59 protein-coding genes and 1 tRNA gene (1 of these 60 cut by a window edge) are annotated in these 53,980 nt (G+C 62.4%); 16 read left to right on the top strand and 44 right to left on the bottom strand.

Going from position 1 to position 53,980, the window contains the following annotated elements:
• Positions 1-52 carry the 3' portion of a type II toxin-antitoxin system HicB family antitoxin gene (locus tag XalbCFBP2523_RS04910; protein WP_045765159.1) on the top strand. It extends 161 nt beyond the left edge of the window, so the window shows 52 of its 213 coding nt (coding positions 162-213); its start codon lies off the left edge, out of view; it ends in the stop codon at positions 50-52.
• A 597-nt stretch (positions 53-649) separates the two neighbouring features.
• Here the strand turns inward: XalbCFBP2523_RS04910 and XalbCFBP2523_RS04900 are convergent.
• Entirely contained in the window at positions 650-1,189 is a 540-nt protein-coding gene (locus XalbCFBP2523_RS04900) for a gamma carbonic anhydrase family protein (RefSeq protein ID WP_012914899.1), read from the bottom strand.
• Between the two features lie 265 nt (positions 1,190-1,454).
• Here XalbCFBP2523_RS04900 and XalbCFBP2523_RS04895 point away from each other — a divergent pair, with 265 nt between their 5' ends.
• The 6 genes from XalbCFBP2523_RS04895 (at position 1,455) to XalbCFBP2523_RS04870 (ending at position 11,101) form a co-directional block, all read left to right on the top strand.
• On the top strand, positions 1,455-2,765 hold the full coding sequence (locus XalbCFBP2523_RS04895; RefSeq protein WP_012914900.1) for an MFS transporter: 1,311 nt from the start codon (positions 1,455-1,457) through the stop codon (positions 2,763-2,765).
• Between the two features lie 247 nt (positions 2,766-3,012).
• Entirely contained in the window at positions 3,013-4,218 is a 1,206-nt protein-coding gene (locus XalbCFBP2523_RS04890) for an efflux RND transporter periplasmic adaptor subunit (protein WP_045765160.1), read from the top strand.
• Positions 4,219-4,228: 10 nt separating this feature from the next.
• Positions 4,229-7,357 (top strand): efflux RND transporter permease subunit, encoded by a 3,129-nt coding sequence (locus XalbCFBP2523_RS04885; protein ID WP_045765161.1) that lies wholly within the window; start codon positions 4,229-4,231, stop codon positions 7,355-7,357.
• Entirely contained in the window at positions 7,354-8,793 is a 1,440-nt protein-coding gene (locus XalbCFBP2523_RS04880; RefSeq protein WP_045765162.1) for an efflux transporter outer membrane subunit, read from the top strand. Before XalbCFBP2523_RS04885 ends, XalbCFBP2523_RS04880 begins: the two co-directional genes overlap by 4 nt.
• 226 nt (positions 8,794-9,019) lie before the next feature.
• A complete protein-coding gene (locus tag XalbCFBP2523_RS04875) occupies positions 9,020-9,877 on the top strand; it encodes a PA4780 family RIO1-like protein kinase (RefSeq protein ID WP_012914904.1) in 858 nt (285 codons plus the stop codon).
• 264 nt (positions 9,878-10,141) lie between these two features.
• On the top strand, positions 10,142-11,101 hold the full coding sequence (locus XalbCFBP2523_RS04870) for an alpha/beta hydrolase (RefSeq protein WP_012914905.1): 960 nt from the start codon (positions 10,142-10,144) through the stop codon (positions 11,099-11,101).
• Positions 11,102-11,132: 31 nt separating this feature from the next.
• Here XalbCFBP2523_RS04870 and mnmG read toward each other — a convergent pair whose 3' ends face one another.
• Together mnmG and XalbCFBP2523_RS17365 are read right to left on the bottom strand one after the other, a co-directional pair.
• The gene (gene mnmG / locus XalbCFBP2523_RS04865) at positions 11,133-13,025 is read right to left on the bottom strand and encodes a tRNA uridine-5-carboxymethylaminomethyl(34) synthesis enzyme MnmG (protein ID WP_045765163.1); all 1,893 of its coding nucleotides are present in this window, start codon (positions 13,023-13,025) and stop codon (positions 11,133-11,135) included.
• Positions 13,026-13,641: 616 nt separating this feature from the next.
• Positions 13,642-14,055, bottom strand: coding sequence for a hypothetical protein (locus tag XalbCFBP2523_RS17365; RefSeq protein ID WP_329955167.1), 414 nt, complete (start codon positions 14,053-14,055; stop codon positions 13,642-13,644).
• A gap of 293 nt (positions 14,056-14,348) precedes the next feature.
• Here XalbCFBP2523_RS17365 and XalbCFBP2523_RS04855 point away from each other — a divergent pair, with 293 nt between their 5' ends.
• Complete coding sequence (locus tag XalbCFBP2523_RS04855) at positions 14,349-14,609, top strand: hypothetical protein (protein WP_045765164.1); 261 nt, start codon at positions 14,349-14,351, stop codon at positions 14,607-14,609.
• On the top strand, positions 14,606-15,220 hold the full coding sequence (locus XalbCFBP2523_RS04850; protein WP_045765165.1) for a YdcF family protein: 615 nt from the start codon (positions 14,606-14,608) through the stop codon (positions 15,218-15,220). The genes XalbCFBP2523_RS04855 and XalbCFBP2523_RS04850 overlap by 4 nt, the downstream gene beginning before the upstream one ends.
• A gap of 167 nt (positions 15,221-15,387) precedes the next feature.
• Here XalbCFBP2523_RS04850 and bioC read toward each other — a convergent pair whose 3' ends face one another.
• From bioC to bioB, 5 genes are all read right to left on the bottom strand, one after another.
• Positions 15,388-16,284, bottom strand: coding sequence for a malonyl-ACP O-methyltransferase BioC (gene bioC, locus XalbCFBP2523_RS04845; RefSeq protein ID WP_045766599.1), 897 nt, complete (start codon positions 16,282-16,284; stop codon positions 15,388-15,390).
• Between the two features lie 145 nt (positions 16,285-16,429).
• A complete protein-coding gene (locus tag XalbCFBP2523_RS04840; protein WP_045765166.1) occupies positions 16,430-17,212 on the bottom strand; it encodes an SDR family oxidoreductase in 783 nt (260 codons plus the stop codon).
• A gap of 86 nt (positions 17,213-17,298) precedes the next feature.
• On the bottom strand, positions 17,299-18,060 hold the full coding sequence (gene bioH / locus XalbCFBP2523_RS04835) for a pimeloyl-ACP methyl ester esterase BioH (protein ID WP_045765167.1): 762 nt from the start codon (positions 18,058-18,060) through the stop codon (positions 17,299-17,301).
• Positions 18,061-18,308: 248 nt separating this feature from the next.
• A complete protein-coding gene (gene bioF, locus XalbCFBP2523_RS04830; RefSeq protein ID WP_045756686.1) occupies positions 18,309-19,514 on the bottom strand; it encodes an 8-amino-7-oxononanoate synthase in 1,206 nt (401 codons plus the stop codon).
• Positions 19,515-19,616: 102 nt separating this feature from the next.
• A complete protein-coding gene (bioB, locus tag XalbCFBP2523_RS04825) occupies positions 19,617-20,660 on the bottom strand; it encodes a biotin synthase BioB (RefSeq protein WP_045765168.1) in 1,044 nt (347 codons plus the stop codon).
• 49 nt (positions 20,661-20,709) lie between these two features.
• On the opposite strand from bioB, the gene XalbCFBP2523_RS04820 reads away from it, so the two are divergent.
• Entirely contained in the window at positions 20,710-21,441 is a 732-nt protein-coding gene (locus tag XalbCFBP2523_RS04820) for a ComF family protein (RefSeq protein WP_104629917.1), read from the top strand.
• A gap of 149 nt (positions 21,442-21,590) precedes the next feature.
• Here XalbCFBP2523_RS04820 and ubiA read toward each other — a convergent pair whose 3' ends face one another.
• A complete protein-coding gene (gene ubiA, locus XalbCFBP2523_RS04815) occupies positions 21,591-22,493 on the bottom strand; it encodes a 4-hydroxybenzoate octaprenyltransferase (protein WP_045765170.1) in 903 nt (300 codons plus the stop codon).
• A gap of 195 nt (positions 22,494-22,688) precedes the next feature.
• Here ubiA and XalbCFBP2523_RS04810 point away from each other — a divergent pair.
• A tRNA-Arg gene (locus tag XalbCFBP2523_RS04810) sits at positions 22,689-22,765 on the top strand.
• 571 nt (positions 22,766-23,336) lie between these two features.
• Complete coding sequence (locus XalbCFBP2523_RS04805; protein WP_045765171.1) at positions 23,337-23,774, top strand: hypothetical protein; 438 nt, start codon at positions 23,337-23,339, stop codon at positions 23,772-23,774.
• On the opposite strand, the gene XalbCFBP2523_RS04800 is transcribed toward XalbCFBP2523_RS04805, so the two are convergent.
• The 7 genes from XalbCFBP2523_RS04800 to XalbCFBP2523_RS04770 all read right to left on the bottom strand — a co-directional run bounded on the left by XalbCFBP2523_RS04800 (position 23,758) and on the right by XalbCFBP2523_RS04770 (position 28,804).
• Entirely contained in the window at positions 23,758-25,272 is a 1,515-nt protein-coding gene (locus XalbCFBP2523_RS04800) for an MASE1 domain-containing protein (RefSeq protein ID WP_080928030.1), read from the bottom strand. The two genes, XalbCFBP2523_RS04805 and XalbCFBP2523_RS04800, sit on opposite strands and share 17 nt — an antisense overlap.
• A gap of 608 nt (positions 25,273-25,880) precedes the next feature.
• Positions 25,881-26,258, bottom strand: coding sequence for a 3TM-type holin (locus tag XalbCFBP2523_RS04795; protein WP_045765172.1), 378 nt, complete (start codon positions 26,256-26,258; stop codon positions 25,881-25,883).
• 10 nt (positions 26,259-26,268) lie between these two features.
• Complete coding sequence (locus XalbCFBP2523_RS04790) at positions 26,269-26,745, bottom strand: DUF5675 family protein (protein WP_052687906.1); 477 nt, start codon at positions 26,743-26,745, stop codon at positions 26,269-26,271.
• The gene (locus tag XalbCFBP2523_RS04785; protein ID WP_146084037.1) at positions 26,742-27,035 is read right to left on the bottom strand and encodes a hypothetical protein; all 294 of its coding nucleotides are present in this window, start codon (positions 27,033-27,035) and stop codon (positions 26,742-26,744) included. The genes XalbCFBP2523_RS04790 and XalbCFBP2523_RS04785 overlap by 4 nt, the downstream gene beginning before the upstream one ends.
• A gap of 71 nt (positions 27,036-27,106) precedes the next feature.
• On the bottom strand, positions 27,107-27,754 hold the full coding sequence (locus XalbCFBP2523_RS04780) for a 2OG-Fe(II) oxygenase (protein WP_052687907.1): 648 nt from the start codon (positions 27,752-27,754) through the stop codon (positions 27,107-27,109).
• A 16-nt stretch (positions 27,755-27,770) separates the two neighbouring features.
• A complete protein-coding gene (locus tag XalbCFBP2523_RS04775) occupies positions 27,771-28,475 on the bottom strand; it encodes a cupin domain-containing protein (RefSeq protein ID WP_052687908.1) in 705 nt (234 codons plus the stop codon).
• A 2-nt stretch (positions 28,476-28,477) separates the two neighbouring features.
• Complete coding sequence (locus XalbCFBP2523_RS04770; protein WP_045765173.1) at positions 28,478-28,804, bottom strand: hypothetical protein; 327 nt, start codon at positions 28,802-28,804, stop codon at positions 28,478-28,480.
• A gap of 121 nt (positions 28,805-28,925) precedes the next feature.
• Here XalbCFBP2523_RS04770 and XalbCFBP2523_RS04765 point away from each other — a divergent pair, with 121 nt between their 5' ends.
• Complete coding sequence (locus XalbCFBP2523_RS04765) at positions 28,926-29,621, top strand: hypothetical protein (protein WP_045765174.1); 696 nt, start codon at positions 28,926-28,928, stop codon at positions 29,619-29,621.
• Here the strand turns inward: XalbCFBP2523_RS04765 and XalbCFBP2523_RS17320 are convergent.
• From XalbCFBP2523_RS17320 to XalbCFBP2523_RS04755, 3 genes are all read right to left on the bottom strand, one after another.
• Positions 29,591-29,722 carry a hypothetical protein gene (locus XalbCFBP2523_RS17320; RefSeq protein ID WP_268989558.1) on the bottom strand — a complete coding sequence of 44 codons (132 nt, stop codon included), beginning with the start codon at positions 29,720-29,722 and terminating at the stop codon, positions 29,591-29,593. The two genes, XalbCFBP2523_RS04765 and XalbCFBP2523_RS17320, sit on opposite strands and share 31 nt — an antisense overlap.
• Positions 29,723-29,819: 97 nt before the next feature.
• Positions 29,820-30,836: a hypothetical protein gene (locus tag XalbCFBP2523_RS04760; RefSeq protein WP_045765175.1), complete on the bottom strand. Its 1,017-nt coding sequence runs from the start codon at positions 30,834-30,836 to the stop codon at positions 29,820-29,822.
• Positions 30,829-31,422 (bottom strand): hypothetical protein, encoded by a 594-nt coding sequence (locus tag XalbCFBP2523_RS04755; protein ID WP_146084036.1) that lies wholly within the window; start codon positions 31,420-31,422, stop codon positions 30,829-30,831. Before XalbCFBP2523_RS04755 ends, XalbCFBP2523_RS04760 begins: the two co-directional genes overlap by 8 nt.
• Before the next feature lie 26 nt (positions 31,423-31,448).
• Between XalbCFBP2523_RS04755 and XalbCFBP2523_RS04750 the strand changes: the two genes are divergently transcribed.
• Positions 31,449-31,733: a hypothetical protein gene (locus XalbCFBP2523_RS04750; RefSeq protein WP_196297570.1), complete on the top strand. Its 285-nt coding sequence runs from the start codon at positions 31,449-31,451 to the stop codon at positions 31,731-31,733.
• A gap of 255 nt (positions 31,734-31,988) precedes the next feature.
• On the opposite strand, the gene XalbCFBP2523_RS04745 is transcribed toward XalbCFBP2523_RS04750, so the two are convergent.
• From XalbCFBP2523_RS04745 to XalbCFBP2523_RS04635, 23 genes are all read right to left on the bottom strand, one after another.
• Entirely contained in the window at positions 31,989-32,603 is a 615-nt protein-coding gene (locus tag XalbCFBP2523_RS04745; RefSeq protein ID WP_045766603.1) for a YmfQ family protein, read from the bottom strand.
• On the bottom strand, positions 32,603-33,664 hold the full coding sequence (locus tag XalbCFBP2523_RS04740) for a baseplate J/gp47 family protein (RefSeq protein WP_045765177.1): 1,062 nt from the start codon (positions 33,662-33,664) through the stop codon (positions 32,603-32,605). Before XalbCFBP2523_RS04740 ends, XalbCFBP2523_RS04745 begins: the two co-directional genes overlap by 1 nt.
• Positions 33,657-34,124, bottom strand: a complete 468-nt coding sequence (locus XalbCFBP2523_RS04735) for a phage GP46 family protein (protein ID WP_211286557.1) — start codon at positions 34,122-34,124, stop codon at positions 33,657-33,659. Before XalbCFBP2523_RS04735 ends, XalbCFBP2523_RS04740 begins: the two co-directional genes overlap by 8 nt.
• Before the next feature lie 15 nt (positions 34,125-34,139).
• Entirely contained in the window at positions 34,140-34,778 is a 639-nt protein-coding gene (locus XalbCFBP2523_RS04730; protein WP_052687910.1) for a phage baseplate assembly protein V, read from the bottom strand.
• 10 nt (positions 34,779-34,788) lie between these two features.
• The gene (locus tag XalbCFBP2523_RS04725) at positions 34,789-36,078 is read right to left on the bottom strand and encodes a phage baseplate assembly protein (protein ID WP_052687911.1); all 1,290 of its coding nucleotides are present in this window, start codon (positions 36,076-36,078) and stop codon (positions 34,789-34,791) included.
• A complete protein-coding gene (locus tag XalbCFBP2523_RS04720; RefSeq protein ID WP_158250773.1) occupies positions 36,075-37,343 on the bottom strand; it encodes a DNA circularization protein in 1,269 nt (422 codons plus the stop codon). Before XalbCFBP2523_RS04720 ends, XalbCFBP2523_RS04725 begins: the two co-directional genes overlap by 4 nt.
• A 15-nt stretch (positions 37,344-37,358) precedes the next feature.
• On the bottom strand, positions 37,359-39,167 hold the full coding sequence (locus XalbCFBP2523_RS04715; protein WP_045757480.1) for a phage tail tape measure protein: 1,809 nt from the start codon (positions 39,165-39,167) through the stop codon (positions 37,359-37,361).
• A gap of 101 nt (positions 39,168-39,268) precedes the next feature.
• Positions 39,269-39,664 (bottom strand): phage tail assembly protein, encoded by a 396-nt coding sequence (locus XalbCFBP2523_RS04710; RefSeq protein WP_052687912.1) that lies wholly within the window; start codon positions 39,662-39,664, stop codon positions 39,269-39,271.
• Entirely contained in the window at positions 39,661-40,029 is a 369-nt protein-coding gene (locus XalbCFBP2523_RS04705; protein ID WP_045757493.1) for a phage tail tube protein, read from the bottom strand. Before XalbCFBP2523_RS04705 ends, XalbCFBP2523_RS04710 begins: the two co-directional genes overlap by 4 nt.
• A gap of 12 nt (positions 40,030-40,041) precedes the next feature.
• Entirely contained in the window at positions 40,042-41,607 is a 1,566-nt protein-coding gene (locus XalbCFBP2523_RS04700; protein WP_045765179.1) for a phage tail sheath subtilisin-like domain-containing protein, read from the bottom strand.
• Positions 41,604-41,885 carry a DUF2635 domain-containing protein gene (locus tag XalbCFBP2523_RS17360; RefSeq protein ID WP_080928033.1) on the bottom strand — a complete coding sequence of 94 codons (282 nt, stop codon included), beginning with the start codon at positions 41,883-41,885 and terminating at the stop codon, positions 41,604-41,606. Before XalbCFBP2523_RS17360 ends, XalbCFBP2523_RS04700 begins: the two co-directional genes overlap by 4 nt.
• Before the next feature lie 84 nt (positions 41,886-41,969).
• Positions 41,970-42,653, bottom strand: coding sequence for a phage tail terminator protein (locus XalbCFBP2523_RS04690; protein WP_052687913.1), 684 nt, complete (start codon positions 42,651-42,653; stop codon positions 41,970-41,972).
• A gap of 14 nt (positions 42,654-42,667) precedes the next feature.
• Positions 42,668-43,105, bottom strand: a complete 438-nt coding sequence (locus XalbCFBP2523_RS04685; RefSeq protein ID WP_045757514.1) for a hypothetical protein — start codon at positions 43,103-43,105, stop codon at positions 42,668-42,670.
• A gap of 8 nt (positions 43,106-43,113) precedes the next feature.
• A complete protein-coding gene (locus XalbCFBP2523_RS04680; protein ID WP_045765180.1) occupies positions 43,114-43,503 on the bottom strand; it encodes a phage head completion protein in 390 nt (129 codons plus the stop codon).
• Positions 43,500-44,141: a head-tail connector protein gene (locus XalbCFBP2523_RS04675; RefSeq protein WP_045757498.1), complete on the bottom strand. Its 642-nt coding sequence runs from the start codon at positions 44,139-44,141 to the stop codon at positions 43,500-43,502. Before XalbCFBP2523_RS04675 ends, XalbCFBP2523_RS04680 begins: the two co-directional genes overlap by 4 nt.
• Complete coding sequence (locus XalbCFBP2523_RS04670; protein ID WP_045757497.1) at positions 44,141-44,743, bottom strand: hypothetical protein; 603 nt, start codon at positions 44,741-44,743, stop codon at positions 44,141-44,143. The genes XalbCFBP2523_RS04675 and XalbCFBP2523_RS04670 overlap by 1 nt, the downstream gene beginning before the upstream one ends.
• 66 nt (positions 44,744-44,809) lie before the next feature.
• The gene (locus XalbCFBP2523_RS04665) at positions 44,810-45,265 is read right to left on the bottom strand and encodes a hypothetical protein (protein WP_045757496.1); all 456 of its coding nucleotides are present in this window, start codon (positions 45,263-45,265) and stop codon (positions 44,810-44,812) included.
• Positions 45,266-45,295: 30 nt separating this feature from the next.
• Positions 45,296-46,681 carry a phage major capsid protein gene (locus XalbCFBP2523_RS04660; protein ID WP_045765181.1) on the bottom strand — a complete coding sequence of 462 codons (1,386 nt, stop codon included), beginning with the start codon at positions 46,679-46,681 and terminating at the stop codon, positions 45,296-45,298.
• Between the two features lie 129 nt (positions 46,682-46,810).
• Complete coding sequence (locus tag XalbCFBP2523_RS04655; RefSeq protein WP_211286556.1) at positions 46,811-47,746, bottom strand: S49 family peptidase; 936 nt, start codon at positions 47,744-47,746, stop codon at positions 46,811-46,813.
• Positions 47,736-49,034, bottom strand: coding sequence for a phage portal protein (locus XalbCFBP2523_RS04650; RefSeq protein ID WP_052687914.1), 1,299 nt, complete (start codon positions 49,032-49,034; stop codon positions 47,736-47,738). Before XalbCFBP2523_RS04650 ends, XalbCFBP2523_RS04655 begins: the two co-directional genes overlap by 11 nt.
• Positions 49,034-50,701: a terminase large subunit gene (locus tag XalbCFBP2523_RS04645; RefSeq protein ID WP_211286555.1), complete on the bottom strand. Its 1,668-nt coding sequence runs from the start codon at positions 50,699-50,701 to the stop codon at positions 49,034-49,036. The genes XalbCFBP2523_RS04650 and XalbCFBP2523_RS04645 overlap by 1 nt, the downstream gene beginning before the upstream one ends.
• A 55-nt stretch (positions 50,702-50,756) precedes the next feature.
• The gene (locus XalbCFBP2523_RS04640; RefSeq protein WP_045739245.1) at positions 50,757-51,218 is read right to left on the bottom strand and encodes a phage terminase small subunit P27 family; all 462 of its coding nucleotides are present in this window, start codon (positions 51,216-51,218) and stop codon (positions 50,757-50,759) included.
• 340 nt (positions 51,219-51,558) lie between these two features.
• On the bottom strand, positions 51,559-51,924 hold the full coding sequence (locus XalbCFBP2523_RS04635) for an HNH endonuclease (protein WP_045758592.1): 366 nt from the start codon (positions 51,922-51,924) through the stop codon (positions 51,559-51,561).
• Positions 51,925-52,377: 453 nt separating this feature from the next.
• On the opposite strand from XalbCFBP2523_RS04635, the gene XalbCFBP2523_RS17040 reads away from it, so the two are divergent.
• Positions 52,378-52,530: DUF3489 domain-containing protein (locus XalbCFBP2523_RS17040; RefSeq protein WP_282956813.1), on the top strand; the 153-nt coding region annotated here is incomplete at its 5' end.
• A gap of 70 nt (positions 52,531-52,600) precedes the next feature.
• Here XalbCFBP2523_RS17040 and XalbCFBP2523_RS04625 read toward each other — a convergent pair.
• Complete coding sequence (locus tag XalbCFBP2523_RS04625) at positions 52,601-52,738, bottom strand: hypothetical protein (RefSeq protein WP_211286554.1); 138 nt, start codon at positions 52,736-52,738, stop codon at positions 52,601-52,603.
• A gap of 266 nt (positions 52,739-53,004) precedes the next feature.
• On the opposite strand from XalbCFBP2523_RS04625, the gene XalbCFBP2523_RS04620 reads away from it, so the two are divergent.
• On the top strand, positions 53,005-53,475 hold the full coding sequence (locus tag XalbCFBP2523_RS04620) for a DUF3489 domain-containing protein (RefSeq protein WP_045758590.1): 471 nt from the start codon (positions 53,005-53,007) through the stop codon (positions 53,473-53,475).
• A 70-nt stretch (positions 53,476-53,545) separates the two neighbouring features.
• Here XalbCFBP2523_RS04620 and XalbCFBP2523_RS04615 read toward each other — a convergent pair.
• On the bottom strand, positions 53,546-53,980 hold a 435-nt coding region (locus XalbCFBP2523_RS04615), incomplete at its 5' end, for a DNA-methyltransferase (RefSeq protein ID WP_146084035.1).

Raw genomic sequence — 53,980 nt, 5'->3', positions numbered from 1 at the left:
AGTGATTCCGTTGCCGTCGAGTCGGGTGGAATATGTGGATGTGGCGGTGTGATAAGGAGGAAGATCAGGTTTTCCCTCGCTTTAAGATGTGCTGAGCGATGCTTCGTAAGATCATGTGTGAAAGTCTTGCCATCTCTGACAGCGATGGATACAAAAGTTCGTGGTCGATTCCGTTTGAAATCGGGAAAAGGTTTAGTAAGTCTCAGATTAACTTCACCTTGTTTTTGGTGTTGCGCAGGAAATCAAAAGTTTACATGGCCCGCACAGCGATTAATTAGATCGTCCTTCTTAGTGGGGTGAACAAGTCAGCCTCTCGATATCAGCGGCTTTAAAATTCAATGGATTTTTAGCGAAAAAATAGGAGGTGTTAGCTGTCAATCGCGTAGGCGCGGATGGGCAGACCACTCCGGTGGATGTCAAGCCAGTTCCCAAGCACTGCGAATAGGGGATGCCGGTGCCGAAGCCGCTCCGAGAGGAGGTTGCAGCCGGGGCTAGAGCATGACGAATCTGTCGGCATTGAAGCTGATGCGGCAGATGGGTGTGAGCTACACCCAGTCGTCTGGCGGTTCAAGCACAAGCTGTTGCAGGCGATGAGCGAACGCGAAGCGGGTCGTCAGTTGCCACCTGACATGCAATCGCGTGCAGCAGGCTAGTCGTTAACGCCGATGTACTGGTCCTTCAGCCGCACGTAGTGCTGCGCGGAATAGTGCAGGCTCTCGATTTCCTTGTCGCTGAGCAGGCGCGCCGGCCGCGCGGGGTTGCCCAGCCACAGCTCGCGCTCGCCCACGGTCTTGCCCGGGCCGACCACCGCGCCAGCGCCGACAAATCCGTATTTCCTGACGGTGGCGCCGTCGAGGATGCATGCGCCCATGCCGATCAGGCACAGATCTTCGATGGTGCAGGCGTGCAAAATGGTGCCGTGGCCGACGGTCACGTCCGCGCCGATCACCGTGGGGTAGCCGGCCTTGTTGTATGGGCTGTGGTGGCTGACGTGCACGATGGTGCCGTCTTGGAGATTGCTGCGTGCGCCGATGCGCACATGGTTGACGTCGCCGCGGATCACTGTGCCTGGCCACACCGACACGTCCTCCTCCAGCACCACGTCGCCGATGATAGTGCAGGCCGGGTCCAGGTAGACGCGGTCGCCGAGTTGAGGGGTCTTATCGAGGAATGGGCGGATCGGGGGCATGGCGGTCTGCGACGATGGCGGCCAATGGCCGGAGTGGCGGACGATGATAGCCTGCGTGCCAACCCAGCCGCCGCCGCGCAGGGCGCGCGGATGCCGGTGCCATCGTCGCGATGCGGGCCTTGGGCATGCTCGGTCTTTTTGCGCATCGGGTTGGGTCACGCGATACGTCAATGTTAAATGCAACGCAGTACATTGCATCGGGTCAGGCAAGCGCGGTAGCGTCCGGCTGCTGTCTTTCCGCCATTTTCCCTGTAGGAATTTCGTCATGCCGCATGCTGCCGCTGTACCAGGCTCCCTCGTGCAGGACCGCATGGGCGGCTTCCAATGGATGGCCATCGGGATTTGCGTGTTGTTGACCATGCTCGATGGCTTCGATGTGATGGTGATGGCATTCACCGCATCGCATGTGTCCGACGAGTGGCAGTTATCCGGCAAGCTCCTGGGAGGCTTGCTCAGTGCCGGTTTGATCGGTATGGCGGTGGGCTCGTTGTGCTTGGCGCCGTTGGCCGATCGTTGGGGGCGGCGGCGCCTGATCCTGGGTTGCCTGGCGATTCTCACCGTGGGCATGGGAGCCTCGGCGATGGCGCAGAATGTGCAGCAGCTTTGGGTCTTGCGGGTGTTCACCGGCCTGGGCATCGGCGGCATGTTTCCCGGCGTGGGGGCGATCACCGCCGAATACGCCAGCGCCAAGTGGCGCAGCACGGCGGTGGTGTTGCAGACCACCGGCTATCCGATCGGTGCCGCATTCGGTGGCGTGATCGCCGACTTGATCCTCGAACACTGGCACTTGCACTGGCATGCGGTATTTTTGTTCGGCGCGGGGTGTTCGCTGCTGTTTATGCCGCTGGTGCTGGCGTGCTTGCCCGAGTCGCTGGATTTCCTGATTGGTCGGCGCCCGCCCAACGCGCTGGCCCAGCTCAACGCGACGTTGCTGCGCATGCGGCAGGCGCCATTATCGGAATTGCCCGCGTTGCCGCGGCGCGATGCCGTTCCACGCCAGGGCTATGCCGTGCTGTTCGTCGGTGCGATGCGTCGCCGTTCGCTGTTGCTCGCACTGGCGTTCTTCTTGCACATGTTCGCGTTCTATTTCGTGCTGAGCTGGACACCCAAGTTATTGGTCGCCGCCGGGATGTCGGTGCAGCAGGGGATCACGGGCGGGACCTTGCTCAACCTGGGGGGGATTGTCGGCGGCGGTGTGTTCGGTTGGCTGGCAGTGCGCTGGTCCTTGCGCTGGTTGACCTTGGGGATGTTCCTGCTGGCGGCGCTGGCGATGCTGGTTTTTGCCGGTTACAGCACCCAACTGGCGGCGGCCTTCGCGATTGCACTGTTCATCGGTGCGGCCGTGTTCGCGGCGATGTCCGGACTGTACGCGACCGCACCGGTGGTATTCGATGCGTGGATCCGCGGCACCGGCCTGGGGTGGGCCATCGGGATCGGCCGCCTCGGCGCGATCCTGTCGCCGCCGACGGTGGGCTTGTTGATCGATGCGGGGTGGGAGCCGTCGCGGCTGTACATGATCTTTACGCTGCCTTTACTGCTGGCGGCCGCGGCCTTGCTGGCGTTGCGTGCACGCTGAACCGTCTACGCTACGGTTGGCACGCGCGTCCACGTCGATGGCGGCAGCTAACGGGAAAATGCTCCATTATCGAAATTTACGTTCGCTGACATAAATCCACCGTTATTTGCGGTGGGCCAGAGGCAGGTTTTTCCGACGTTTCTCCCGCATTTGTGAAGGCTGTACAACACGTTCGTGTTGCCGATGGTGCAGTGCGACACATGAGTGGAGTATCGTTGACAGTTTCATCACAGCCGTATCATCGCCCATGTACGACGTCGTTCCGGGGCTCCGTCGCCTCTCCTGTTGTGCTCTGTTGCCGTTGGTCGTCCTGTCGTCCCTGGTCGTCGGCGTCGGTGGCTGCTCTGGCGATAAGCCGTCCGCTGTGTCGCTGTCGCGGGTCGGGGTGATGACCTTGAGCGCCCATGCGCTTCCGGTAGAGCGCACTCTGCCCGGGCGCACGGTGGCTTACGAGACGGCGGATGTGCGGCCGCAGGTCGGCGGGCTGCTGCGCCAGCGACTCTTCGTGGAGGGCCAGGAGGTCAAGGCCGGGCAGCCGCTGTACCAGATCGACCCGGCGCCCTATCAGGCCGCCTACGACATCGCCCGTGGCAATCTGGTTCAGGCCGAGGCGGCGCTGGCCAGTGCGCGACCCAAGGCCGAGCGTTACCGCACCCTGGTCGGGATGGACGCGGCCAGCAAACAGGACGCCGACGATGCGATTTCCGCGCTGCGCCAGGACGAGGCGGCGGTGATCGCGGCCAAGGCGGGGTTGCAGGCGGCGCGCATCAATTTGGATTACACCCGGATCACCGCGCCCATTTCTGGCCGCATCGGCGCCTCGGCCTATACCGTCGGCGCGCTGCTCACCGCCGCGCAGGATGCCGCGCTGACCACGATCCAGCGACTGGACCCGATCTATCTGGACGTTACTCAGTCCAGTACGCAGATCCTGGCGCTGCGCCGCCAGCTCGACGCTGGACGCATCCGCGCCATCGACGGCAAGGCACAGGTGCAGGTGCGCTTGGAGGACGGCAGTACGTATCCGCATGCGGGTACGTTGGAGTTCGTCGGTACCCAGGTCAACGCCGGTACCGGCAACGTTACCCTGCGTGCGGTGGTCCCCAATCCGGAACATCTGCTTTTGCCAGGCATGTATCTACGCGCGGTGCTGCCGATGGCCACCAATCAGGGCGCAATCTTGGTGCCGCAGCAGGCGGTCACGCGCGACAGCAAGGGCGAGCCGCTGGTCAAGCTGCTCGACGCGCATAACCGGGTGGTGGAACGCCACATTCGCACTGGCGACGCGCTGGGCCACGATTGGGTGGTGGAGGACGGACTCAAGCCGGGCGAGCGGCTCATCGTGGTGAACGGCAGCCGCGCCGAGATCGGCAAGACGGTGACGCCATATCCGGTCAGCGCCGCCGAACTCGACGCCGCGCCAACGGTGCCTGGCGCCGCCCAGGCCGACTGAGGACTTCCGCATGTCGCGCTTCTTCGTCAAGCACCCGATGGTGGCCTGGGTCATGGCCATCGTGATCGTCCTGATCGGCATGCTGGCCATCCATGCGTTGCCGGTCGAACGCTATCCGCAGATGGCCCCGCCGACCATCACCGTGCGCGCCACCTACAACGGTGCCTCGGCGCAGACCGTGGAAAACACCGTCACTCAGTTGATCGAGCAGTCGCAGCAAAGCCTGGATCATCTGCTGTACATGACCTCCACCAGTGCTTCGGACGGCACTGCGCAGGTCAATCTGGTGTTCCAGACCGGGACCAACCCCGACACCGCCCAGGTGCAGGTGCAGAACCAGTTGCAGTCGGTGATGTCGATCCTGCCGCAGGCGGTGCAGCAGAACGGCTTGATCATCACCAAGTCCAGCGGTTCGCTGTTCGAAGTGGTGGCGTTCACCTCCGACGACGGCAGCATGGACAGTTTCGATGTCGCCAATTACATGGAGTCGCGCATCGACGACCAGATCAGCCGCATCAGCGGCGTGGGCAATATCCAGCCGATTGGTTCGGAGTACGCCATGCGCATCTGGCTGGACCCGGAAAAGCTGCGTAAGTACGCGTTGATGCCATCGGATGTGGAGAACGCGCTGCAATCGCAGAATACCGACGTGTCGGCGGGCGAGCTCGGCGGCCAGCCGTCGCTGCGGGGGCAGCGCCTGGATGCGACCGTGACCACCCGCAGCCGCTTGCAGACGCCGGCGCAGTTCGGCGCGATCGTGCTCAAGAGCGATCCCGACGGTGCCGCCGTGCACTTATCCGACGTGGCCAGGATCGGCCTGGGTCCGGAAACCTACGGCACCCTTTCCCGCTTCAACGGCAAACCCTCGGCGTCGCTGGGTATCGAGCTCAACTCCGACGCCAACGCGGTCGAGGTGTCCAAGGCGATCGAAAAGCGCCTGGGCGAACTCAAACAGTACTGGCCGCATGGCTACAACTACCATGTCGCTTTCAGCAGTACCCCGTTCGTCATCACCTCGATCAAGGAAGTGGTCATCACCCTGATCGAGGCGGTGCTGCTGGTCGTGGCGGTGATGTATCTGTTCCTACAGAACTGGCGCGCCACGCTGATCCCGACCATCGCGGTACCGGTGGTGCTGATGGGTACCTTTGGCGTACTCGCCGCGTTCGGCTACTCGATCAACACGTTGACCATGTTCGCGATGGTGTTGGCGATCGGCCTGCTGGTGGACGATGCGATCGTGGTTGTGGAGAACGTGGAGCGGGTCATGGGCCAGGAAGGGCTGTCACCGAAAGAAGCGACCCTGCGCTCGATGCAACAAATCGGCGGCGCGTTGATCGGCATCGTGCTGGTACTGACGGCGGTGTTCGTGCCGATGGCCTTCTTCAACGGCGTCACCGGGGTGATCTACCGGCAGTTCTCGATCACCATCGCCGCCTCGATGATCCTGTCGGTGTTGGTGGCGATGACCCTGACCCCGGCGCTGTGCGTGACCATCCTCAAACCGCTGCACCAGGGCGAAGCACCGATCGGTTCGCACGGTCGTCTTGGCTGGTTCTTTGTCTGGTTCAACACGCGCTTTCGTCATATGTCCGAGCGCTACCGCGCGGTGGTCGAGCGCGTGCTTGGACAGCGTGCGCTGGGTTTGCTCGCCTACGCGTTGCTGTTGGTCGTCACCGGTGTGCTGCTGTGGCGTTTGCCTGGCGCCTTTCTGCCCGACGAGGACGAGGGCATGCTCAACGTGCTGGTCAAGCTGCCGGCGGGTTCCACCCTGGAGCAGACCCAAATGGTGGCAGACCGGCTGACCCAGGTTGCGATGAAGGATCCTGGAGTCCGCTCGGTACTGTCTTCCGCCGGCTTCAGCGTCACCGGCTCCGGCCAGAACGTCGGCATGGCCTTCGTGCGCCTGAAGGATTGGGACGACCGCGACGACGATGCCGCGACCATTGCCGAACGCCTCAAAAAGGCCTTGGCCGACGTGCCCGATGCGGATCTGTTCGTGACCTCGCCGCCGGCGATCACCGGCCTCGGCGACGCTTCCGGTTTCACCTTCGAGTTGATGGACTACGAAGGCGCTGGCCACGCTGCCCTGTTGGCCGCGCGCGACAAGCTGCTGCGCCTGGCTGCGGATGATCCCAAGTTGATGAATGTGCGCTACGCCAGCCTGGAGGATGCGCCGGTGTATGCGGTCAAGATCGACGACAACAAGGCGCAGGCGCTGGGCGTGGATCCGGGCGACATCAATGCCACGCTCAACAGTGCGCTCGGTGGCGACTTCGTCAACAACTTCATCTACAAGGGCCGCATCAAGAAGGTCTACGTGCAGGGCGACGCGCATACACGCATGGCGCCGCAGGACGTGGAGCGCTGGACAGTACGCAACACCGGCGGCGACATGGTGCCGATGTCCGCCTTCACCACCTCCCGCTGGACCAGCGCGCCGGCGGCGCTGGAACGTTACAACGGCGTGTCGGCGATGGAACTCACCGGGCAGGCGAGGTTGGGGGTCAGCTCCGGCGCGGCGATGGACGAGATGGCGGAGTTGAGCAAGCAACTGCCGCATGGCTTTGGCTATGCCTGGTCTGATATGGCCTATCAAGAGAAGTTGTCTGCCAACCAGGCACCGGCGCTGTACGCGATTTCGCTGTTGTTCGTGTTCCTGTGCCTGGCGGGGTTGTACGAAAGTTGGTCGATCCCGTTCGCGGTGATGCTTGCGGTGCCGGTAGGCATTTTTGGCGCAGTGCTGCTGATGACCCTGCGGGGCCTGGAGAACGATGTCTACTTTCAGGTGGGCCTGCTCACGACGGTTGGTTTGTCGGCCAAAAACGGCATCCTCATCGTCGAGTTCGCCCGCGATCTGGAACATCGCGGTGAAAGCCTGCTGGCCGCGACTCTGCACGCGGTGCAGATGCGCTTGCGGCCGATTCTGATGACCTCGCTGGCGTTCCTGCTTGGCGTGCTGCCGCTGATGTTCAGTCACGGTGCCGGCTCGGCCGCGCGTCACTCGCTGGGCACCGGTGTCACTGGCGGTACGTTGGCCTCGATCACTCTGGGCCTGTTCTTCGTCCCGTTGTTCTATGTGATCGTGCGCCGCCTGTTCCCCGAGCGCAGGGTGGCGAGCGAGGAGGTGGGGTCATGAGCGCGCTCTGCCGTGCGAGCGTGGCTGCCGCCACGTTACTGGCGTTGGCCGGTTGCACCCTGGCGCCGCACTACGTGCGCCCGGCGGCGCCGGTGCCTGCGAATCTTGCCGCTGCCGATGCAAGCGCCGCGCACGCTGCGGGCCAGCCCGCCGATACGCTGGCGATGCCGGACTGGCAGGCGGTGTTTCTGGATCCGCGCTTGCGCCAGACCATCGCGCTTGCGTTGCAAAACAACCGCGACCTGCGCGTGGCGATGCTCTCGATCGACAAGGCGCGCGCGCAGTACCGCATCCAGCGCGCCGCGCAGTTGCCGTCGCTGGATGCCAGCGCCAGCCATGACCGCGAGCGAGTCAGCGCCGCCAGCAGCGGTACGGGTGTTTCGCAGATCAATGTCAGCGATACGTTGCAGGTTGGTCTCAGCAGTTGGCAGTTGGATTTGTTCGGGCAATTGCGCAGCCTCAAGCAGGAGGCGTTGCAGAACTGGCTGGCCAGTGCGCAAACCCAGCGCAGCGTGCGTCTGAGCCTGATTGCGCAGGTTGCCGCGGCATGGCTGACGGTCGCCGCCGATCAGGCGCAACTCGCGCTCGCGCAGCAGACCCTGGACAGCCAGGCGCAGACGTTGCAATTGACCGAACGCCAGCACAGCGTCGGTACCGTGTCGGCGCTGGACTTGGCCCAACAGCAGACCAGTGTCGAAGCCGCGCGGGTGAGTGCCGCCAGCGCCGCCACGCAGTTGGCGCAGGCGCGCGATGCCTTGCAGTTGCTGGTGGGTGCTCCCGTGGACGCGGCGTTATTGCCGAGCGCGCAGGCGATCGATCGCAGCGTTGCGCTGGCACCGGTGCCAGCGCACCTGTCCTCGTCGGTGCTGCTGAAACGTCCGGATGTGCTTGCCGCCGAGCACAGTTTGCAGGCGGCTAATGCCGACATCGGCGCGGCCCGCGCGGCGTTCTTTCCGTCGCTGAGCCTCACCGCGTCCACCGGCCGCAGTAGCGATGCCTTGTCCACGTTGTTCTCGGCCGGCGCCCGCACCTGGTCGTTCGTGCCCAGCATCACCGCGCCGATCTTCCATGGCGGTGCGTTGAAGGCGTCGCTCGACGCTTCCAAGATCGGCAAGGACATCGCGGTGGCGCAGTACGAGAAGGCGATTCAGTCCGCTTTCGCCGAAGTCGCCGATGCCCTGGCTGCGAAGGATCATATGGAAGCGCAACTCACCGCGCAGCAGGCGTTGGTCGACGCCAGTCAACGCAGCTACACGCTGGCCGACGCGCGCTACCGTGCTGGCCTGGATGGTCACCTGGCGGTGCTGGATGCACAGCGCTCGCTGTTCGCTGCGCAGCAGGCGTTGATCGCACTGCGTTTGCAGGATGCCAGCAATCGGGTGACGCTGTACCAGGTGTTGGGTGGTGGTGCCGACGCCCAGGTTGGTACACCCTGACGGTTGGTTGGGCACGGTTACGATTGGCGTCAGTGCCCGCCTGTGCGGGACGCTGGTATCCGTGCCAACGCGGGCGGTGCTGCGACATCGCCCGCGATGCGCCGCGCAGAAGGTCATTGGCGCATCGTTCGCGGTCGGCGCTGTGCTGCAGTGGTATATGCGTCTCGGTACTGTGGCAGGCTTAGGCCATAATCGCATTTCCCCACGCATGGTGGTCCTGCAACCGATGAAGATTCCCCCGGGCCTGCAACCGCTGATCGATGACGGCGTTATCGATGGCGTGCTGCGTCCGCTCAAGAGTGGCAAGGAGGCGGCAGTCTACGTGGTCCAGGCTGGCGACGACGTGCTGTGCGCCAAGGTCTACAAGGACATGGCCCAGCGCAGTTTCCAGGCGCGGGTGCAGTATCAGGAGGGACGCAAGGTACGCGGCAGCCGTCAGTCGCGGGCGATGGGCAAGGCCACCAAGTTCGGTCGTCGCGAACAGGAGGCCGCGTGGAAGGACACCGAGGCCAATACGTTGTATCAACTGGTGGATGCTGGCGTGCATGTGCCGCAGCCGCGTGGCTACTTCCACGGTGTGTTGTTGATGGAACTGGTCACCGATGCCGAGGGGCAGAGCGCGCCGCGGCTGAGCGAAGTGGAATTGCTGCCGGAGCAAGCACGCGCCTTCCACGCCCGGCTGATCGGCGATGTGGCCAAGATGCTGTGCCTGGGCCTGATCCATGGCGATCTGTCCGAATACAACGTGCTGGTCGCCGCCGATGGCCCGGTGGTGATCGATTTTCCGCAGGTGGTCAGCGCTGCCGGCAATAACGCTGCGCGTGCCATGCTGTTGCGCGACGTGCACAACCTGCGCGACTGCCTGGGTCGCTTCGCCCCCGACCTCAACGTCACCCATTACGGCGAAGAGATGTGGGCGCTCTACGAGAAGGGCGCGCTGCTCCCGGATAGCCCGCTCAGCGGTCGTTTCGCGTTCGACACCCGCCGTGCCGACGTGCGTGCGGTGCGTGCCTCGATCGAGGATGCACGCCAGGAAGCGCTTATCCGTCAACAGGGCCGTGAAGCCGCCGCCAGCGACGACTGATCCGCGGCGCGCATCTTCGCGCACGCCCATGTTGCGGCGCAATGCGGTGACGCGGCGGCTTCACTATGACCTGGCTAGGCGAAGTGGCGTGTATTGCCTTGTCGTGCCTGCGCTTGGCGCCCATCGCAGGGTGTCATCGGTGCTGGTCGCATGATCGCGGCGCGATCCATGCCTCGCACTGCGATTGCGTTTATTTGCGAAAATGGTTATTGAAAATAACAATCTTGATGCAACAGTTTCCGCAGCCGTCGGGGAGGGTCAACGATGTACTTCGATCCAGATGTCGTTCGTTTTTTCGATCAGATGAAACAGTCCGGGCAACCGCCGATAGAGCAATTGCCGTTGCCCGCCGCGCGCGCGAAGTTTTCTGCATTAGGGTCGCAGTTCGGCTTTCCGCCTTTGGAGATGGCCGAGGTGCGCGGGGCGCAGGCGCCGGGCCCGTGTGGACCAGTGCCGCTGCGTCTGTACCGGCCAGTTGGAGTGGAGTCGCTGCCGGCGCCTACCTGCGTCTATGTGCACGGCGGTGGGGGTGTGCTCGGCGATCTCGACTCGCACGACGACATCTGCCGGCAACTGGCGGCGCGCGCCGGCTGCCAGGTGCTGGCGGTGGATTACCGGCTCGCGCCAGAACATCCGGCCCCGGCCGGCATCGAGGACGTGATCGCGGTGGTGCAATGGCTGGCCGCCAATTCCGCCGAGGTCGGCGCCGATCCGCAGCGTCTGGCGATCGCCGGCGACAGCATCGGTGGCGCGCTGGCGGCAAGTGCCGCGCTGGCCGCGCGTGATGCGGGCATCTCTTTGCGCTGCCAAGTGCTGGTGTATCCGTTGACCGACGCACGGCCGGACAATCCGTTTCCTTCGCGCGTGCAAAACGCGGTTATTCCGCCGCTGACCGAGGCGGCGATGCGCTTTTTCGACAGTAAATTGCTCCCGGACCCGGTGGTGACCACGGATTGGCGCATCTCGCCGGCACTGGCTCCGGACGTGGCCGGCGTCGCGCCAGCGCTGGTGGTGCTGGCCGATCGCGATGCGCTGTACGACGAAGGTCTGCACTACGCGCAGCGGCTGCGCCAGGCGGGCGTGGAGGTGACCATGCGCGTGTACCCGGGCATGATCCACGGTTTCGTCAGTATGGGTGCCGTGTTGCGCGCGGCGGGCGAGGTCATCGACCTGGCCGCGTTGCAGCTGCGTCAGCGCCTGTTGCCGGTCGCCGCGCAGGCGTAGACGCGCAGCGGCGATCGCGCTCGCCCGCCGGTTACGCCACCCGGCTGCGGCGCGCGCGCTCCAGGTGCACCAGTAGCAGCGAAATCGCCGCCGGAGTCATGCCGGGGATGCGCTGTGCCTGACCGACGGTCTGTGGGCGCACGCGCTGAAGCTTTTGCTGCACTTCGGCCGATAGTCCGCGCACTTGCGCGTAGTCGAACGCGGTCGGGATCGTAGTGTCCTCGTGGCGCTGCTGGCGCGCGATTTCTTCGCGCTGGCGCTCCAGGTAGCCGGCGTATTTGATCCCGATCTCGACCTGTTCGGCCACCTGCGTATCGGCCACGCCCGGCCCCAGCAATGGCACCCGCATCAGCGCGGCGTAGTCCAGTTCCGGGCGCTTGATCAAGTCCAGCACGTTGGTCTCGCGGCTGACCGCCACGCCCAGCGTCGCCGCCACCTCGCGTCCCAGCGCGTTGCTTGGGGTGGCCCAGAACCCGCGCAGGCGTTCGTTCTCGCGCGCCACCGCGTCCTGCTTGGTCTGGAACCGCGCCCAGCGCGCTTCATCGACTAGACCCAACTCGCGGCCGATACCGGTCAGGCGCGCGTCGGCGTTGTCTTCGCGCAGTTGCAGCCGGTACTCGGCGCGACTGGTGAACATACGGTACGGCTCGCTGGTGCCGTGCGTGATCAGATCGTCGATCAGCACGCCGATGTAGGCCTGGTCGCGGCGCGGCGACCACGGTTCCAGCCCCTGTACCTGACGCGCGGCGTTGAGCCCGGCGATCAGGCCCTGGGCGGCGGCTTCCTCGTAGCCGGTGGTGCCGTTGATCTGCCCGGCAAAGAACAGCCCAGGCATGGCCTTGGTCTCCAGCGAAGCTTTCAGTCCGCGCGGGTCGAAGAAGTCGTATTCGATTGCGTAGCCAGGGCGGGTGATATGCGCCCGCTCGAACCCGCGGATCGAGCGCACCAACTCCAGCTGCACGTCGAACGGTAGCGAGGTGGAGATGCCGTTGGGATAGATCTCGACCACGTCCAGGCCCTCCGGCTCGACGAAGATCTGGTGGCTGGCTTTCTCGGCGAAGCGCACCACTTTGTCCTCGATCGAGGGGCAGTAGCGCGGGCCGATGCCCTCGATCTGGCCGGTGTACAACGGCGAGCGGTCCAGTGCGCCGCGGATGATGGCGTGGGTGCGTTCGGTGGTGTGGGTGATCCAGCACGACACCTGGCGCGGATGCTGGGCGACATCGCCGAGGAAGGACATCACCGGCAGCGGCGTGTCGCCAGGCTGCTCTTCCATCGCCGTGTAGTCCAGGCTGCGGCCATCGATGCGTGGCGGGGTACCGGTCTTGAGCCGATCCACGCCGAAGCGGCCGTCGCGCAGCGCTTGCGCCAGCGCGGTGGCTGGTGGGTCGCCAGCGCGGCCGCCGGCGTACTGGGTCTGGCCGATGTGGATTTTGCCGGCAAGGAAGGTGCCGGCGGTCAGCACCACCGCGCCCGCTTCGAAACGCAGCCCGGTCTGGGTCAGCACACCGCGCACGCGCTCGCCGTCCATGACCAGATCGTCGACGGCGGCCTGGAACACGGTCAGGTTGGGGTGGGCCTCGACCAGCCGTCGGATCGCGTTGCGGTAAAGGCTACGGTCGGCTTGGCAGCGGGTAGCGCGTACCGCCGGACCCTTGGAGGCATTGAGGGTGCGCCACTGGATGCCGGCCAGATCGGCGGCCTGCGCCATGGCCCCCCCCAGTGCGTCGATTTCCTTGACCAGGTGGCCTTTGCCGATGCCGCCGATGGCTGGGTTGCAGCTCATCGCTCCCACCGTTTCCATGTTGTGGGTCAGCAGCAGGGTGCCCGCGCCGGCACGGGCGGAGGCCAGCGCCGCCTCGGTGCCGGCATGGCCGCCGCCGATCACGATCACGTCATAGCGGTAGAAGGAGGAGTCGCTCATGGGGTACTCGTCAGCCGGCGTGGGTGCGGGCAAAAGTGTGGTGCAGGTTTAAGGCCGTGTAAAACACAAAATTATTTGTGATGTAAATCACAATTTGTAGGTTCGAGTCTCAAGTTGGCACGCAATCTGCAGATATCCCCACTGCACCCGACGTGGCAAATGCGTCAGGGGCGCATGACTGGAATTGGAACAGGGGCCAGTCACGCGTGCGTCGGGGGAGCCGGGGCCGGTAGTCGGGGGACTACCGGCCCTTTTTTTGACCGTGGCCGAGGTCGATCGATGCTTGAAAGCAAAAAGCCCCGGCTGGCTGACCGGGGCTTTTGTTTTGGGCGCCGACATCCGACAGGGCTGGAACAGGGGGGATCCAAATTCCCTGTCGGACGTCGACATTAAGACGATGGCAACTCTATCAGGTCGTGATAGCGACGTAAGCGGCACGCCGTAGGAGCTAGAGTGCGTCTTGCAGTGGCGCCGCCGCAAGCCCCTGATAAGGCTTGTAATGTGTTGTGTGTCACATTGCTGCGCCCAAGGTTACTAGGGTGCAGTGCAAGCAGCCGCGGCATAAGTACCAGCCGTTGCCGTAGCGACGATGGCCGCGACCGTGCCATCGTCGATTTTAACGCAATGGCGTCCGGATACCAATGCCTCCGCCCCGTGGCACGAGCATCGGATGGGAGCGTGGCGGGCGATCGACGGTTTGTTGACGCAATGGCGACGGAATACCGATGCCTCCGCTCGGTGGCATGAGCACCGGATGGGGGCGTGGCGGGCCATCGCCGCCGTGGTAGCTGTCGCGATGGTAGTAGTAGTACGGAACCCCGTAACTGTAATACCCGTAGTATCCGGGACCATAGGCGTAGGGAGCCATCCCGTACGGGTAGGCGTACTCGGAGTAGCCGGCGGGGTAGCGATACTCGACCGAGGGTGCACCACGGTAGTAGCCGCCCTCGTTACCGCCTGCATAATCGTAAGTAGCGCAGCCACCCAACGTGGCGAGCAATCCAGCGGCGCAGATCAGGCGCAGTGTCATGGTATTTGCTGTCCAGGGGGCTGAATGACAGATTCGGCCTGCTGCATTGAATGCGTCCTTAATTCGTGTGTCGGTTGGTTAAATACTTAAGTCGCGTGCAACAGCGGTCACTTGGCGTCTGCGGCCGACGCTGTGCGTTCGGGACGATACGTTAACCTTTTGCGCATGGTCTCATGTTGCTTGCCCGAATCCGGCGACGTCATGGCGCTGGCGCGTATTGCCACCCATGCCCAGTTCACCCAGATGGTGCTGCATTCGCGGGCGCCGGACGCTGTCGTCGGGGCGCGTGCAGTATGCGCAGGCTCGCCGACACCATCTGCGACGAACGGTGCAGCACCCTTGGCGGTCGCGACGTCGCCCTGCCGCACGATTACATCGAAGTCTTTGCGCGCCGCGAGGATGCGATGAGGAGAGCGGCGCGGGGCAAGGCGTTCAAGCCTGAAGGAAAGGCGTACTCACAGATGGCACGCAGGGCGGTGCTGACCGGCTTAGCCCTGCCCTGCGGGATGAGGAGCCTGTGTGCCGGCCACGCCGATTCGGAGACGTTTCCGTGAAGGACGGTTCGACGTCGCGGCGATGGCGTGGCTGGCTGCTCTGGACCATTCGCCTGTGCGTCCTGCTGGGGCTGTGGCTATTGGGCGTGGCGATCTACATCGTCTGGGTCGGTGATCGCGATCAGGCCGCGCCGGCCGATGCCATCATCGTACTCGGCGCCGCCGCCTACGACGCCAAGCCCTCGCCGGTATTCGAGGAGCGCATCCGCCATGCGCTGGACTTATACCGACGCGGCTATGCGCCAACGCTGATCTTCACCGGTGGCTTCGGTAACGGTGCCCGCTTCGCCGAGGCGCAGGTGGCGCGCCGCTATGCGCTGCGTCAGGGTGTGCCGGCCGACGCGGTTTTGATCGAGACGATCTCGCGGACCACCCGGCAAAACTTGATCCAAGCGCGTCAGATCATGCGTGCGCATGGGCTGCGTCGCGTCATTGTGGTCAGCGATCCCCTGCACATGGCGCGCGCGCTAAGGTTATGTCGGGAATTGCAGATCGACGCCTTGGCTTCTTCGACTCCGAGCAGCCGTTTCCGCAGCTTCCAGACGCGGTGGCCCTTTCTGCTCCAGGAGGTCTATTTTTTCCATCGCGATCTGCTGGAGCAGGCCAACTGACGCTGTGTGCAAGCGTGCCGTCCGCAGCGCAATGCGTAGCGACCATCTTGGCCACAAGCGGCAAGGTTGTCCGGGTCGGCAATCGCAATATGCTGCATGGTTGGATCGATCATGTCCCGGCCTGATTCGCGCCTGGGACCTTACCGAAATCAGATGCTGGTCGTGCGCTATCTGACTGCGTCGCGGCGGCGGATCGGGATCGCCGACAGCGGTACTGCGGCGATCTCGCCGTGGGCTTCGCGGATCGGTGTGCCCGGCGGGGGCGCCCAGGCGTGTGCGTAGATCACTTCCCAACTGCTGGGCAGACGGCCTTCGGAGGTGCGCAGCGCTGCGTAGGCGGCGCTGGCGGCGGCGAAACGACCGCGTCCGGTCAGCGTGTGGCGGCGCGCGTGCAGCGCGTTGGTGGCGCCGATCGCGCGCAGTTCGCGCATCAATGCGGTGAGATCGGGATAGGTCAGGGTGAACAGGTCGCGGTCCAGCACCGGGTCGCGGAAGCCCGCCAGCATCAGTGCATCGCCGAACTGTGCGATCGGCGCGAAGTGGCTCACGTGCGGTGTTTCGCGATCTGCCTGGGCGAAGGCCTCGCGCAGTTCGATCAGCGTGTCCGGGCCGAAGCTGGAGCACAACAACAGGCCGCCGTGGCGCAGGATGCGACGGAAGCCGGCGAACACCGCCGGTAGATCTTCGACCCACTGCAGGCAGAGATTGCTGAAAATCACATCGACGCTATGTTCGGCCAGTGGTAGCGCGCGCGCATCGGCGCAGACGCGAGCGAACGGTTTCCACCAGCCAGCATGGCGCTTGGCTTGCTGCAACATCGGCAGTGCCTGATCCAGGGCGATCACCTGCGCGCGTGGCCAGCGCTTTTTCATCGTCGCCGCGGCATGCGCTGGTCCGCTGCCCACGTCCAGTACCACTTGCGGTACGCGGTCGCCGAGATAGTCCAGCGACTCCAGCAGGCGTTTTTCGACTTCGTGCTGTAGCGCCGCGGCAGCGTCGTAACTGGCGGCGGCACGCGAAAATGCCCGGCGGATATGCTGAGGGTCGAATGCAGAGGACGTCATCGCCGCATTATCGCCTATTGCTACGGCCAGACGCCTGGTGCCGTGGCCGCGAGGCAGCGCGCGGCCCTGCGCAGTGGCGTTGCAGAGGGTTGGCACCATCCATGTCGCATCGCCGGTTGCGGACATGTTTTCCCGAGTCCTGCTCCTAGAACGTCCCCGGATAGCTGCCGCCGTCCAGTAGCAGATTCTGTCCACTGAGATAACCGGCCTGCACGCTGCACAGGAAAGCGCAGACCGCGCCGAATTCCTCGGCCGTGCCGAAACGTCGGGCAGGGATCTGGCTGCGCTTGCGCGCGGTCAGTGTTGCCGCATCCACACCTTCGCGTTGCGCGGCGTGGGCGATGTTGCCACGCAGTCGGTCGGTGTCGAACTGACCGGGCAGCAGGTTGTTGAGGGTGACGTTGTATGCCACCGTGCGTCGTGCCAGCCCGGCGACGAAGCCGGTCAAGCCGGCGCGCGCGCCATTGGACAAGCCCAGGCTGTCGATCGGCGCCTTGACCGCGGCCGAGGTGATGTTGACGATGCGGCCGAAACCGCGTGCCTGCATCGCGTCGACGGTGGCGCGGATCAAGGCGATCGGCGCCAGCATGTTGGCGTCCAGTGCACGCAGCCAGTCCTCGCGTTCCCACGTGCGGAAGTCCCCCGGTGGTGGGCCACCCGCATTGTTGATGAGGATATCCACCTGCGGGCAGGCAGCCAGTGCGGCGGCGCGGCCGGATTCGGTGGCGATATCCGCCGCCACGGCGATCACCTCGCCGCGTCCAGGCCGTGTGCGCAGATGCGCCGCGGCCGCCTCCAGCGTTTCCTGACCGCGCGCCACGATCGTCACGTGTACACCTTCGTCGACCAACGCCCGCGCGCAGCCCAGGCCCAGCCCTTTGCTCGCGGCGCAGACCAGCGCCCATTTGCCGGCGATTCCCAGATCCATGCGCGTGCTCCGTTTGAATGACTCGGCGATGATCGGATATCGCGACGCTGGCAGCCAGCGCCGCGCATGCCTCTGGCGATACGGCGTTACGCCAGTGTGGAGAGAAATTCGTCTAGCGCCTGGGCGACGTCGTCTGCATGGCCGAGGAACGGCGCGTGGCCACCGCCGCTGATGCACAACGACTTCGCGTTCGGCGCCAGCGCGGCGGCGGCGGCCATGCCCGCGGGTGGAACCAGACGGTCGCGTTGGCCGCCGATCCACAGGCTGGGCACGCGCAGGCTGGGCAGGGCGCGGCGCAGATCGCTGCGTTCGAGCAGCGTCAGTCCGTCCTGCAGCACCTGCGCATCGGGCTCGCTGCGTGCGCCGAGGGTGGCGCGCAATGTGCGCAATTCGGCCTGCGCGTGCGCCGAGCCGAGCGTGTCCAGTGCCAGGAACCGGTCCAGCGTGCCGCGGTAGTCCTCCGTCAGGTCGTGGCCGAACTGGGCGAATACCTCCGGTGCCACCGCATGCGGCCAATCGCTGCCGCGGACGAAGCGTGGCGTTGCCGCCAGCATTGCCAGGCCACGCACTTGCGGTTGGGTTGCGGCGGCATGCAGCGCGAACAAGCCGCCCAGCGACCAGCCCAGCCACACCGCTGGCGGTGTGGCCGCGGCGATTGCGCTGACCACATGCGGCAGTGCCAGCGGCGTGTCGTCCTCGCGGCTGTGGCCATGTCCGGGTAGGTCCACGACGTGCATGCGGTACTGTGCCGACAGGCGTTCGAGCAGCGGTGCGAAGATGCCGCCGTTCAGTGCCCACCCGTGCAGCAGGACCAGATCGGGGCCATGTCCCAGGGTTTCGATGTGCATCGTCGCTCGTCGTCGCGAAGGTAAAGAGGAGATCGTGGCAATTCCATTCGGCGTGCCACGCGCAGCGTCAGTAGGAGCGTGGCTGCGCGGTGTTCGGTCCGTCGTCGTTGTAGCGCTGCCAGCCCATGACCACTCCGAGGCACGTCAGCGTGCGACATCCGCTATAGGCAATGGGGAGGCGCCATCTGCGGCGGCAACCGAGCTCGAACAGCGTCGTCCACGGGGACATGCAGCGCGCGTCCTTTCGCTCACGCGGGCACGCTGAGCGGATGCGCCGCCAGACGGTCTCGGGCCAATGCCAGCGCATCCAGCAGCGCCTGCACTTGCGTTTGCGTGTGTAAGGCCGACAGCGTCACCCGCAGCCGCGACTTGCCTTCCTGCACGGTTGGCGGGCGGATCGCCGAGACCAGAAACCCGGCCTCTTCCAGCGCTGCCGACAGTGCCAGCGCGCTGGTCTCGTCGCCGCACAGCAGGGGCTGGATCGGCGTCTCCGAGGCCATCAGCTCCAGGCCATGGTGGCGCGCGCCGCCGCGGAACGCCGCGATCAGTTCGAGCAGACGCTCGCGCCGCCATTGGTCGCGCCGCGCCAACTTGACCGCGGCCAGCGTGGCGGCGGCTTGCGCCGGTGGTAGCGCGGTGGTGTAGAGATACGGACGTGCGGTTTCGGCCAGGTGTTGGATCAGCACGGGGTTGCCGACTACCACCGCGCCATAACCACCCAGTGCCTTGCCCAACGTCACCAACTGCAACGGCACCTCGTCCGCGCCGAGTCCGGCCTCGGCCACGCAGCCGCGGCCATGCGGACCGACGACGCCGACGCCGTGAGCATCGTCCACATACAACAACGCTTGTTGTGTACGCGCGACCAGCGCCAACGCGCGCAATGGGGCGATGTCGCCATCCATGCTGAACACTCCGTCGGTGGCGAGCATCGCCGCGCCCTCGGCGGCGTGTTTGAGCTGGCGCATCGCACCCTCGGCGTCCAGGTGCGGATAGCGGCGCAGGCGGCAGCCAGCCAGGCGGGCGGCGTCGAGCAGGCTGGCGTGATTGAGCCGGTCCTGCACGCACACGTCATCCTCTTCGCTCAACAGTGCCTGCTGTACGGCGAGATTGGCGATAAAGCCGCTGCTGAACAGCAGTGCTTGCGGGTAGCCGAGCCAGTCGGCGATCTCGCGTTCCAGCGTGTCGTGTAGCGCGTGGTGGCCGCAGATCAGGTGCGAGCCGGTGGACCCAACCCCGTCGCGTGCAGCCGCGTCCTGCAGTGCCGCGATTACCTCGAATTGCTGCGCCAGGCCCAGGTAATCGTTGCTGCAGAAGCCGGTCAGCCAGCGGCCGTCCAGTTCCAGGCGAACGCCATCGCGCCGGCCCACGCTGCGCCGCACGCGTAGACGACCATGCGCCTGACGCAAGCTGCGCAAGGACTGAAGGCGGTCGTGTAGGTCGGGGCGGGCCATGGCGGTGGGTGCGGGCAGATTGACCAGTTAGCGTAGTGCGTGGCGATGATGGCCGATATGACCGGGCCGATGGATGCGTTGGGACGGTGCCACGCTCGCGGGTCAGGCCAGCGCGGCGTCGTGGGGCGTGTCGGTCGGCGTGGTGATGTCCGCATGCACGGTGCCGGGATGATCGTGCGCGTCGGCATCCACCATCACCTGCATCGGCCGCAGCCCCAGCCGCGCGAACAGCGCCTGATCGCGTTCGGTGTCCGGATTGCCGGTGGTCAACAGCTTCTCGCCATAGAAGATCGAGTTGGCGCCGGCGCAGAAGCACAGTGCCTGCAATTCGTCGCTCATGCTCTCGCGCCCGGCCGACAACCGTACCATCGCCTGCGGCATGACGATGCGGGCAACAGCGATGGTACGCACGAATTCGAACGCATCCAGTTCGGCTGTGCCGTGCAGGGGCGTGCCGGCGACCTGCACCAGGCGGTTGATCGGCACCGAGTCCGGATGCACAGGCAGATTGGCCAGAGCTTGCAGCAGCCCGGCGCGCTGGTCGCGCGACTCGCCCATGCCGACGATGCCGCCGCAGCAGGTTTTCAGGCCGGCGTCGCGCACGTGGGCCAGGGTGTCCAGACGATCCTGGTATTGGCGGGTGTGGATGATGGTGTCGTAGAAGTCCGGGGCGGTATCCAGATTGTGGTTGTAGTAGTCCAGCCCGGCGGCCTTCAGCGCCTGCGCCTGCGCGCCGTCGAGCATGCCCAGGGTGGCGCAGGTTTCCAGGCCCAGCGCTTTCACTTCACGGATCATCTCCGCCACCTTGGGGATGTCGCGTTCCTTCGGCGAGCGCCAAGCCGCGCCCATGCAGAACCGCGATGCGCCAGCGGCCTTGGCCTGACGTGCCTTGCTCAGAACCGCTTCGGTGCTCATCAATTTCTGCGCTTCCACGCCGGTGCTGTAGCGCTGCGCCTGCGGGCAGTATGCGCAGTCTTCGGGGCAGCCGCCGGTCTTCACCGAGAGCAGCGTGGACACTTGCACCTGCGCCGGGTCGAAGTGTTCGCGGTGGACCTGGGCGGCGCGATGCAGCAGTTCCGGGAATGGCAGATCGAACAGCGCGAGTAATTCCTGGCGTTGCCAGTCGTGTCGGACGACAGCGTGCATGGGGGTTTCCTGACTGTAGGCGGCTGCGAAAGCGGGCAGTCTGGTGAGCATGGAAAGCCCTGTCAACTTCGCTATCGCAAATCGGGTTGACGGCTGCTGGCGATGGTTACAGCGTCGCTTGCTGCCGGAGCGTTGCCTGGTCTGTACCGAGCCAGGCGCGCCTGGGTTGGATCTGTGTCCTGCCTGCTGCGATGCCTTGCCGTGGAACGCCCATGCCTGTCGTCACTGTGCGCTGCCGTTGCCGGGACTGGATGCGGACCAGCTGTGTGGTGCCTGCCAACGTCGCCGGCCGCCGCTGCACCTGGTGGTCAGCGCCTGTGTGTATGCCGCGCCGGTCGATGGCCTGCTGCGTCGGTTCAAATTCCATCAGGATTTGGTTGCCGGGCGCCTGCTGGCGGCGCTGTTGCAGGCGCGCTGTGCGGCGTTGCCGCGTCCGCAGGCATTGCTGCCGATACCGCTGCATACCGCGCGGCTGCGTGAGCGCGGTTACGATCAGGCGCTGGAATTGGCGCGGCCGCTGGCGCGCGCGCTGGATGTGCCGGTGTGCCACGGTTTGCAGCGCGTGCGTGCGACCGTTGCGCAGTCCGAGCTGGATGCGCGGGCACGTCGGCGCAACCTGCGCGGTGCGTTCGCCGTGCCGGATCCGGCGGTGTTGCCGGCGCATGTGGCATTGATCGACGATGTGATGACCACCGGCGCGACGCTGCATGCGGCCGCGCAGGCGTTGCGTCGCGCGGGCGTGACCAGGGTCGATGCCTGGGTGGTGGCGCGGGTGCCGTGAGCGCCACGTGCTGCCGATCCGCTGCGGTGGAGCATGTCATTGCAGCCGTGGCGTCTGGCGTGTTTTTCGCGGCGAGTGGACAGAGCCAATGACCGCAATGGTTTCCGACGCGATGGTTGGAGAAATTGCGCATCGCTGGCGCGTGGACGCTACCGCGTGCGCAGCGCCAGCGCGACGGCGATGCCGACGAAGATCGTCAGGCCCACCCAATTGTTGTGCAGGAACACGCGGAAGCACGCAGCGCGTTCGCGATGCCGTGCGATGAAGAGTTCGCTTGCCACCAGCAGCGCGGCGACGCCCAGTGCGGCCCAGTAGCAGATTCCCAGCGCGGCGCGTTGGCCGACGCAGACTAGCGCGACGAACATCAGCGTGTACAGGATGCCCTGGATGAGCAGGTCCAGTTTGCCGAACAGGATCGCGGTGGACTTGGATCCAGCGCGCAGATCGTCTTCGCGGTCGACCATCGCGTACCAGGTGTCGTAGGCGGTGGACCACAGGATGTTGGTCGCGTACAGCAGCCAGCCCAGCGCGGGCACCTCGCCACGCACCGCCGCGAAGGCCATCGGAATGCCCCAGCCGAAGGCCATGCCCAGGTAAACCTGCGGCAGATAGGTATAGCGCTTCAGATACGGATAACTGGCGGCCAGGAACAGACCGACCACGCTCAGGCCGATGGTCAATCGGTTCATCGTCAGCACCAGCGCGAAAGCGGCGAGCATCAGCAACGCGAACACCCCCAGCGCCTCGCGGCCGCTGACCGCGCCGGTTGCCAGCGGACGGTTGCGGGTACGTTCGACGTGTGGGTCCAGCCAACGATCGGCGTAGTCGTTAATCACGCAGCCGGCCGAGCGGGTCAGCCAGACGCCGGCAGTGAACACGCATAGCGTCCACAGCGGCGGCACCCCGTCGGCGGCCAGCCACAGCGCCCACCAAGTTGGCCACAGCAGCAAGAGCGCGCCGATCGGACGGTCGCCACGTAGCAGCTTCCAGTATTGGCCGATGCGTGGGAGCGCTGGCGGCGCGCCGGGCATTTCATAGCGTTCGTAACTCATCGCACAAGGGTAGCAGTCGCGTCGTGGGGGGCGGCAGTCGGCGCTCGCGTGGTGGCGGTGGCGGTCATGGTACGGACATGCGATGTCGGGGCAGGTCGGCGCGCACGCGGGTCGACGCGAAGGGACGCGGCCCCCTGCATACGCGCAGGCAGGGGGAGACGCGGCATCGGATTACCGTTAGAATGCGCGTCCGTTGCGCCCGTAGCTCAGCCGGATAGAGTAGTGGCTTCCGAAGCCATTGGTCGGGGGTTCGAATCCCTCCGGGCGCACCATTCACCAAGAACCCAACCGTTCTCCGTTGGGTTTTTTTATGCCCGGAACCCCAGTGTTGGCGGGGCTTCCCGCATTGGCCTCTTGAGCATGCACATGCCGCAGGTGCCGTTTTCGGCGCTCATTTACCCGTTTTTCTCTCTCCGTTCTCTGCTGACCTCTTGAACATACAAGAGGCAGAGTCGTGTGTTGATGCGGGTTTACGCGCCATCGGTTTGCTTCTTCGCATACTCTAGCAGAGGCGACTGAGAATGCGATGCGAGTGGTACAAAAATCGTCCTTTTTTGAAGTGTGAAATTTTCATAAATTCCGCCACACTCCGTCAGATCGGACCTAACGTATCGGCCCTGAGTGCATCGCGCATATCGAGGTCCGTCATTGGTGATGCGTTGCCGTCAAGTGGCTGAGCTGCATGGCTGTACGGTGGTGTCTCTCAGGGGCGACTTGTTGTGAAACCTTGCCGTTGGTCAAGATTGTCTGCTTCATTTGTCAACAGGTGACTTGTTGCAGCACGTACCTTGAGTAAGCCTGAAATGCAGGCGAAATCTCCCCATTCAGGGGAAAGGAAAACTCATGGAAATCAAGACAAGCACCATGTTGAGCATCGCGTTGTTGGGTGGGCTCCAGGCCGTTGCCATATCGGCTCAAGCTTGCTGCCCTGATCCTACCCACGGAGCACCTAACGCTTCGATGATGGCCACCGGCCTTGGGGAAAGCACTCCAAAGGCTCCTGATCGCTCACTAAATCCGTTGTGGCACATCTACGAGTTTAAGCGCGATGGAGTCAGTTATTTGCAGATCAATGATCTGACAGGGAAAGTGCGCGCGGCAGTAGGCAATATCAGCGGCACCTTGTGGGTGCTGCCGATGGGCGTGGACGTGTCGCGCGTGTCGTTGCCAGTGAAGGGGAGCGACCCAAGTGGCACGGTTGTGTACCAGACGTCGGCGTTCATCGTGCGCGTCATACCTGGTCGACAGGTTAATGAGTGGGAGATCACAGCCGCAGATTAATCTTTTTATTCACTGCTTCTGAAACAAGGAAGCTGATGCTGTAGGCATGGCGGCGCCGGCAGGTGCCGCCATGTGTTTCGAGCCTGGCAGCCAGTTCCCAATCCGTATCGTGTACAACGTGCTTTGTAGGATTCTGCGGCGATGCGTAGGCGATGACGCAGACCGCGATCCCTTGGTGGTGTCTCGTGCGCCAGACCCTTGCCTTGATGAGATGTCTACTCGCTAATGGTAGCGAATCGATCACATTGAGTACGCTGCGATAGGTGGCCAATTGCAATCCTACCGACAAGCGCTTGGAGTCACCCTTCAGGCTGAGTCGGAACTCCGTATTACACAGGTTGCTAAACGTCATCGAGCGCAATATGTCATACAGTCCATGTGTTTCGATGCCGAGCGGGTACAGCGCGGTCACGTACTCGTCGAGAAGCCGGGCCTGGATCATTCCGGTTCGTGTCATTTCCATCGCTGCTGCATGCTGGCCCTTGGAGCGAAGGTACGCAACGATATCCTTGCGCATTTTGTTGATATGCACGGTGATGTCGCTGTACTCGACGACACGCCTTCTGAGGGTGCGTTCGGCTTGCAGGTAGCTGGCTTGTGCGAGCTGGAGGGCTTGCTCTCGAGCATGACGGAAGCGCCGTGCCCGTTCAAACGCAGAGGACAAACGGGAGCCGAAGACGAACATCCCCGTGGCGATTGCCGTAAGTGTCAGTTGTATGAGAAACGCGTCGGCGTTGTACGCACCATACGTTCTTGCGTCGGTTAGCATGATACCGATGGCAGCGTTGGCGAGTACGATGCCGATTGCCGCTCCGCTCCAGCCGTGTAGCAGCGTCAGCATAATTGCCGGAATGACCATCATCGCCATGAGCAGTTGATGCAATGGACGATCTTGTGTGATGACTGCCATGATCAACAGTGCTACCACCACTCCCGTGGCCAGGATGCCATCCTTCAAAAATCGGGAATTGGCTACTTCGTGTTCCTTGCGCCGTAGCCACAGCAGCGCAGGCATGATGAACATCAGCATGCCCATGTAGTCGCCGAGCCAGTAACGTACCAGCATCTCTATTGGCTTAATATCAAGGATGCTGTGGCCCTCTAACGCGGCACTCAAGGCCATGTTGCACAGAGTGCTCCAAAGTGCCAGCGCCAATGCCAGCGGTAGTAGCAGGCATTCTTTTTCCAGAAGTCGCACCATATGTCGCCTGGCGGCATGTGCCATCAGCGCCACGCATGGCATCAGTAGGAAGGGACTCGTGTATGCCCACACCCGATTGGTTCCGTCCTCATGCACCATTGGCACGCGGATCATTAGTAGTGCTGCTGCATCGCCAATTAGCAAATAAGGCCATAGCCGGTAAGGCAGGAAGAGTAGGGTCGCTGCGCGCAGTCCTGCGGGTAAGTACCATTGATCGACTGAGAGCTGCCAGGCGACTAAAAAAGAAGCGCAGTAAGCCGCACTTAGCAAGAATCCCTTAGCGATGTCTTTTTTCATTTCCCCCGCACTCCTATCCCTGGTCTTTATATCTTGAATATATTATAGATTTTTCATGTGCAGGTAGACATTTATATATTATTGTTGGAGGGGTATTTAGGGGTGCTTATGTTTACAGAATTCGGTGTGGCGCGTATTTATCAATCTTCTTTAAGCGACTAGCGTGTGCTGAGACAATTGTTCGGCGGTCGCGTAACGAGTTCATCGATCCATTGAATATACTCATGTCCTTGCGCCTCTATTTGAGAGTGGTAAAAATCTAGTGAATGGGGAGAACAGTTGGGCAGGGGCTATACTGGTGAGTGTTGGCGCGATCCGACCCAGATGCAGCGCGCGTGGCAGACGCCTGACGCAATGGGTGCGCCAGGCACGGACAGAGTGCCCAAACAGATGTGCGCCCACGGCCGACGAGGGCTGGGGGTGTCTTGAAGCTGATTCGGGGATTGGATGCCTGCTCAAGCCATGGACCTTATGCGCAGGTGATGCCGATGTGCCAACCGCCGTCTTATTGGATATGACATTGTGCCGGGGCTGTCAAACGCAGGCCCATCTTGGGATGCAGCGCGCGCATGAGTCCGTCACTGGATCACTGTACTTGCCGTAAGTCGTTACGCCGCTCCTTTCACGCGCTCGGCCACATGCAGTCCGCCCAATCCCAACATGCCGAGCGTGAGGGTGGCGAGCGGCCCGATGTCCAGTGCGGGCAGGTTGAGAGGGTGACCGACGACCGCCGCGACCGCGTTCGTCAGTGGCCCGCCGAGGAAGTTCCAGCAATACCCTGCGACGCAGACCCAGCCCAATCCCCCGCGCCAGTGTTGTAGAGGGTCGGAACTCTGCGCCTCTGCTTTGTCGATGTCGGTCTGCGTCTGAATGAGCGCAAGCGTTGCCGCCAACTTGGCCTTGTCCTCCTCGGTCTTGTCGGGGAAGAACATGCCGATGATGCTTTTGGCGGCTTCCGCCGCCGTACCGATGCCGCTGATATCCATGGTGATCTCCTCAAGCGTGGCAGGCGGCAGGTTCGCAACCCTGTGCCCATTGGTAGTCGACGGTGTGGTCACCGCTGCCGACGAAGGCGATCAGCCGGGTCAGCGTCACGCGGCTGTCGAGGATGGCCAGTTGCGCGCCCCCGTCGTCGTTGACCAGCGCCCCGTAACGGCGACCGACCAGCGTGCATCCATGCACCTGGGTTTCCATGCCTTCAGACACATTGCCGGCAAAATTTCCGCAGTGGATCAGGCAGTTCCGCCGCCCGTGCTTGTCCTCCAAACGCAGCACGTCGCAGTCGAGGTGATCGGAGTGCCAGATCGTGGCGCGGTAGCGGTCGTTCATGATGCAGGACACGCCTGGCGCGTTGTTCTGCCATGGCAGTTCCAGGGTGTCGCAGGTAAAGGTTTGGCCAGCATCGTTCGTGGCGATCAACTCGCCGGGCGTGCCATTGGGGCTGGAGTGTTTTCGGGTGATCACGATGTTCATTTGAAGCTTCCGCTCTTGGTAAAGGTGTAGCCGGCGAGCGCGAGCAGGCCGGCGATCAGGATGCGTTTTGTCCAGCCGACTACGCCGCGTCCGATCACGCGCTCGAACTGAGCCTGTAGTGCGTCGGAGAGTGCTTGGGACAGCACGGGCGCGGATTTCTCGAACGCCTCGCACAGCGCATCGGCCAGGGCCTGCCGGTCGCTTTCCGACAGCACGCCGCAGGCATGGCGTGTGGTTTGTAGGCCATGCAGCCGTTCAATAGGACGACCGCATTCACAGACATCACTCATGTTTGATTCCTCTGGTTGAAACGTGAAATGCGGCCTGAGTTGCAAAGGCCAGCTTTAGGGTTGGGTCATCCCTATCGGGTGTAGCGCCCCTCGCGCAGCCACTTGACGGCGATCCACTTCTCGCCGTCGATGACGGCATTGCCGCTGTGTAACGTCAGGGGATCGGGCTGGCCGTCTGCCGTGCGGTAGGAGAAAAAGCAGGCATTGCCCTGGACGGCGGCCACCTTGATGCCGGCACGGGGGAACTCCGTCTCTCCACCGAGGGGAACGGTGTTCAGATAGGCGATGAACGTGGCGATGCGCTGCCCGCCCAATTCTGGTCGGACGATGTCCGCCGAGGTTGGGCTTTCTGGTGGGAAGTAATCCCAATGCGGGATGTAGTGCTGTCCCGGCAGGTAGTGCAGTACCTGCAGACCTTCGCCGTTTTCCACTGGAATGCCGGTGAGTTCGGCGATGCGCTGCTCGATGTCGGCCACCAGCGCCACTTCCCCGCGCCGGAAATGGCAACCGGAACTGGTGCGCGTCTCATCGATGCGCGTCCCCTGCGCGTGATGCACGACGGAGGATCGTTTCATTCGCGGTCCGGCCAGATCGATCAGATCGCGGCAATCGACTTGGTCCAAGAATCCGCCCAGCACGACGACGTTGGGAGAGCGGATCGCCATCAGCACCTGGTGCGCCCGTCCGCCGACACACAACTGCGCATCGGGATAGGTCATTGGGATGGTTGTCGGATCATCCATGATGCGCAGCCGACAGATAGGTGCGGTTGAGCATCGGATGAGCTTGATCGGTTGGTCCCCAATCGCCATCGGGGTGGAACACGATGACATTGAGCGACTGATCGTCAGTGCGGAAGCGATGCAACTCGCGCTCTTCGATGCAGAACAAGGTGCCGGCGGTGAGTGGGATCTCGCGACCTGCAAAGCAGGCAAAGCCGGAGCCGCTGGCGACCACGCCTAAGCGGATCGAGGGGTGGATGTGGAAGGACTGGCGCACACCGGCAGGGAACGACAAGTGGTTGAGGCTTGGGTCGCCTTTGCGCGGCGGGTAGACCAGCAACGAGTCCGAGCAGTTGTCGATGTAGCACAGCCGTCCAGACATCTCGATTGGCCCGCCGACCAGTCCTTGTCCACGAAACCCATGCCGGATCACGGCAAAGGCCATGACGCCTTCGTCCAGCATCAGCACGGCATGCTCGCTGCCGGTGGCATGGCAGAAGTATTGCCCCTGGTTAGCTTGACGCAGAACTTTCGGTTTGTCGGTGCTGCCTGCGCCCACGATGATCGATGCCGTCCGATCTGTGGGGGCGGAAACGACAAAGCCATACAGGGTGCAAAACGGCGGGATGGTGATGTGGTTCTTGATGGGTTTGGACAGCAACCAGGACTGGCACGGGTACATGCTCTGTCGGGCATCGATATAGGCTCCGGTTTTCATGATCAGGCTCCGGATTTGCTGGTGTTGACGACGATGCCGTTGGTCTTGTTGTAGACGTTGGCAGCGCTGGAGACCTTGCTCAGGTCACTGCTGTTGGCGGCCTGGAAGCTGTCATATGCCTCTTGGCTTTCCCAGACGGTGGTCGTCGTTTTGGTGAGTCCGTCCGCCGACATCACGACCGAGCGGGACAGCACGGCGGGATGCGTGCGAACCGCATGGCTGACGTTGGCGATGGACGTTGCGACCTCGGGATCGAGATCGGCGCTGTCTTTGAATCCAGGCACTTCGTTGGCTGGACGGGTGGTGGTTTTTGTCACGGTGAAAGGCACAGCGATTTCTCCTTTTGACGAATGAGTTAAGTAAATAGGTAGTTAAGTAAATAGGTATTTATAGGCGGTGACTCTATTTATCTGATACCTTGACAGTTCGATCAACGAACTCGATATCAATATGCTCAACCAGGAATCTCTCGTTTCGCTGTTTTCGTTATTGCATGAAATGACGATTGTTAAACGTGATGAGGAGGTATTTAGATCGCCGACATGGATGCGTTGGATTGAAAAAGTGACTGGTTATCTTTATTTTGGTGTTGCAGTATTACTTATGGTTTCTGCATTCGTGCAGTATAAGCATCCTTCAGAAATAAATTTATTCTTGCTTGATTCGTTTTATGTTGCACTGTGTTTTATTGGCATAGCCTGCTTGCTGACTTTAATATTGAGTCAAGGCATGTTTTTATGGAAAGATCGCAAGAGGGGATTTTCCGTTCAATTTTTGCGTCTAAAAATCGACATGTTGGCAGATGCTGATTTCCTAGCTCGGCTTCACTGCTATAAAAAGGCTGTGTTGGAATATGGGCGGATGCAGTATCGAAGCCACTTTGATAGCCTGGATGGTCGTGTCGGTTTGCTTATCGGGGATTTGCGCAAAATCGGTATATTTCCTGCGCTTATAGCTTTGGTGATGGCCGCATCAACCTTGATAAAGAACAATGATTCAAAGTACTTTTGGGCGCCTTTGATATTGGCTGCAGTTTTTTATTTGGCTGGCATTTTTGTTCGTGCTCGTCAGGAGCGTACACAGCAGGTGATTGATCTGCTCGATTACGCCATTCTTCATTCCGATGTAGTGACGGAGCAAAAATGATCGTTGACGATTGAGGTCGCGAACTCGAGATCGGCGCTGTCTTTGAATCCAGCCATTTCGTTGGCCGAGCGGGTGGTGGTTTTCGTCACGATGAAAGGCACGGCGATTCCTCCTTTGGAAGGATGAGTTGAAAAATGGAGAGTGGGAGGCGCGGTGGGGGCGGACTCAGCAACGGTCCGCCCGAGTCGAAGCGGTGTTTCAGTCAGAACGGATGAACGCCTGCAAGCCTGCTTGGTCGACCGCAGTGCCATCGGTGGTGATAGCAGCCACCGGTGGATACTTGAACACCTTGCACAGCGAACCGATCTTCACCTTGGTCAGATAGCGCTGATCGTCGGTGAAGGCGACGATGTAGCGTTTGGCCGGCATTTTGTAGGTGTCGATGCTGGCGCCAAGTTTGTCGGCGGGATGGGTGATGCTCCAATGCTGGAATGCCGGCGTGTCGAAGAAGTGCTGGATCTTGCCGAGCAGCGCGCGATAGTCCGAACCTGGGGGCTCATAGAGCAGTTGCCGGTACTTCACGTGCTGCCATTTTTGGGAGAAGTTCCACCACCACAGGAAATCCTGTGCGCTGACCAGGGGGTAAGGGGCTTCGTCGGCGATTGGCGCGTAGCGTCGATAGAGCGCGGTACCGGTCTGCTCGTTTGCGGCGATGCTGCCGAATAGACGAGGCAGGACCAGCGCATGTGGCTGTGCCAGGCTTTCAAACCCCAATCGCCGCGTGGCCTCCAACATCAGATCGGACCCGAACAACTGGTCACCGAGTTCCCCGGTGACCACCATGTTCTCGTACAGCCCGACTTTGCTGACGGTGCGCTGGACGGACAGCCTGCCGGCGATGTGGGCCTGGTAGAACCCTGGGTTCTCGGCGATGCTGTGGCTCGACAGGTACACGGTGAGCCGGTCGAGTTCGTTGCCAGACAACGCTTTGAGCAAGGCGACCAGCGCCACGGTCGAATCGATTCCACCAGACCACATGACGTGCAGCCGTGCATGTGCATCGAGCAGCGCGCGCGCGCGGGCATCACAGCAGTGCGCAAAAGAGATCTGCTGTGTTGTTGTCGCATCGGGTATCGGACAACAGGCGTCAAAGCGCAGCAGATCGGGTTTACATGCCAGGCGCGAGGTTGTGAGGACGCCTCCGATGACCTGGCGTAAACGGCTTGCGAACGGATTGCCTTGCACCAGATTGCGGGCGACCAGTAAGTCAGTCATGGCCGCCGTACCTCACGAACAGCGCATCCAGATCGTGATGATCACGCGCGGCACAAACGGTCGCCAGCGCATGTAGGCGGCGGACCTCGGACTGGATCAAGGTGTCCTGTCGGTCGGCGTATTCCATCCGGACCCGCGTTGCCGCAGTGGCCAGCGTGGTATTCCAGGCGGTCGCCATCGCGCTGAGCAGCGGTAACGCTTCACCATCTCCATGATCATCCAACTGCTGGCATTGGGCATGGGCGAGATCGAGCACCCGATCCTGTAGTGGCAACGAGCGTGAGGCGAACACGGTCCGTTGCGACCGCAACCCCGCATGCACTTGGTCCATGAGGAGCAACCGTCGGTAGTGGAAGCGGTAGTCGTGCAGATCCGGTTGTGCGGCTTCCACCACGCTGCCGCGCAGCCGATGTCGATACGGGGTGTGGTAGCTGAAGTCGTCCGGCACGTCTCCCCAGTGGTGGAAAGGTTCGTAACGCTCGTCGATCTCGCGGGCAAGGTGCTGTCGATCGATGTCGACGTAGTTGATGACGTAAAGGATCACGCCGGTCGGCATGAACTGCAGACCGGCCATTTGCAGGTACATGATCATCTCCCTGGATTAACCCCCTGGTGGGGACGGCGGAGGCGGAGGCGGAGGCGGAGGTGGAGGTGGAGGTGGAGGTGGAGGTGGAGGCGGAGGCGGAGGCGGAGGTGGAGGCGGAGGTGGAGGTGGAGGCGGAGGCGGAGGTGGAGGTGGAGGTGGAGGTGGAGGTGGAGGTGGAGGCGGAGGCGGAGGCGGAGGTGGAGGTGGAGGTGGAGGTGGAGGCGGAGGCGGAGGTGGAGGCGGAGGTGGAGGTGGTGCAGGAGGCGGCGGTGGTGGTGCCGGTGGTTTGTAGTTCGCCAGTGCGTTGGTGATCGCGACATTGATCAATGCTTCAATCGCCAGCCCGAGCTGGTTGAGTGCGTTGTGATCGGGGACGAGGCCACCGGCAAGAATCACGTTCCGGATTTCTTCGCTGACCTGATAGAACCAATAATCCCCAGGTGTCGTGGCCGGTGTATTGGTGGTCGGATTGCCGTCAGTCGGATAACCGATTGATGGATTGGCCGGTAGAACGGGGGGAGTTTGGGCGGCATTGGCCTCCCAGACGCGGTTGTCCATGTGATCTCCTAGGTGTAGCTGAAGAGCAGCGTGGTGTGGGCGGGCTTGAGCCGTCGCATCACGCACTCGAGCAATGTGTTGCGCCAAGTCGCCAGCGGATCGCAGACGCGGCCATTGACCGTGAGCGTGCTGCGCGTGTCCCCGAGGCGTACATGAATCGTCCAGGTGTAGACCCAGCGGCCATTTGTCAGTGGGTTGTTGACTGGCGAGATGACGGTGTCGATGGTCTGCCAGCCCTCGGTGATCGTGATGGTGGAACCCAATGTGCGGGCCACGGCCACGAAGTAGGCGCGCGACTGGCCGCCGATCTGGGTGAGTCGGGAGACCAGGGCGGCTCGTCGCTGTGTAGGCGTCTGTTGACCGCTGAGTGCGGTCACGCACTGATCGGGCAAGCCGGCGACCCGCTCCCAATCGGGAAACAATGCATCGGTGGTGCGCGGATCGGCCTCCGCGATGAGTTGCCAACTTGTGGCATCACACCGTGCCAGTTCCTGTGCCAGGCCCGTCAGTAATCGGGTGATGGCCGCATCGGGGTCATCGGTCCAGGCGGGTCCATAGGGCAAGAGTTTTTGCAGCGATGCCAGGTAGTCGGCGGCGGTCAATGGCTGGTTGATCTGTTGCATCACTGCCATGCCACCTTGCCCATGACCGGGATCTGGCCGCTCGGCAACACGACGTTGGTGGTCGGCGTGAGCAGGACGTAATCCCATTCCTGTGATGCAGAGGAAATCGCCGAGCGCATGTGCGACAGCAGGATCGTGCCGCCGGGTTGACCTTCACGGGCGAGCAGATCGGCGAGTTCGGCCACGACGGCCTGTTGAACGGCTAGCGTGTTGGGACTCAATCCTGCGATTGCAAAATTGATCGGCACCGCGAGCGGTGCATAGACCGTGACATGTGCGGTGACCGGGCGGACCGTGTCGATGTAGGTCGTAATGGCGGCGATCTGCGCGCTCGAGGGAAGGATTGCGGCGCCAGCGCCATTGCCATCGCAGACGAACGCCACGCCCACAGTGCCTTCTCCGAATTGCTCCGGTACGACCCAGGCGCGGGTGGCGCCGCCGGCTGGTGCTGCGAGGGTCCATTGCACGTAGTCGTTGGCATCCCCGCCTTGTGGTGGTTTTTGGATGCGGTTGAGCAGGCGTTCGCGCAGGCTGTCGTCTAACTCGCGGTCGCCGCCACCGCTCAGCGCGCCGAGCACGGCGGTGGTCTGCACGCCCAGTACCGGGGTGACCAGATTGACCGTCTGTCCGGCGTAGCTGTTGCTGGCGGCGGACGGGATCACCGCGGTGACGCTGGTCGTGGCCTGGAGTCCACTGACTGTGATGTCGGCTGTCGTCTGGAACTGGGTGCCATCGAGCGTTTGCACCAGAGTTCCGACCGGAATGTCTGCTGCATTCGGGGCCACGGTGAAGGTGATGGTGCCGGTGGCGTGGGTTGCGGCCAGACGTTGCACGCGCCAGATGGATGCCCAGCGCTCGAGGAACTCGGCCTCGGCGGTGTCGATGATGATCTGGCGGCTAATCCATTCGATAAATCCGTACAGCCCATGGGCCACACCCGCCAGGACGCGGGCGTAGACCTGCGCGTCGGCGCGGCGCAACACGTTGTCCTGCTGCAACCGTTGGAACACGTCGTTGGTGGTGCGATTAATCAGGTCCGACAGGGACGGACGGTTAAACATTCAAGAGACTCCAGAGGTTGTCGAACCTCAGCACGGCGTTGGCGGTGCCATCGGCGGCGAACAGCGTGCATTGCAGGGCCAGCGTGGACAGACTCTGGCGCTCGGCGCGCACGGCGATACGCGCAGCGACACCGTCGTCGATCAGCCACTGCAGGGCTTCTTCGGCGTAGTCCTGTGCGCGTTGCACCGTGCTTGGGGTGAGCTTGGCGCGCGCCAGCAGCCACAGCCGTGAGCCGATGCGGTCGTTGGCCACCACGGGGTAGGTGTCGCCCCACCAGCCCATGCGAAAGCCGCGCGGATCGGGCAAGGTGTCGTCGGCATTGGCCCGCCGCCAGGTGAACAAACTGATGAGGACGGCGCGCACCAACGGATGGACCTTGTCGTTGTCGATGTCCTGCAGCAGGCCGAGTGGGGTTGTCTGGCCGCCGAATACGGCGGTCAGTGGCATGGAGTCGCGCATGGTGTGGGTGTGGGTCTATTGCGTTGAATTGGGCGATTTGCTGGTGAAACTGTCGCCGTGGCTGTCGGTGCCGCTGTGCGTGTGGGCATTGAAGACCGCACGCATGCCTGCCATGGTCTTGGTGCCGCGCTGATCGCCGACATCCTGTGCCGCCGTGATGCTGGCCTGGCAGGTGATGTTTTGGGTGACCTCCAGTGTTCCGACCACCTTGCTGTTGGCATTGATCGTGAGACCGGCGTTGAAGGTCATGACGCCGCTGCCGTCACCTTGCAGCACCACGGTCGATCCGGCCTTGTCGGTGAGCTTGATGCCATTGCGCATGAGGTAGACCGATTGCCCTTGATCGTCATGCAAGATGACTTCGCCGCTCTCCAAGCTTTTAACGCGATAGCGTCGGTCGGCCACGCACATGACGACACCATGGGAGCGGTCTCCATCGAGGAACAGGGCGATGCATTCGGCGCCAGGTTGAGGATGACTGGTCAAGCCATACGGCTCGAAATGCTCGACGTCGGCTTTGGATTCGCCGGCCAGCAGGCGTAGTTGCAGGCTCTGCATCTTGCTTGCCGCGTTGACCAGGGACACGGTGCCTCTGGCGAGCATGTTCGATAGGCGCCTGGCATAGGGCGCCATCAGGCGGTTGAAATCTGTCATGCCAGCGCTCTCATTCCAGATCGGCCCAGGTGTCGGCGCCGCCGTGCTTGATGCCCTTGGGTGATTTGGCCGCCTTGGAGCGGTAACCATCGGGGGGACCTACACGCAGCTGCGTGCGTAGTCCGTCCTCGTCGAGCAGGTAATGCGCTTCGGCGATGACCATGGTTTGGTCGAAGCAGATCAGCGCGTCGCGCACACGCACGAGCAGGTTCGGCCTCCAGAGTTGTCCGTCACCTTGGCGCCAGCCGGCGACCGTATACGTGGCTTCGAGCGCTTTGGCGGCGCGGTGTGCGCGCTCGTACAGCGCGCGGTCCTGACAGGTGCCGGCATCGGCATGGCCGGCTTGCTTGATGACCAGGACACGGAAGCGCTTGGAACGTGCATCGGCCAGACTGGCGGTGACCGGCGTGCCGGTGTCGGCGATGCCTCCTTCCAATTCGGCCAGGTCGTCATCGTCCCCCTGGACCTCGTTGGCATCGACGCCAAAGTCATCGTCATTGCCTGCACGCTGGCCTTTGACGACGTAGCTGGACATCACCGCCTTGAAGTCGAGTTCGCAGCTGCCATCTTGGATGTTCTCGCCCAGCTCGAGCGTGGTGGTGGCATTGCCGCTGCTGCCGACATCAATGAAGACCAGATCGCCCAGGGCGTTGTCGGTGGACAACACATGGCGCAGGCGCATCAACCGGTCGATGCTCTCGAACACGGTTTCGCCGATCTGGACATGGTGTTCGGTAATTGGCGCGCCGGTATCGATTTCGGTCAGCACGCGCACGCCATAGGGGGCGGCCAGCGCGGCGGCGATGGTTTCCAGTTTGGCGTTACGCCAGACGTTGGTGTTGGCTGCTGCCGGCGTCACGACGGTGCCGGTCTTGCCATCCTTGCCTTTGACGTCTGACCACAGGCTGTGACTGGCGGTCGGTGCGCGGTCGGTGTCGGGCGTACAGCAGTCGACCAGATCGCAGGTACGGCTGCGGCCTTTGACGGTGACACTGATGCGTTTGCCGTCATATTGGATTGGGGTGGCATCGACATAACCAGTTAGCACCAGGTCGTTGCCGATGAAAACCTGGCAGGCATCGAAAGGACGGATGCGGCGCCACAGGGGTGGGGCGGTGTCCGCCGTTGCCGCTGCTGTCGATCCGGGCCAGCGATCAGTGACTTCCAGTTCGAAGCTGCGTGCCTGTCGTTCGATTCCGGCCTCGATGCGGATTTTCTTCCAGCCGCCGAAGTCCTGTCCCCCCACCACCAGGCGCAGCTGATTTTCCGGCTGACCGACCGGATCGCAACGGGTCGTCATGTCAGCGGCGCCATCACGCACAGCGCATTGGGAGGGACGAAGCCTGGATGGCGGATACCGTTGCGCAACTGGATCTGGGCATCGCGCGAGGCATCGGCATACAGCTCGTAGGCCAGCGCCAGCATGGGCATCGTCTCCGGTGGCGTCCAGGAGGTCAGGCGTACTGCGCTCTGCGCTCGTGTCGTCAAGTCTGCATAGATCGCTGCGCTGGCCGTCTGCAACGCCGCATAGGCGGCGTCTGCGCAGCGGTGCATCTCGGCGTCGAGGGTCGAGAGCAGGGTGTCGCGCGCGGCCAGCATCCTGTCTTGGGTGACCTGCTGTGGGGTGGTCGGCGTACTGCCTTGCGGCTGGCTGATGCCGGCTTGCACGCTGTCCTGTTCGGTGCCGACCAGCGACGAAATACCGACCGCCTGCGCGAGTAGCAGTTGTCGGCCCAGGTTATACAGCGCGCCGGCATTGGTATCGATCTGTCGGCGCGAGGGCGTGGCGGCCATGATCGGGGTGCGCGTCAGCATGGGCTTGGATGCCGCCGTTGTGGTGAGCAACTTGACCACGTTGGACCAGGCCGCCACGGTGCCTGCGCTGCCGGACATGCCGAAGGCATTTAGCAGCGTGTGCCCAAGCATCGCCGGATTGCGCAGGAACGACGCGGCCTGTGTGACCAGATTGGCCAGCGAGGTGGCGTCGCAGGAGAAGTTCGTCAGCACTTGCGCGCTTTGGCCTGCCCCGATGAACCCCAGCATGGCGGCCAGTTGTCCTTGGGCGGTCGCCGCGACGAAACTCTGGAAGCCGGCGACGGTGAAGTTGTCCGTGAAATCCTGGATCGCCGCCGTGGCCAGTCCATCGGCGGCCAGCCGGCTGGCCGCCTGGGTGGAACGGGTCGGATTGGGAAAGGTGAGTTCGCCGGATTCGACGAAGGACAGGGAGACCGTCGCCACGCCCAGTCCAGCATCGAAGCGCACGCGCGCCGGTGCCGACAGGCACACCTGCATCGTGCCTAGCCAGGGATGCACGAGCGTGCCTGGTCCGCCTGTTTCGAGGGCGCAGAGCAGGGCATTGGCTTGATCGATGTAGTCGGCGCCGATCAGAAAGGCGTCCAGGGCGATCTCGCGGGTGGCGCGGCCCAGGTCTTCGACCCAGGGCGTGTCGCGCTGGGGATACTCGTGGATTTGCACGCGACGGCCAACACCGCAGTCGGCGCCATTGACCTGGAACGCGATCCCGCGAAAGGAGGCCGGATGCAGGGAGTCAGAATACGTGGTCATCGGCATCGTCCAGCGCTATGGCATCAGCAGCGCATGCGCGCTGTAACCGGCATCGACATTGATCGGCATGGTGCCGCCACGAACCTGCTCGACACGTGAGCCGGGGGGGAGACCATCGATCTTGATGTTGACCTGGCCCTCCACTTTGGCGCCGCCGGCTGCTTTCCCCAGCAAGGAGGGCCGGTCGCCGGCAACGGAGGGTGTCAGCGCCGAAAAGGGCGTGCTTCGATAAGGGTGGTTGGGCGCGCTGTTCTCGGTTGTTTCGTCTTCGCTTCCGATCCCGAAGGCATGACCGACGGACTTGGCCGCATCGACCATCCAACTGAGTTTGTCCGACAGCCAGCGGACGAAATCGCCGAACCACGTCTTGAGCGGCTCCCAGTGCTCAATGATCGTACTGGCGACCCAGCCAATTGGACCGAGGCAGGTGAGGATCAGTTCGGCATGCGCCTTGATCCAGTTCCAGAAGCGGTTGAACCAGCCTTTCAGCGTGTCCCAATTTTCGACGATGAGCCAGGCCGCCGAGGCGATGGCCAGGAGGATGCCGAGGGGGTTGGCCATCATGGCGGCGCCAACGGCGCGAATGCCACCGGCGACCAGGGCAAAGGCGCTGGACATCAGGCCACTCATGGAGACGGTCGTGGTGGTCAGCAGTGTCCAGCCCGAGCGCAAGAGCGCCAACGGACCGGTGACCAACTGTGATGCGCCCAGCCCCATGCGCAGCATCGACAGCAGCGCCGCATTACTGGCGACATAGGCTCTGGCAGCCATCCCCAGCAACGCGATCCCTGCGCGCCCGACGGCGGCGACCAGGCCGCCCAGGGCCATGATGGTTTGGGCATTCATCACGACCGCCAAGCCGATCAATGCATTGCGCGGACCGCCGACGAAGTCGACCAGCTTGCCGATGCCGTGTCCGAGTGCCAGTACACTGCGGGCCATGCCGCGCCAGTCGATGCTGGACAACCCGCGCCCGAGGTCCTTGGCGATACGGCTGACCTCGGTGGACACCAGTTTCTTGTTGGCCGCCATCCAGTCGTTGAACGCATCCAGCAGCGGTTTGATCGCCGGTACCAGGTTCTTGGCAATGATGATCTGGAACCCCTTACTGACGATCTCCAGATCGCGCAGCGATTTGGCGAATTCGCGCGAGCGACCAATGTCTTCTTCGTTCATGACGCCCTTGAAGCGGGACATGCGCGCCTGGGCTTGCTCGATGCCTTCGCCACCGGCCTCCAGCAGCGGTACGATTTCTTGCCACTTCTTCCCGAACAGTGCCATCCCCATGCGCGCACGCACGGCGGGGTTTTCGTTGCGCACGAAGGCGTCGGCCAGCTCTGGCAGCACGCCCATGCCCGAGCGCAACTGACCGGACGCATCGCGCATGGCGATGCCCAGATGGGTCAGCAGTGCGGCGGCCTCCTTGCCCCGTCCGCTGGCCGCACGTCCCAGGGTCAGGTTGAGTTTGCCCATGGCCCCTTCCATCTGTTCGACCGCCACGCCGTTTTGTTCGGCGACGTACTTCATGCGCTGGAACTGTTCCACGCTCATGCCAGCGCGCGTGGCGCCGTGATGCACGGCCTCGCCCAGCTCGGCATAGGCATGTACCGCATCCTTGACCTTGGCCAGGCCAAAACCGGCCGCCAGGCCGCCGACGATGCCGATGGGCAAACCGAACTTGCCTGCCAGACCGGAGGCGGACTTGCCGATGTCGGTGAGGTATTTACGCGCGGCTTGTGCGGGGGCCTGGACCGATTTCAATCCCTGGATGAGGCTTTGCGCATTGGCCGACAAAATGGCCTTGAGTTCGAAGCGGTCAGACATGAGGGGGTGTGTATTGGGATGGCATTACGCACTGTCGTGCAGGCGCTGGGCGATGCGCTCGGCGTGTTGGTTCCACAGTTCGAATTCGGCCAGGCTCAAACTCAGGACATCGCGCGGGGAGGTTTTGAAGAACCAGGCGAGGTCGAAGACGCGCTCGGTGAATTGCTCACGCGATCCGGCGGTACTGTGTCTTCCCCGAAAAAACCCAGCACCGCCTGTGTGGCGCGGCCAAAATCACCCAGCGACAGTGCCTTGACGCTGGACAGTGGAATGGCGGCCAGTCGCGCCACGTAATGGGCGACCACATTCATCCGCACTTCGACGGCAGGCTCTTCCATGCCATTGCCGGGGAGCAGTCGCATCGGTTGCCCGAGGTCGATCACATCGGCTGTGGTGGGATGGCGCAGGATCAGACAATCGATTTCTTCGCCGTGTGCGATCACCGTGCGGGTCAGAGGAAGTGCGAGAGGTTCTTGCGTTGCGATTGGATCACTCATTGGTTGTTACTCCATTGTCCCTGGCTTCCCGAGAATTCGATCTCGATCGTGCCCTCAATCGGTTTGGCTTTGGGCTCGCCGCGCACGAAGGCGTTGGAGAGCGTGTAGACGACACCGTTGGCCAGTTCAGCGGTCACGGTGAGGGTGGTGTTGGTGCGCAGGGTGTTCACTGGGAAATCGGGGGTGAACAGCGCCACCACCTTGATGTAGGGCTCCAGTGCCGTTTCCTTGAAGCCAGCCGGCCGGGACAGGCCCATGACGGCCTCGCGTTTGAATTCGGTGAGTGGGATTTCGATGTCGCCGGAGATTTCGAACTGCGCGCCGTCGATCTTGATGAAGCAGATGCCTGCAATGCGTTGCGCCATGGGTGACTCCTGTCAGTTCACGATCTGGTTGGTCGGGTACTGCAGGCGGAACTGGTTCAGCACCGCGAACACCCGCAATTGATTGACGTAGTCCGGCGGGAACAGCACGTTGATGCGGTTCGTATCGCGGGGATCGCGCTCGACGATCAGGTGCTGTTTGAAGGTGTCCAGGTTCTCGACGATGCCCAGGTACTCCATCTGGCCGTAGACGGCGCATAGCTCGCCCTTGATCACCGCCGGGGTCACGATGGCCTGGCCTGCGGCGAAGCGGGTTCCGTCATCGGCCAGCTTGTGACGGGGGTACTTGGAAGTGATCACGTTCTTGAGCGCACGTAGCACATAGACCGAGGTGTGCAGGGTTTCCGAATCCAGATAGCTGCTATCGGGGGCGCCGAAGCTGTTTTTCTGGTAGGTGGTGATGGCACGTTCAACCCGAAGCTGGCCACCCGAAACGAAGCTGGTGGCGATCCCGAAGTTGAGCAGCGCCTGCCTGTCCTCGAACAAGAAGCGGTTGCCTGCACGTGGTGGAAGCAGTCCTGACAACGGTGTGGTCTGCGTCGGGCGCGCAGGATCGGCTGCGATGTCCACGGCATTGGCACCACCGTAAGCGGCAGCGTATTCCCAGCAAGGATTGGGGCAATCGGCATCGATGGCGGCGACCGTGTGGTGCTGGTCGTTGCGGGTCATGCCGAAGGCGACCAGATCGCTGAGCGTGCCGCGCAGAGCGCTGTAGGCATGGCCATAGATTTGCTTGGCGTAGGACCAACGACCGGTGGTGTCGTCCAGTTCCAGTTGCAAGTCATTTAGCGCCAGCGCATGGGCATAGGGGTGGATGATGAAGTCGTAGGTGTCATCGCCCATGCCGTGGATGGCGGTGGTGACCATCGACGGATCGGTTAATCCACCGGAGAGTGTCGGGCCGGAATAAGCCAGGCTCACCCCCGCCGGTATGATTTCGCCGGCACTCCAGCCCAGGAAGGAGTCGGCGATGGTGATGTCATTGGCACTGAGCCCCCTCCACTTGCTGCCCAGCATGACCACGGCGGAGCTTTCGACAATGGATGGCATCGGGGTAATGGCATCGGAGTTCTCGCCGATCCAGGCGGTCAACGGCAGGTCTGCGGTGGCATTGATCCTGCTGACCATGTTGGTGGCAATGTCGGTGGTGCTATCTCCTATCTGGACGCTGACACTGACGCGCTGACCGGCGATGTACAGGGCGATGGCGCCTGATGCAGTGGCCTGGCCGTTGATGACGATGGTGCCCATGGCCGTGGTGGACGCCGGGTCGTCCCGCACCCCAATGCACCACAGGTTGCACGAACCTGCATCCTGCAAGCGATAGAAGGCCACCATGCGCGCCAGCATCGAACCCTGGCCGAACAGGACCATGGCCGATTTCGGATCTGTGACTAAGACGGCTGTGTTCGGTGTCGCCGTTCCCGAGTACAACATCTGACCGATCAGAAGCGTATTGAGTGCTTGCCCGCCCAGGTTGGCCTGACTGTTGTCCATCTCCGCATAGAACAGCGGCACCCGCTGGTTGGAAGGGATGTGTTCGAAAGAGATGCCGCTCATGTCGTCCTCTGGGAAGCACTGGCCGCCTCAGCGGTGGCCGGTGGAGTTGGGGGCGGTGGAGTGTTGGTCGATGCCGCAGTGGTCGTTGTAGCGGCGCTCTCTGCCGCATCGCCTGCTGACGTGAGCGTTGGCGGTGTTTCGCTCAGCGTGATGTCGCCGTCGTGCAGTCGGCGTTGCCAGTATTGGGTCACCGGGCCGATGTTCTGGCCCGTCGCCGGAAGGAGGGTGCGTGTGCCTGGTATGGGCACTGATCGGCCCGGTTTGGGAATGGCGTACATGTGTGGCTCCAATGCAAAGTGCCCGCGACGACCTGCAGTCGTGGCGGGTGCTGATGAACACCGCTGCGGACCTGTGCGATCCGCTCACGGAACGGAAAGATTGAATTCCACGCGCCCATCCGGCCCGTGCTCACGCGGTGCGCGCACGGTGGACTGTGCGAGATCGTTGTTTGGGTTGGTCGGATAGGTGGCGGTGGGATCGAAGATGGGCGTACCGACGTCGACTTCGAGGTTGACGGCCGAGCCGGGTAACCATTGGCCTTGAGCATCCTCGGTGCCGAAGGTTGGCAGAGCGCTCAAGGCGCCGGCTTCCCAACCGTCGCTGGCACCAATCCACATGTGCGCGCCGAATTCGAACTGATACCAAAGTCGGGCGCGATCCATCGCCAGCAGGCTACCGCCCTCATAGAAGAGGCCGTTGTAGTCGGTGGCCGGATTGACGGTGTTGACGGGGCCGGGTACCCAGCCAAGCAGGGCGCGCCAAATTTCGGCCCGGATGGCATGCACACCGTCGCAGGCATGTTGTCCTTTTTCGTCGGCGCGGTTATCCAGTGCCACGATCACGCCGAAGCTGTCGGTCATGTCCTGTCCGACGGCGTTGATAGCGGTAGGAGGTTCGGGCCTGTCGTCCAGCGGGATCACAAAGGCGCACGGGACCGGCAGTGCGGTGGCTTCTTGCACCGGCTTGAATTGGGCAGCGCCGGCCACCCGGCCACCCAACGATGGGCACAGCGCGCGCAATTGCGCGACGATGCGTTCGAGCTGCATGGTGTCTGTGGGTCTCAGCGAGGACGCAGCGCCTGGCGCAGGGCATCACGTACTTGTTCGCGGATCTGGTTGCCGCGATTGGCCAGGGCGGCGGTCATGAAGTTGCCGCGCGCGCGGATGTTGCGCGTTGTGCTGCCATAGAACAGCACGGCTGGGTAATAAAAGTTGCCGGGGATGGCGCGCACGCCCACCTTGATCCAGCCGCCCTTGGAGCCCTTGCCGATGACGCCAATCGCCCGACGCATGGCGCCGGTCACTTGGCCGGGGAACTCGCCAGGTTCGGAGACCACACGCGCTGATACAAGCGTGCGTGCCTCCTTGCGCACGACAGCCGCGCCCTTGACCAAGGCACGGCGCATGGCCTTGCGGTCGTAGTCGATGGTGCGATGGAATTTCAAACCGACGTACAGCTGTATGCCGGCGACCTGTCCCTGTGTACTGTCGCGTTCCATGGTCGTTCTCAGGCAATGGGAGCGCCAAGCACCATCGCATCGATGGCGCCCAGGTCCTTGGTGGTGATGCGGATGAAAAGGTCTGCATCCTGGAAATTTTGTGCATCGAGGATGCGATAGCGATGCCGGTGGTACTCGATCACTCGGTCTTGCGAAAAGAAATCCGCCGTCGTTTCGGCGCTGTAGCGCACCCAAAAATAGTGGGTGGGTTCTTCGGCGGTCGTGACTCCCATGCGTGATGCGATTCCACGAATGGGCTCGACTTTTGCCCAACGGCTGATCGCCGCATCGAAGAGCGCGTCGATGTTGAAGTTGATGTTCGGCGCGTCCGTCCAGCGGTAGATCACGATGCGTCGATTGAGTTCTCCGGTATCGGGGAGCAGGAGAGATTCACTCATAGCAAGACAATCCGGTAAGGGTCCAGCAGTGCATCCACATAGGGCAGCTTGCCCATGTTCCCGCGCGTAAATGCCACCTCGCCACGCTGGTTGTAGAGGCTGTCCACACGCAACTTGATCCAGTGTTTGATGCCTTCTGGCACCTGGGTGGAGTCGGCGTAGCCGGCAAGGAACTGGACATTGACTGCGCCGATCTGCGGCAGAGTGGGCGGCCAGATCTGGCCGAAGATCGGTGTGATGCGTGTCAGGTCATCGGTGGAGGTCACCACGTAGTCCGTGGGTGGGAGCGTGACGAGATTGCGATTCATGTCTTGGTAGACGATAGACGTCACGGCTTGCACCGGCCCCTTCGCAATGAGGATGGCGTGTTCGGGGATGGAGTAAGTCGTCCCTGCCGGCACGCCGATCAGGCTCGGACCTGGGAAAGCGTCCAGCACCAGATTCCAGGTGGCCGAGAGCAGTTGACGGTTGGTCAGTGTCTCGGCCATCTGCCTAGCACTGCTGATGAGTGCCAGGATGAGCGCGTCGTCCTCAGCGACGTCCACGCGCAGGTGCAGTTTGACTTGCGCCAGTGAGACCGGCTCGGCGATGCCCGTGAAAGCATCCACCGTCGGTGGTGCCACCAGATGGAATGGCATCAGCCTGGGGTGTCAGTGCTTGCCGAAGCGGCATCCGGTGGCGTGGTGGCAGGCAGATCGGTCGGTACAGTTGCAGCGACCGGTGGTGCGCTCGTTGATGCATCCGTGGCCTGCGTGTTGACCGGTGCAGACACTGCCACCTCGGCGGTGACGCACGCCGTGTCGGTTGCAACCGGGAGCGTCGTGTTGGCGATTGCCGTCGGGTTCGTCACCGCGGTGGAATCAGCACACGGCGTTGTCGCCGAGGTGGGCTCTGTGGCACTTGGGTCATTGGCTGCGGTCGTGTCGGCGGTACCAGCAATGCCGTCGGCAGTGGCGCTACTGTCAGTGGCTTGACCAGGCGTTGCTGCGGCTGTTTGTGCCGAGGTGTCGGTGTCGTTGGCGGGCTGCGGCACCGATTCCTGCGCTGGGCTTTGGTCGGTCTGTGGGGTGTCGGTGCGTGTGGCGGTGACATCGATCACCACGATCTGAGCGTGTCCGGCTTCGACGTGAGCGAGGGTTTCGTCATTGGCAGCGTAGGTCTGGCCCTTGGCGTACTTGACGCATTGCACGCCTGCGCCGTTGATGTGGAAGAAGTCGGTGAAATAGCGGATCAGGTCCATGGAAAAACTCCTCTGATAAGGGTGGAGCGGTTGGGGAAAACGGTGTGGATGAGGGCAGATCCAAGATCAGCCGATGATCTGCAACACGGATGCAGCGTTGAGATCGCTGGCCGGTTCGAAGCGTGGATGGATGCCTAACAGCAAACCGGCGATGGGGCCGGCGGAGGACAGTGCGATTTGCAATTGCACGAAGGCATAGCCGTTGTTGGTGTCGAGTTCATCGACCGAGCAATCGATCAGCGCCTGCAGGTTTGCCGCATTGCCGATGGTGATCGGCGTCAGCGCTTTGGCCTGGCCGTTGGCGGCAGTGATTGGTTTGGCGTTGGTGCCTGTGGCGTCGAGTGCTTGCAGCAGCTGTGCGTTCAGCACGCCGCCCACGTTGGCGCCGACGACGATCAATGCCAGCAGGCGATGGAGGTTGCTGACAGCGATCCAGTCGGTTTGCGCAGTATTGGCGTTGACGGGGCCAGTGCTGCCCGCAATGGCCAATTGCTCCGACCCCTTGGTATTGGGAGAGTGCATGGAATGTCCTTGTGTGTGAGGGATGTGGGTTCAGCGCGCGCCGAGCTGGACAAAGGGCGAGAGCGTGGCCGCACCCTTCGCGGGTGCGACGGCCTGTGCGATCTTGCTTTGCCCATCCATCCGGAAGGTCGTGCGGAAGGCCACCGCATCGGCATCGAAGTACAGATGCATGCTGGTGGCGGTCTGCAGGCCGCCGGCCTTGGTGATCGTGTGGTAGTACCGCAGGTCCACCAGCAGCACGTCACCTTGACTGGAGAGCGGTGCAGGGTGCTGGGAGAAGATCACCGGCATTCCCAGCAATGTATTGCGCTGCACCTGGGTGAGTGAGCCGCCGAGGTTGATCTGGTAGCCAATGGGCATGAATGCCGGCATGCCGTTCCAGGTGATGCCGTAGAGCTTGGGCTGGACCGACTTGTTGATGATCCATACGCCCCTGTTCTCCGAGCCGGGCATGAAGCGCGACTGCATGTTGAGCAGGTTCTCCAGCGACAAGGTCTGGCTGGCCTGATTCTGCTCCTTGGGCACGGTGATCACCGCGCCGGACTGGAAGGCGCCCAGTGGAACGCCATCGCCTTGACCGTTGAGGATGGCCTCGTTGGTCTTCCAGCGGATGCGTTCGGCGATTTGCTGCGGCAGATAGGAGGTGAGTGCGTTTGTGTCCTCCAGCAACTCGGAGGTGATCGGCACCAGGGCCATGAGCTTTTTGAGTCGCAGGGTGGTCAGGCCCAGTTGCGGCTTGGTGGCCTGGGCCACGGATGCTTCACCTTGCCAATAGGCGCGCACGCCGTTCGATCCCCACGGCGTGGTTTCGTCCTTCGGGAAGGACATGCTGTTGCCAGAGATCTCGACGTTGTCGGTCATGGGCAGCAGACCGTCCTCGCCCAGCGAGAGGGTGAAGATGTCCTGCGAAAACTGCGGCGGTATGGCAAAGCCGCCGTCCACACCCGCCGATTCATTGGCTGCCAGTCCGGGAGCGATGGCGCCGATCCCGGACCCCACCAGCAGCCGCTCGTCGACCAGGCCGCCTGAGCGACGTGCGCTCTCGGCTTGTCGCACGGATTTGAGGAACTCGCCGACGCTGGCAAACCCGCGCCGGGGGTCGAGTTCTCGGTTGTCGCTGACGCTGATGATGCTCCCTCCTGTCGGCACGCTGACGGCAGCAGGAGACGGCGGCGCGGCACCGTTTGATGCCCACGCCACCACGACGCTGGCCGAGCGTGCCTCCTCGGCCACCAGACTCATCTCCCGGTCGATGGCGGCAGACGCTGTTTCGATCTGCGCGCGTAGTGCGTCGAAGTGACTGGCCTCCTCTGCGGTCAGATCGCGGTTTTCGGCGGCGGCGCCTTCGGTCAAGGCGCGGGCGTCCTTGACGAGCTTGGCCTTCTTGGCCTGGAGTTCTCGTAGGTGTTTGCTCATTTTGCGGGTTCTCCAAATGAAAAAACCCGTGCGGGTGAGCATCACCGGTGCGGGTATAAAAAAGCCGCCGAGGCTTCCCTCAAGCGGCTGTGCGTTGGTTCTGACCGGCGATACCGGACAGTGGGTACGTCACATCAAGGCCAGCGTGTTCCTGGCTTGGGTGAGGCGGGATGTGGCGCGGCCCTGTGCGCGACCACGTTTTTGCATCATCGCGATCACGTCATCGAAGGTCGCGATGCCATCGACCATCTTTTGCGCCAGCGCCGCGTCGGCGCCCAGCACACGGCCCTGACCCATGCCATCGCGCACGCTGGCAATCGGCTGGCCACGCCCCTTGGCGACGGCTTTGGTGAAGGCGCCGTAGTAGTCATCCACGCGCGATTGCATAAAGCCAAGCGCTTGCTCGTCCAGAGGTCCGTATGGATTGCCTTCAACCTTGTACTTGCCAGCCGAGATCAAGGTCGGTGTGACGCCGTCAGCGGCCAGTGCCTGCGAATAGTCGAAGTGCGCTTGCCACACACCGATGGAGCCGACTTCGCCGCCGGGGGTGACGTAGAACTCCCCAGCGGCGCAGCCGATCCAGTAGGCCGCGCTGGCGGCCAGGCTGTTGGCCACTGCCACGACCGGCTTGGTCGAGCGCGCCGACTGAATCTGGTCTGCCAGTTCGGCAACACCGTAGACGCTGCCGCCGGGACTATCGATGTCGATCAGGATCTGACTGACCTTGTCATCGGCGAGCGCCTGGCGCAAGGCGGCGCCAAGCAACTGCGTGCTGGTGGTGCCAGGGCCAGACACATCCTCGACCATGTTGCCGCGCTGGGTCACCACGCCATACAGCGGCAGCACAGCGATGCCATCGCCTGACACCGATTGCGCACTTTGACGTTTGATCTGACGTGCCTGGCGGTCTGCCATCACGCGCTCGAGGAGGTCGTCAGCGACCGGCGCATGCTTGCTCCAACGGTCAAACACGGCACTGAGCGCATGCAGGCGCTCGGGCATCAAGGCCCAGGGGGTGGTCAGGAACTCGGCCAGCAGCAGTTCTCCCCGCATGTCACGTTTCATCGTCGTCGTCTTGTTCGTTGATCTTGCTGGGCTCGGCGTTGTCGTCATCCGGCGGCGCTTGTGTCGGTGTGGGCTGCTGATTGGGACCGGTGGCGCCCATGTTGAGCGCCACCAAGGGCTCGTCCAGCCCTGGCAGCGGTGCGTAGTTCTCGGCCACGCGGACCTCATTGCGGGTGAGCGCCCCCATGCTGACCATCGCCGAGTAGTAAGTCGCCCGGCTGTTGGCGTCACCGCGCATCAAGGCCGCGAAATCGAATTCGCAGTCCATGTTGTCCTCATCGAGCATCAGCTCGGCGCGGATGCTGGCTTCCCAACGCTCGGCCCAGGGACGCATGGTGTAGCGGACGAACTCAATGGACTGCTGTTCGATGTTGTTGTTGGTTGCCCGATCCAGGTCCGCAATCATGTGCGGCGGAACACGGAACAAGCGTGCAATGTCGGTGACCTGAAATTTGCGCAGTTCCAGAAATTGCGCTTCCTTGTTGGTCACGCCGACCTCGTGGTACTTCATCCCAGCTTCCAGGACCAGCAGCTTGCCGCGGTTCATCGCGCCCTGCGCGTGTTGGTAAGACTCTCGGAAGTTGTCGCGAGCGGGTTTGTCCTTGAAGGTGCCGGGGTATTCGATCCAGCCGCCAGTGGGTTTGGCATCGTTGGCAAAAAAGCGTGAGCCGTATTCCTGGGCGGTGAGCGCCAGGCCAACACTCTCGCGCGCCATCTCGATAGGCGACAGACCGATCATGCCGTCGGAGGACAGCCCTCGCAGATGCCAGACAGCGCCGCGCGGCAGAATGGTCTGATTGCCGATGCGGTCGATGATGCGGTAGCTGTATTCATCGGCCTGGGTGTTGGAGAGCACCAGGCTGACCCGATCCGGGTGGATGGGGATCAGATCGGTGATCTGGCCCGCCGCATTACCGACGATGCGACAGAACGCATTGCCACGCAGCGCCAGGTGGCCCATGAGCATTTCGCGCCACTCGAACGGGTTCTGATACCGATTCGGGCGGATGTGGAATAGCCGGTACAACCAGTGATCGGTCACCTCCACCTTGCCGCCGCTGTGGTTCGGTCGGTACAGGATGAAAGGCAAGGACGCCATGCTTTCGGCGAGGATACGCACGCAGGCATAGACAGCGGACAGGCGCAGCGCCGACTCGCTCGAGATGCGTGCACCACTGGTGGTTCGCAGGGTGACCGGCTCGAACCAGAACGACCCCCATGCGCTGCGGTCGTTCGCATCAGCGCGCGTGCGACCGAAATGGCCGAGAAAATCGGCAAGGCGTCCCATCACAACACCATCAATTGGTAACTGCTGTCGATGACGATGCCGTCTCCAGGCTTGATCGCGCGCGAGAACGCCATGATCAGGGCGACGATGCCATCGATCTTGTTCTCTGGTCGCTCCTTACGTGGATAGATGTTGTCCTTCGCGTCCAGGTGCGCGACGACATTGCTGGCCATCCACGCCAGCACCGGGTCGCCGTCATGGACGAGTTTTTTCTGCAGCACCAGCGCCTCCAGGGTTTTCATCGGCTCTGAAAAATTGAGTACCGTTGGGCGCACTTCGATCATCGGCAGACCTTCTGCCAGCATCCGCGTGGACAACTGCGTGGCCTGGAACGGATCGAAGGCCACGGCCTGGATTTCAAAACGCGAGGCCATCTGAGTCAGGTCCGCCTCGATCCAACTAAAATCGATCACATTGCCCACGGTGACCGTCAGCCGTCCGCTACGCATCCAGCCGGGATATTGGCTGTTGCCGGCGGCCTGGACCGTGTCCTCGGGCAGGTAATACTTGCCGAATACCGCGTAGGCATCGGCGATGTGCGGGTGTTGGAACAGCACCATGAGTGCGGCGATGTCTGTCTTGCTGGCCAGATCCAGGCCGATCCAACATGGTTGCCCATCGAAGTCATCCAGGTCCAGGGTAGAGTCAGCGCATGCATCCCAGGCGCGCATGTCCATCCACGCGGTGTGGGCGTTGACCCATTCGTTGAGGTGCTTGGTCTTGAAGTTGTTGATGGCGCTGGGCAGTTGCATGGCCTTGGCCTGCAGCGGTCCCAGCACCTCCGGACGTACCGAGATGCCCCAGTTCGGATTGGCCTTGATCAGCGCCTGCTCGGTGTCCCAGCTATCTCCCTCATCCAGGCCGTAGATGATCCCGAACTGGGTGTCGTCCTGGATCACGCCGTCGAGCAGCTTGGTAACGAAGGTCCTCACCTCATAGCAGATGCCGGCGCGGTTGCTGCCGGCGGTGGTGATCACCCACAGCAGCGAGTTGTCACGTTTACCCATGCCGGTTTCGACGACGTCGTAGACCGTGCGCGTCTTGTGGGCATGCAGTTCGTCGATGCAGCCGAAGTGGATGTTGAGTCCATCCAGCGTCGATCCCTCGGCTGACAACGCTTCGAACTTGGAGCCGCTGGCCAGCACGTGCATGTTGTGGGCGCCAACGTTTACCGAGAAGCGGTTGCGGAACCCGGCGCTGCGTCGCGCCATGGTCTGTGCGTCGCCGAACACGATGCGCGCCTGGTCGCGCGTGGTGGCCAGGCTGTACACCTCGGCGCCGCCCTCGCCGTCGGCGGTGAGCATGTACAGACTCACCGCCGAGGATAACGTGGACTTGGCATTACCGCGCGGCACCTCGATGTAGGAGCGACGAAACCGTCGCTTGCCATCGGGCCGCACCCAACCGAATACGGTGGAGAGGATGAACACCTGCCATGGTTCCAACTGGATCGATGCGCCAGCCAGTGGACCTTTGACGTGCGGCAGCCGTTCGATGAAGGCGCACAGGTTGTCGGCTGGCAAAAATGTGCGGCCTTGCTTGCTGTCCTTCAGCTTCGGATTGAAGCGGTAGGGACTGGCTTTGCCGGTGTAGCGCGCCAGGTCGTCCAGTTGGCGTTGGCAGGCACGTTGCACCCAGCGGCAGGCCAGGATGTCGCCGGCGACCACGGCTTCGGCATAGCGATAGGCGATCCTGGCGTAATGGGAGGTTGCTATCGCGTGCCTACCCGACGATGTCCGCCCAAGGGTCCAGGGCGTCTTCAGCGGTCTCCATGGGCAGGCTGACACGCGAGCGGGATGCCGGCGTAAAACCCATCTCGGTTGCCGCCTTGGTCATGATCTGCGCCTGCTTGTTGGCGATGGACAGATACGGTGACTGCATCGGCACACCGGTGTTAGGTGCCTTCAATAGCAATCCGCTCTTGTTGATGCCGGTCTGTGCCTTGCGATACAGATCAGCGGCGCAGGCCCACACTTCCAGCACCGACATGTCCAGGCGCTTGAGCAGATGTGGTGGCGCGCATTCCAGCGCGTAGCGCCAGGCTGACTTTGCACCCTCGCTCATATAGTCGGGTGGCTCTGTCAGATCACCTTGTGGCTTGGGTTCGCCTAGATTGGTGCGGCACTTTTGCAGCGTGCCTTTGATCTGCTTGACGGTGGTGGGAAGACGCTTGCGTCCGGCCATGTTGATTCCTTGCAGGGGGGACCCCCCCCCTGTTTCATTTTGCACGCGAGAAAAATTGAGGGGGCGAGCGGTCTTTTGCGATTGCATCGCAAGGATTTGACCCCCCTACCCAGGATCGGGTCCGGTTGATGCCCCGAGCATTGCTTGAGCTGCCTATGCGGCAGTGAACTCGTTCGCCAGTTCCTGGGCCTCCTGCCACAATTTCTGAGCTGCCTACACGGCAGTGAACGATCTGCTCTGGCGCGAATTCAGCGGGACGCATTTTCTGAGCTGCCTACACGGCAGTGAATCGAGCATGCCATGACCGTTGTCATTATGCATCTGTCCAGGTTTTCTTTCATCAAATATCTCTGCGTCCATGATGCGATTCCAATGCCGTCTTGAGTGCGTGACAGCGATGGCAGATCGCCTGGCAGTTGTTTGGATGATCGGTGCCACCCTGCGACTTTGGAACGATGTGGTCCACTGCCACGGCTGGCGTCAGGCGTGCTGATTGTTTGCATGGCTGGCACAGTCCTTGATCGCGGCGCATGACGAGGGCGCGCAGTTTTTGCCACTTCGCGCCGTAGCCACGCTGATGTGCATTGCGCTGGTCTTTGTGCCAACCCACCTTGTCACGTTGATGATCGGCGCAGTAGCCAGAACCATCCGAAACCAGCTTGCCGCAACCAGGGTGGCGGCAGGGTGTGGGGGCTTTGCTGGGCATTGATGGCCTGTTCAAAAAATAAGCAAAAAAATGTGCAAAAACTACTTGGCTTTTTAGGTGATTGGAGCGTTCATGCGATCACCAACCAACACGTCGAGGAGGATTCAAATGACCATCCAGCTCACCCCCGCCCAGCACGCCATCTTGGTCCATGCCCATGAGCACACCGAGGGCAAGATCACGTGGTTTCCCGACAACCTTAACGGCAGCGCGCGCAAAAAAGTGCTTGATGCAATGGTCAAACGCGCACTTATCAAGCAAACCCGCAACACCTGGAACATCGCTTTCGAGGGCTACAAGGCGTTGGGTTTGCCAGGCAGGGCGCCAATCAGCGAAAAAGCGCTAGATGCCGTCATCGAACACGCCGAGTCACGCACTCGCAAAAACAGCAAGTATGTGCAGGGCAAGGCACCAATCAGCTTAAACGCGCTAGACGCCGTCATCGCACAAGCNGAAGGCGCCACCATCGCGCAGATTTGCGAGGCAACCGGCTGGCAGCCACATACGGTACGCGGCACGTTTGCCGGCGCATTCAAGAAAAAGCTTGATTTGAGCATCGTCTCGGATAAAGCGCCTGGTGGGGAGCGTGTCTACCGCATCGATTGATCGAGGAAAAGAAGCCAGGCATTGCCTGGCTTCTTGCTCGGGGATTGCAAGACGATGGCAGACGAGGGGGTTATCCCATCCCTGGCTGTTCGGCCTGAAGCGTTGAACCGAATGTCAGACCATCGCTGGCGCGTCTTGCGGCTTGCCCGGTGTAGTCCTGCCAGCGGCGCACGATCACGTCGACATACTTCGGATCAAGTTCGATCACGCGTGCGCGCCTGCCGGATCTCCGGCGCATTCAATAAAAATCTTGGTTTGAGCATCATCTCGGATAAATCGCCTGGTGGTGAACGTATTTGCCGCGTCGAATGAAAAAATAGGGTGAAATCGGTAAGTTGTTAAGGATTTGAAGAGCATCTGAGAATGCTCAAGAAGAAAACAAAAAATAATCAGAAAATATGCAAAAACAACTTGGATTTCTAGGTGATTAGAGCGTAAATACAATCACCAACCAACACGCAGAGGGAGATTCAAATGAGCAGCCGAGTCACACCAGGTCAGCTAGAAATTCTGGCCCACGCCGATTATCACAACGAGGGCAAAATCGTTTGGGTTCCATTCAACTTCAAAGGCGCTGACCGCCAGAGGGTGATCGACGGCCTCCGCAATCTGAATCTGATCAAGAGCATCGGCAATGACTGGTTCATCTCCGACGAGGGCTACAAGGCGCTGGAATTTCCGCTCAGGGCGATGGCCAGGGTCAAGCCGATACAGATCATTACCGAACAAGCCAAGCCGCACATTCGCGAAAACAGCAAGCAGGCCCAGGTGATCGCCATGCTCAAGCGCCCTGAAGGCGCCACCATCGCGCAGATTTGCGAGGCAACCGGCTGGCAGCCACATACGGTACGCGGCACGTTTGCCGGCGCATTCAAGAAAAAGCTTGATTTGAGCATCGTCTCGGATAAAGCGCCTGGTGGGGAGCGTGTCTACCGCATCGATTGATCGAGGAAAAGAAGCCAGGCATTGCCTGGCTTCTTGCTCGGGGATTGCAAGACGATGGCAGACGAGGGGGTTATCCCATCCCCGGCTGATTGGCCTGAAGCGTTGAACCGAATGTCAGACCATCGCTGGCGCGTCTTGCGGCTTGCCCGGTGTAGTCCTGCCAGCGGCGCACGATCACGTCGACATACTTCGGATCAAGTTCGATCACGCGTGCGCGCCTGCCGGACTTCTCGCAGGCAATGAGCGTGGAGCCGGAGCCGCCGAACGGATCGAGCACGATGTCCTTGGTCTTGCTGCTGTTGCGCACGGCGCGCTCGACCAATTCGACCGGCTTCATCGTCGGATGCAGATCGTTCTTTTGCGGCTTCTTGATCTGCCAGACGTCGCCCTGGTCGCGAGCGCCACACCAAAAGTGATCGATGCCCTCGCGCCAGCCGTACAGGATGGGCTCGTACTGACGCTGGTAATCCGCACGGCCCATCGTGAAGGTGTTCTTGGCCCAGAT

The sequence above is a fragment of the Xanthomonas albilineans genome (assembly GCF_002939705.1).
Lineage (GTDB): Bacteria > Pseudomonadota > Gammaproteobacteria > Xanthomonadales > Xanthomonadaceae > Xanthomonas_A > Xanthomonas_A albilineans.
Note: the sequence above shows the minus strand (reverse complement) of the source record. Positions and strands in the feature narration are given on the sequence as shown.

Bases quoted from the DNA above. Each gene is read 5' to 3' on its own strand.
- XalbCFBP2523_RS04900 (WP_012914899.1), bottom strand. From the start codon at position 1,189: ATGCCCCCGATCCGCCCATTCCTCGATAAGACCCCTCAACTCGGCGAC.
- XalbCFBP2523_RS04895 (WP_012914900.1), top strand. From the start codon at position 1,455: ATGCCGCATGCTGCCGCTGTACCAGGCTCCCTCGTGCAGGACCGCATG.
- XalbCFBP2523_RS04890 (WP_045765160.1), top strand. From the start codon at position 3,013: ATGTACGACGTCGTTCCGGGGCTCCGTCGCCTCTCCTGTTGTGCTCTG.
- XalbCFBP2523_RS04885 (WP_045765161.1), top strand. From the start codon at position 4,229: ATGTCGCGCTTCTTCGTCAAGCACCCGATGGTGGCCTGGGTCATGGCC.
- XalbCFBP2523_RS04880 (WP_045765162.1), top strand. From the start codon at position 7,354: ATGAGCGCGCTCTGCCGTGCGAGCGTGGCTGCCGCCACGTTACTGGCG.
- XalbCFBP2523_RS04875 (WP_012914904.1), top strand. From the start codon at position 9,020: ATGAAGATTCCCCCGGGCCTGCAACCGCTGATCGATGACGGCGTTATC.
- XalbCFBP2523_RS04870 (WP_012914905.1), top strand. From the start codon at position 10,142: ATGTACTTCGATCCAGATGTCGTTCGTTTTTTCGATCAGATGAAACAG.
- mnmG (WP_045765163.1), bottom strand. From the start codon at position 13,025: ATGAGCGACTCCTCCTTCTACCGCTATGACGTGATCGTGATCGGCGGC.
- XalbCFBP2523_RS17365 (WP_329955167.1), bottom strand. From the start codon at position 14,055: ATGACACTGCGCCTGATCTGCGCCGCTGGATTGCTCGCCACGTTGGGT.
- XalbCFBP2523_RS04855 (WP_045765164.1), top strand. From the start codon at position 14,349: ATGCGCAGGCTCGCCGACACCATCTGCGACGAACGGTGCAGCACCCTT.
- bioC (WP_045766599.1), bottom strand. From the start codon at position 16,284: ATGACGTCCTCTGCATTCGACCCTCAGCATATCCGCCGGGCATTTTCG.
- XalbCFBP2523_RS04840 (WP_045765166.1), bottom strand. From the start codon at position 17,212: ATGGATCTGGGAATCGCCGGCAAATGGGCGCTGGTCTGCGCCGCGAGC.
- bioH (WP_045765167.1), bottom strand. From the start codon at position 18,060: ATGCACATCGAAACCCTGGGACATGGCCCCGATCTGGTCCTGCTGCAC.
- bioF (WP_045756686.1), bottom strand. From the start codon at position 19,514: ATGGCCCGCCCCGACCTACACGACCGCCTTCAGTCCTTGCGCAGCTTG.
- bioB (WP_045765168.1), bottom strand. From the start codon at position 20,660: ATGCACGCTGTCGTCCGACACGACTGGCAACGCCAGGAATTACTCGCG.
- XalbCFBP2523_RS04820 (WP_104629917.1), top strand. From the start codon at position 20,710: ATGGAAAGCCCTGTCAACTTCGCTATCGCAAATCGGGTTGACGGCTGC.
- ubiA (WP_045765170.1), bottom strand. From the start codon at position 22,493: ATGAGTTACGAACGCTATGAAATGCCCGGCGCGCCGCCAGCGCTCCCA.
- XalbCFBP2523_RS04805 (WP_045765171.1), top strand. From the start codon at position 23,337: ATGGAAATCAAGACAAGCACCATGTTGAGCATCGCGTTGTTGGGTGGG.
- XalbCFBP2523_RS04800 (WP_080928030.1), bottom strand. From the start codon at position 25,272: ATGAAAAAAGACATCGCTAAGGGATTCTTGCTAAGTGCGGCTTACTGC.
- XalbCFBP2523_RS04795 (WP_045765172.1), bottom strand. From the start codon at position 26,258: ATGGATATCAGCGGCATCGGTACGGCGGCGGAAGCCGCCAAAAGCATC.
- XalbCFBP2523_RS04790 (WP_052687906.1), bottom strand. From the start codon at position 26,745: ATGAACATCGTGATCACCCGAAAACACTCCAGCCCCAATGGCACGCCC.
- XalbCFBP2523_RS04785 (WP_146084037.1), bottom strand. From the start codon at position 27,035: ATGAGTGATGTCTGTGAATGCGGTCGTCCTATTGAACGGCTGCATGGC.
- XalbCFBP2523_RS04780 (WP_052687907.1), bottom strand. From the start codon at position 27,754: ATGACCTATCCCGATGCGCAGTTGTGTGTCGGCGGACGGGCGCACCAG.
- XalbCFBP2523_RS04775 (WP_052687908.1), bottom strand. From the start codon at position 28,475: ATGAAAACCGGAGCCTATATCGATGCCCGACAGAGCATGTACCCGTGC.
- XalbCFBP2523_RS04765 (WP_045765174.1), top strand. From the start codon at position 28,926: ATGCTCAACCAGGAATCTCTCGTTTCGCTGTTTTCGTTATTGCATGAA.
- XalbCFBP2523_RS04760 (WP_045765175.1), bottom strand. From the start codon at position 30,836: ATGACTGACTTACTGGTCGCCCGCAATCTGGTGCAAGGCAATCCGTTC.
- XalbCFBP2523_RS04755 (WP_146084036.1), bottom strand. From the start codon at position 31,422: ATGTACCTGCAAATGGCCGGTCTGCAGTTCATGCCGACCGGCGTGATC.
- XalbCFBP2523_RS04745 (WP_045766603.1), bottom strand. From the start codon at position 32,603: ATGCAACAGATCAACCAGCCATTGACCGCCGCCGACTACCTGGCATCG.
- XalbCFBP2523_RS04740 (WP_045765177.1), bottom strand. From the start codon at position 33,664: ATGTTTAACCGTCCGTCCCTGTCGGACCTGATTAATCGCACCACCAAC.
- XalbCFBP2523_RS04735 (WP_211286557.1), bottom strand. From the start codon at position 34,124: ATGCGCGACTCCATGCCACTGACCGCCGTATTCGGCGGCCAGACAACC.
- XalbCFBP2523_RS04730 (WP_052687910.1), bottom strand. From the start codon at position 34,778: ATGACAGATTTCAACCGCCTGATGGCGCCCTATGCCAGGCGCCTATCG.
- XalbCFBP2523_RS04725 (WP_052687911.1), bottom strand. From the start codon at position 36,078: ATGACGACCCGTTGCGATCCGGTCGGTCAGCCGGAAAATCAGCTGCGC.
- XalbCFBP2523_RS04720 (WP_158250773.1), bottom strand. From the start codon at position 37,343: ATGACCACGTATTCTGACTCCCTGCATCCGGCCTCCTTTCGCGGGATC.
- XalbCFBP2523_RS04715 (WP_045757480.1), bottom strand. From the start codon at position 39,167: ATGTCTGACCGCTTCGAACTCAAGGCCATTTTGTCGGCCAATGCGCAA.
- XalbCFBP2523_RS04710 (WP_052687912.1), bottom strand. From the start codon at position 39,664: ATGAGTGATCCAATCGCAACGCAAGAACCTCTCGCACTTCCTCTGACC.
- XalbCFBP2523_RS04705 (WP_045757493.1), bottom strand. From the start codon at position 40,029: ATGGCGCAACGCATTGCAGGCATCTGCTTCATCAAGATCGACGGCGCG.
- XalbCFBP2523_RS04700 (WP_045765179.1), bottom strand. From the start codon at position 41,607: ATGAGCGGCATCTCTTTCGAACACATCCCTTCCAACCAGCGGGTGCCG.
- XalbCFBP2523_RS17360 (WP_080928033.1), bottom strand. From the start codon at position 41,885: ATGTACGCCATTCCCAAACCGGGCCGATCAGTGCCCATACCAGGCACA.
- XalbCFBP2523_RS04690 (WP_052687913.1), bottom strand. From the start codon at position 42,653: ATGCAGCTCGAACGCATCGTCGCGCAATTGCGCGCGCTGTGCCCATCG.
- XalbCFBP2523_RS04685 (WP_045757514.1), bottom strand. From the start codon at position 43,105: ATGGAACGCGACAGTACACAGGGACAGGTCGCCGGCATACAGCTGTAC.
- XalbCFBP2523_RS04680 (WP_045765180.1), bottom strand. From the start codon at position 43,503: ATGAGTGAATCTCTCCTGCTCCCCGATACCGGAGAACTCAATCGACGC.
- XalbCFBP2523_RS04675 (WP_045757498.1), bottom strand. From the start codon at position 44,141: ATGCCATTCCATCTGGTGGCACCACCGACGGTGGATGCTTTCACGGGC.
- XalbCFBP2523_RS04670 (WP_045757497.1), bottom strand. From the start codon at position 44,743: ATGGACCTGATCCGCTATTTCACCGACTTCTTCCACATCAACGGCGCA.
- XalbCFBP2523_RS04665 (WP_045757496.1), bottom strand. From the start codon at position 45,265: ATGCACTCTCCCAATACCAAGGGGTCGGAGCAATTGGCCATTGCGGGC.
- XalbCFBP2523_RS04660 (WP_045765181.1), bottom strand. From the start codon at position 46,681: ATGAGCAAACACCTACGAGAACTCCAGGCCAAGAAGGCCAAGCTCGTC.
- XalbCFBP2523_RS04655 (WP_211286556.1), bottom strand. From the start codon at position 47,746: ATGAAACGTGACATGCGGGGAGAACTGCTGCTGGCCGAGTTCCTGACC.
- XalbCFBP2523_RS04650 (WP_052687914.1), bottom strand. From the start codon at position 49,034: ATGGGACGCCTTGCCGATTTTCTCGGCCATTTCGGTCGCACGCGCGCT.
- XalbCFBP2523_RS04640 (WP_045739245.1), bottom strand. From the start codon at position 51,218: ATGGCCGGACGCAAGCGTCTTCCCACCACCGTCAAGCAGATCAAAGGC.
- XalbCFBP2523_RS04635 (WP_045758592.1), bottom strand. From the start codon at position 51,924: ATGCCCAGCAAAGCCCCCACACCCTGCCGCCACCCTGGTTGCGGCAAG.
- XalbCFBP2523_RS04620 (WP_045758590.1), top strand. From the start codon at position 53,005: ATGAGCAGCCGAGTCACACCAGGTCAGCTAGAAATTCTGGCCCACGCC.